This window comes from Carnobacterium sp. (assembly GCF_040274945.1).
GTDB lineage: Bacteria > Bacillota > Bacilli > Lactobacillales > Carnobacteriaceae > Carnobacterium_B.
Genome location: NZ_JBEMAR010000006.1, coordinates 1 through 57,671, shown reverse-complemented (window position 1 = coordinate 57,671; position 57,671 = coordinate 1). Strand labels below are relative to the sequence as shown.

The following is a 57,671-nucleotide window of genomic DNA, read 5'->3' as shown; positions in this document are numbered from 1 at the left end:
CATAAACGATACCTGTTAATGCCCCTTCACCTTTTTCACGTAATTGGAAACATGTAATTCCTGCTTCCAATGCTTCTTCAAGTGTTTTCAAAGGGTCTTTTGTACAGTTCATTGTTCCCATTATAAAATAGACGCTCAATATATTACAATCCACTTACTTCTACCTCACAGATTCCTTGTTGACGATTATAAGCAAAGTGATTTGTTGGTCCATGTCCATTTCCAATATGAAGAGGAGTAGAAATGGCTAAATGAATAAATTTTTTCGCTTCAATGATCGATTCCTTTATCGATAGTCCTTTTGCTATATTTGCTGTAAGTGCTGCTGAAAATGTACAACCTGTTCCATGTGTATCTTTTGTTTGGATACGAGGGGTAGTTATTGAAAAAGAGTCCAGACGAGAATACACTCTGTCTGTTGCATGTTCTCCATCTAAATGACCTCCTTTGATAACGACACATTCAACTCCCATTTGAAGAATTTCTTGTGCAGCTTTTTCAATATCTCTAACCTCTTTAATTCGTCTACCTGTTAGCAGTTCTGCCTCAGGAATATTAGGCGTACAAATTGTTGTATAAGGAAAAAGTTTTTTTATTAACGTTGTTACTGCTTCATCCTGTAAAAGACTTGCTCCGCCCTTAGCGATCATCACGGGATCAACGATCAATGGGATGTTTTGTTGTTGTATAATTTTAGCTACAACTTCAATAATTTCAGTTGAGAATAACATGCCTGTTTTAATAGCTTTTATAGGAAAATCATCCAACACAGTTTGTAATTGTTGCTGTACAAAACTTGGAGATACTTCAAAAATGCCGTGGACTCCTAGTGTATTTTGGTCAGTTAATGCTGTAATGGCTGTTGTTCCAAATACACCAAGTTCTTGAAATGTTTTTATGTCTGCTTGAATTCCAGCACCACCACCGGAATCTGATCCGGCAACTGTTAATGCAATCATTTCTCAACCTCCGCTAACTCTTGTAATGTGTTCATAAAGTGTAAGGCAAGCGTCCCTACCTCATTTGTACTATGCTCAGCAGCTTTTTTATAATCTTTTAGCGTTGTTGCTAAATCTTGCATTTGATTTGTACCTCCAGTAGCAAGAGATGCTGCACAAATAGCACTTAGTAAACAACCTGTACCTGTAATATGTGTTGTTAGCTCTTTTCCTCCTGAAATATACAGTTCTTCATATCCATTTGTTATAAAATCTGATTCACCAGTTACAATAACAAAGCACTTATACTGCAAAGACATCCGCTTTGCTACTAGAGCAATATCTATTTCACCTGTGCCACTGTCTACACCTTTTGATTGCCAAACCTCACCTGCAATGGCTGCTAATTCTCCTGCATTACACCGAATCAAATTAAACTGAACATTTTTTAAAAGTAGCTGAACCAATTGTTTCCGGTAACTTGTGGAACCAACGCCTACAGGATCCAACACAATAGGAATGGTTAATTCATTGGCTTTTTCCCCAGCCAGCATCATAGCTTCTGCTGTACGGTCGTTCACAGTACCAATATTAATAAGCAATGCTTGAGCAATCGACACTATTTCAGTTACCTCGTTCACTTCATCAGCCATAATAGGTGAAGCACCGACTGCAAGTAAACCATTCGCAGTAAAATTAGCGACCACATAGTTGGTCATGCAATGCACTAAAGGAGCTGTCTTTTTTATTTGGGATAACATTTTTCATTCCTCTTTCCCACAATTTTTTGTCTACCATCTTGAATAACTGCTTTCTTAACCTTATTAGTTCTATCGATCTATCTGTCATTTCTTTTCAAAAATTACGACGCTCACTCCTCCTTTATTTTGGACGTAAGCAAAAAGCCTCTACAAAAATCGTAGAGGCTAAAAAAGTGTATAAGAAAACCACTAATCGCTCCCTACGTCAGTATTAACTAACAGGTTCAAAGGGTCAGGTTTTAACCTTCTCAACACAAGTGTGTCCCCCCGCAATTAAAAGTTTTACAAAAGAAAAGAGCTCCCCATAAAAAAGGAGAGCTCAGTACGTATAATGTAAGACATATGTACATCGTGCTCCCTACGTTAGTGTTAACTAACAGGTTCAAAGGGTCAGGTTTTAACCTTCTCAACACACATGTGTCCCCCTGCAAAACATTTAATTACTTATAATCTTACTACAGACAAACTATTTAATCAATTCTCTTAAGTAAGCAGAAATTAAGAGTACAAAATGCTTAATTAATGAATAGACTGAAAAAATCTATTCATTAATTAGCAATATTTCGATCTTTTTCTGTTAGTTTATTTATGCTACTTTATTAACCCATACAGATATGGATCCACCTTCTACAAGAAAATGACCATTTCCTTCTTCATCAATAGTTACTGTCTCCTTGCAATGCCCTAAATAATCTTCATAAACGAATCCCTTTTTTTCTTTCCCTACAAACATATCTTTATATCCAGCTTCACTATTTGAAATGACTATAGCACATCCTGTGGGGTGCTCTTCATTTCCTGAACGTGTCCAGCCAATACAATTACCATGGTCAAAATAATCTGTTTGATCTCCATATGCATACTGTTTTTTTGCATAAAGTAATTTATCAATCATTTCACGATGTGGTTCAATAGGATTTTCTCCTTTTATACCATAATAATCACCATAAAAGAGCACAGGATATCCTTCTTTCCTTAGCAAGATGACTCCATACGCTATAGGCTTAAACCAAGGTTCAACAAATGATTCAAGTGATTGGTTTGGCTGTGAATCATGATTGTCTACAAATGTTACAGCTTGCATTGGATTGTTTTTAATTAATGTTTGATCAAATAAATGTGTTAAATCAAATTCTTGACCCATTTTAGAAGCTTTTTCTAATTGATGGTGTAATCCTACATCAAATAAATCCAACTTGTAATCTTGGCTATCTAAATAACTCTTCAGATTTGTATAGTTTTGGTCCCAGTACTCTCCTACAATAAAGAATTGTTTGCCAAATTTAGCTTCTATGCTTTCACGTAGCTCAGAAATAAAATTCTCATTTATGTGTTTAACAGCATCTAACCTAAATCCATCAACTCCAGTTTCTTCAATAAACCAGTTGGCCCATTTTTTAGTTTCTTCAATGACCTCAGGATGACTATAATCAATATCCGCAAACATCAAGTAATCGTAGTTGCCGTATTCATTATCTACCGTCTCATCGTCTGCCCAACCCTTATGTTGACCTTCAATACGATAAATGGCTTTTTTTTCAGTCTCTTGATTGTAGTCTGTTCCAGAAAAATGATACCAATGCCATTGAAAATCAGAATACTTTCCTTTTCTGCCTGGAAACGTAAATTCTGTCCATCCTTCAATTTCATAAACATCACTAATCTTTTGATTACGATCATCCGGATTCACTTCAACCGCTTTAAATCGTTCAGTTCCATCTGCACCTGCTTTATGGTTCAAAACGACATCTGCATAAACTTGTATCTCATATTTATGTAGCTCTTCAATAGCTGCAATTAGTTCTTCCTTAGTGCCATATTTAGTGCGTGTAGTACCTTTTTGATCAAATTCCCCTAAATCATATAAATCATAAATACCATATCCGTTATCATTCTTATCCATACCTTTAAAGCAAGGGGGAATCCATACACTTGTTACACCTATTTCATGTAAATGTTTTGCATCTTCTTTTAACCGTTCCCAATGCTTTCCATCATTTTCTACATACCATTCGAAATACTGCATCATCAGTCCATTTTTATGCATGATCTTCATCCTTTCGATAACTAATCCATTATTTAGCTCATTACCTAATCTCTTGCTTGCTCAAAAATTAAACTTTAGTGATTTCAGCAATTTTACCATTTTTCTATCAAAAAGAATAATAACAAGAATTTCTTTTACAAGTCACATTAATCGACAACCAATTCAAAACCAAGTATAGTTACTTTATCAAATAAAGGAGGTTATCTAGATGAAAGCATTGGATAGTATTGCATTAGCACTACTAATTGTTGGCGGTTTAAACTGGCTCTTGGTCGGACTATTTGAATTTGATCTCGTTGCTACAATTTTTGGCGGACAAACATCGTTGTTATCTAAAATCGTTTATATCATCGTTGGTTTATGTGCATTGTATTCCTTAAAATTCTTCCCTTTATTAAATTCAGATCGCAAAGATAGACACTAATAAATTTTGAAAAAGGGACTCAACAGTAAACTGTTGAGTCCCTTTTTTGCATATCCACTTGATTCTTCTACCCAAGAGCTACATCTAAAATCATCATGATTGTAAAACCAATCATCAACCACATAGATGCTAAATCTTTATTACCATTTTCTTGAGAACCAGGTATAACTTCCTCTGCAACAACAAAAATCATAGCTCCAGCAGCGAAACTTAAAGCATATGGAAGTAATGGCTCCATTACTGTAACGGCTAGTACCCCTACTATAGCGGCGATTGGTTCAACAGCACCCGAAAGTTGACCATAGTAAAAACTTTTTGCTCTAGACATGCCATCACGTCTTAGAGGCATGGACACAGCCGTTCCTTCTGGGAAATTTTGAATTCCCATACCGATTGCTAAAGCAACCGCTCCAGCGATAGAAGCTTCTGGATTACCTGTTGCAACTGATCCAAAGGCAACCCCTACTGCTAAACCCTCAGGTATATTATGCATCGTGATCGCTAAAACTAATAATGTACTACGTTTTCTCTTTTGAGGATTGACCCCTTCTGCTTCTGTTGGAGGCATATTAGGATTTAAATGAGGTAAAACATTATCTGCACTCCATAAAAAGATACCACCTAACATGAAACCAATAGCAGAAGGCATCCATGCTGGTAGCGGACCGCTTTCAGCCATTGAAAGAGCCGGTGCTAAAAGTGACCAAAAACTTGCCGCAATCATTACTCCTCCAGCAAAACCAAGCATACCATCCATTAATTTTTGGTTAACATTCTTAGTAGAGAATACTAAAGAAGCTCCTAAAGCTGTCATTCCCCATGTAAAGAGCGTAGCAATTATCGTTTGTACTAGTGGACTTAATGAACTCATAAATTCAATCAATTATTTCACTCCTTTTAATAATAGCCAACTATTTTATTCTTCCTATTCAGTATAATGCTCTTTTATTTTTTTCACAAACAGTTGAATGTAGAAGCAATGAACAAATAAAAAAGAGACGCAATAAACGTTTTCAAAATGCTTTCGCACCAACGTTTATTCGTCTCGTGGGTTTGGCACCCAATGGGCTGTGGGGGGTTCGAACCCTCGACCCGCTGATTAAGAGTCAGCTGCTCTACCAACTGAGCTAACAACCCATTTTTTTACCTTTTCACTTACAAAATATAGTTTAACACATTTTATTGCTTTTATGTAAAAAAAATAGCCAAAAAAGATCCTTTTTCTAACTTTTATCAACTAAAAAAAATTAACCAAACAAAAAAGCTTTTTGCTTGGTTAACCGTTAATTTATTAGACTTGTGCCCAAACACTTTCTAAGATGTTTGTTTGGTCGCGATCAGGTCCAACTGAGAACGTTGAAATACGAACACCCACTAATTCAGAAATGCGGTGTACATAATTTCTTGCGTTTTCAGGAAGCTCTGATAGAGTACGACATCCTGTAATATCTTCACTCCAACCTGGTAATTCTTCGTAGATTGGTGTACATTCAGCTAGCTCTTTTAAACTTGCTGGATAATGTAGAATTTCTTCTCCATTGCGTTCATAAGCTGTACAAATCTTAACCGTCTCTAAACCACTTAAAACATCAATTGAATTTAAAGAAAGATTAGTGATTCCAGATACTCGTTTTGAATGACGCATCACTACAGTATCAAACCAACCAATACGACGTGGGCGTCCAGTAGTTGTACCATATTCACGGCCAACATCACGGATGCGTTGTCCTACTTCGTCAAATAATTCAGTAGGGAACGGACCATCTCCCACACGTGAAGTATATGCTTTACATACGCCGACTACTTTATCGATTTTTGAAGGACCAACACCACTACCGATAGTTACTCCACCAGCTACTGGATTAGAAGAAGTAACGAAAGGATATGTACCTTGATCAATATCCAACATAACCCCTTGAGCTCCCTCAAATAAGACACGTTTACCATCATCTAAAGCATCATTTAATACTACTGATGTATCACAAACATACTGTTTAAGTTCTTGTCCATATTGATAGTACTCTTCGAAAACATCTTCAAAGTCAATTGCAGTAGAATCATACATTTTTACAAAACTACGATTTTTTTCTTCTAAATTAATGCGCAAGCGTTCTTCAAAAATTTCTTTATCTAGTAAATCAGCAATTCGGATACCGATACGAGCCGCTTTATCCATATATGCTGGTCCAATTCCTTTAATCGTTGTTCCAAGTTTTTGATCACCTTTAGAATCTTCTTGTAATTGATCTAATTGAATATGATAAGGCAGGATAACATGAGCACGATCAGAAATACGTAGGTTCTCTGTTGTTATTCCTTTGTCATGTAAATAAGCTAACTCTTTAATAAGTGCTTTGGGGTTTACAACAACACCATTTCCAATAACACTGATTTTATCTTTAGAGAAAATTCCTGATGGGATTAAATGCAATTTGTACGTTTCACCATCAAATTGAATAGTATGTCCGGCATTGTCGCCGCCTTGATAACGTGCAATGACTTCCGCATTTTCACTTAGAAAGTCTGTAATTTTACCTTTTCCTTCATCGCCCCATTGTGTACCAACGACTACTACTGAAGACATATGAACACCTCATTAAATTTTTTTTTACCCAAATACTTATTAATTTTAGCAGTAAATGATGATTGTTTCAATAAAAAAGCGAATATTTAATTTTATTTTAACTAAAATAACCGAAATAAACGAACATTATTTTTTAATTGCTAAAAAAAAAAGACAAAATGCGAACAATATTTCGCATGAGTCTTTTTTAACGTTGAGCCATATCATCAGGATAATAGCTTAATGAAGAAAATTTATTGTATTCTTTTATAAATAAAAGTTTAACTGTACCCCTTGCACCACTTCTATTTTTTTCAATAATAACTTCTATCACATTGTCTTCACCGGCAGATCCATGATCGTCATCATCATCTTCTCCCTCTTCACGATCATAATAATCGTCACGGTATAGGAAGGCTACAATATCAGCATCTTGTTCAATTGATCCAGATTCACGAATATCACTTAGTACTGGACGTTTGTCTTGCCGTTGTTCCACACCACGTGATAATTGGGACAATGCTATAACAGGAACTTTTAATTCTTTTGCTAATTTTTTTAACTGACGAGAAATTTCAGAGACTTCTTGTTGTCTGCTTTCACGTCCAGTACCTTCAATTAATTGCAGATAATCAATCAATACCAATCCAAGATTGCCTTTTTCTTGTTTTAATCGACGACATTTAGCACGAATTTCAGCTATTCTAATTCCTGGTGTATCATCGATGTAAATATTGGCTTTTGATAAACTACCCATAGCTACAATCAGGCTTTGCCATTCTTCTTCTGATAACGTTCCAGTTCTCAAATGGCCAGCATCTATACTTCCTTCTGCACAAAGCATCCGATTGACCAATGATTCTGCTCCCATTTCTAAACTAAAAATAGCAACTGTTTCATCCGTCTTTGTTCCAATATTTTGAGCAATATTTAAAGCAAATGCCGTTTTCCCTACAGCGGGACGCGCAGCTAAAATAATTAATTCTTCTTTTTGTAGTCCAGCTGTCATTTTATCTAAAGCTTGATAACCAGTTGGCAAACCTGTAATTTCTTCATTGTTTTGATAAAGTTGATCTATCTGAGCAATAGAACTATTCAACACGTCTGAGATGGCTAAAAAACCGCTCCTGTTACGTCTTTCAGATACTTCAAGAATACTGCGCTCTGCCTCGTCTAAAATGGAAGCTAGCTCGTCTCCTTCTTCATACCCTTTAGTCACAATATCTGTTGCTGTGTGGATCAAATTTCTTAAAATCGCTTTTTGTTCGACTATTTTTGCGTAATATTCCATATTAGCAGCTGTTGGGACAGACACCGCTAACTCGGCTAGATAAGCCATTCCGCCAACGTCTTCTAACTGATTTTTAGATTCTAGTGCATTGGTTACCGTAACGATATCAATAGCTTCATTATGATTATTTAATTCTAGCATTGCTTGAAAAATTAATTGATGTCCTCGGCGATAAAAGTCTTTGGACTCAATAAATTCTAAAGCACCGACAACCGTTTCAGGATCTAAAAATATTGAACCTAAAACTGCTTGTTCTGCTTCTATACTCTGTGGTGGTAAGCGATCTTGAAAAGCTTCTTGTGCCAATAAATTCTCTCCCTTTCACTATCAACAGTACGATTATTTTCCATAAATAGTTGTATTCAATTCTATTATTTTACCTTAAAAAGACTTGAAATACAATCTAGAAAACAGAACATTCGTTCCGTAATCGTTAGTTTTAAAAAAAAAAGTATTTGACTCTTATCATGCTACTGAGCCAAATACTTTTTTACTAATTTAATTTTCTGGTAAAACTCTTACTGTTATAGTTGCAACTACTTCTGGGTGAATTTTCACATCAATTTTCATTGACGTTAAACTTCTAATAGGGACAGGCAACTCAATTTTACGTTTATCAAGTTTTATGTTTAACTGTTTTTGAGCTGCAGCAGCGATTTGTTTTGTTGTAACAGAACCAAATAAACGACCATCTTCAGCAGCTTTTGTTTTGATCTCAATGGCATTTTCATCTTTTTCGAGAAATTCTTTTACCTGTTTAGCTTCTTGTAGAATCTCTTCTTCTTTTTTCTCGTCGGCTTTTATTTTACCGTTTAATTCACTAATACTAGCTGAAGTAGCTTCTTTCGCTAAGTTATTTTTCAATAAAAAGTTATGTGCGTACCCATCAGCAACGTTTTTTACCTCGCCTTTTTTTCCTTTACCTTTTACATCTGCTAAAAATATAACTTTCATACGTTTATTCCTCCTTAGTTTTGTTTAAAATAACCTCACGCAATTGTTCTTTTGCTTCTTTTATCGTAATGTTTTCTAATTGCGTAGCTGCATTAGATAAATGTCCGCCACCACCTAGCTGTTCCATAATAACTTGAACATTTATTTCACCTAAACTGCGGGCACTAATGCCAATTTTATTATCTGTACGCTTAGTAATGACAAAAGCTGCATCTACATTAGACATAGAAAGCATTGTATCAGCTGTTTGTGCTGCTACCACTGTATCATAAATAGTATTCTCTTCACCAACAGCAATGGCTATATTTTTAGTCACAAATTCGATGGTTTCAATTAAATGACTACGAAGCAAGTAAGTTTCTTTATCTTCTTTTAATAATCGTTGGATCATAACTGCATCTGCACCACAAGACCTTAAATAACTTGCAGCGTCAAAAGTACGAGATCCTGTTCTGAGAGAAAAACTATTGGTATCTACAATAATTCCACCTAATAACGCAGTAGCTTCGATCTTATTTATAGGGTCAGCTTCTTCTGATTGGTATTCGAACAGTTCTGTAATCAATTCAGCTGACGATGAAGCATAAGGTTCAATGTAAACTAAAGCTGGATTTTCTGGAAAAGCTTCTCCACGACGATGATGATCAATAACAACTACCTTATTTGTTCGAGAAATTAAATCTGGAGCTATACCCATAGATGGACGGTGGAAATCGACTAACACAACTAAACTATTATTTGTAATCATTTTCTCAGCAACAGCAGGTGATATAATATAACGACTAATTTCATTGTCCTTTTCTACTTCTTTCATTAACTTGGAGATATCCTTGCTAAATTCATCTGGATTTACAATAACCCAAGCTTCTTTGTTGTTCATTTCGGCAATTCTTCTAATGCCTAATGAAGCACCAATAGCATCTAAATCAGGATACTTATGTCCCATAATAAAAATTTGATCCGATTGTTTCATTAATTCTTGAAGTGCTTGACTAATCATCCGAGAACGAACACGTGTTCTCTTCTCCATAGGGTTTGTTTTCCCACCATAATAACGTGGTTCAGCATCATATCCTTTTACAACAACTTGGTCTCCACCCCTGCCTAGAGCTAAATCTAGATTACTTTGGGCTAATATAGATAATTCACTTAAATCTTCAGAACCATACGCAATACCTATACTCAACGTTAGAGGGAAATTTTGTTTTGATGTTCTCTCTCTAATTTGATCAACAATACTGAATTTTTCCTCTTCCATCTTAGCTAACGATTTTTTATGCATCATCACGATAAAGCGATCTTCTGTTATGCGTTTTAAGTACACATGATGTGATTTAGCCCAATTAGATAATTGAGTTGTTATAAAGTTATCTAAGTTAGATACATTTCTATCGGTCATTCCCTGGGTGATCTCATCATGATTATCAACAAATATATTTCCAATAACTATTTGTTCTTCCTCATACTTAGATTGAATGATAGCGTATTCTGTAATGTCCATTAGATAAACAACTCTAATATCTTTTTGAACAATGATTTGGAAAACTTTGTCGCCCCATTTCGCCTTTTTCAACCCAGAGTCTCGGCTTTCTTTGACAAGTAATGCTAATTCACTATCAACGTCTTCTAACTGTTTACCTAGCACTTCTTGGTAACCTAAATGCGATTGAAGGTAAGGGTTAATCCATTGCAATTGTAAATTCTCATTAAATAAAAGAATACCAATGGGCATCTTTATGAGAGCTTCTTGCTCTCCGCGCTTAATTCGAAAAGCTAAATCTGAAATATATTTTTTATTTTCAATGGATAATTTCTTTGCCAAATCATACAATAAAAATAATACTACTATAAAAATAACTAATAACGCTAAACCGATACCAACATTAGCGATAAATCCTAAAACAATTGTAACTAACTGAAACACCATTATAATGGCTATAATAGTTTGGATTTTTTTATCATTTAAGAATTCTGGAAGTTTTTCTTGAGATAGTTTCTTATTCATAACAGGCCCCTTTTTCCATCTCTCTCCTAATTAAAGTTCAACCTCTATTTTACCACTTGTTCTCTAAGTAGACAACTTGTTTCACGTGAAACATATTCTCCAATAAGTATTTTCAAACTCAAACCGATAGTTGAATTTAAAAAATAAAAAGAGTCGAGACATTTGCCTCAACTCTTCATCTTTTTATCTTTTTATTGTTCGTCAGTTACGAAAGGTAATAATCCCATAATACGAGCACGTTTGATTGCTTTAGTTAATTTACGTTGGTTTTTCGCGTATGTTCCAGTAACACGGCGCGGTAAAATTCTACCTCTTTCAGAGATAAAACGTTTCAATAGGTCAATATCTTTGTAGTCCACGTGTTCGATGTGGTTTGCTGCAAAGAAATCAACTTTACGGCGTTTCTTTCCGCCTCTACGTTGTTGAGCCATTTCATATTCCTCCTTTACGTCCCATTCTTTTTAGAATGGTAAATCGTCATCTGAAATATCAATCGGTTGTCCGCTCTTTTCAAAAGGATCAGAGTTGCCAAAGTTTTGATATTGTTGGTTACGGGGAGCTTCTTGTGAATTACTTTGTGTGTTATTGTTATAAGGTTTTTGTTGAGAACCATATGATCCCGATTGAGCTTGAGAATCATTTTGATCTTTACGCTGATCATTTTTAGATTTTGATTCTAATAATGAGAACGTTTCAACAACTACTTCTGTAACATATACACGTTGCCCTTGTTGATTATCGTAAGAACGTGTTTGGATACGGCCTTCTACACCTACTAATGCACCTTTTCTGGTGAAGTTTGCAAATGATTCAGCACTCTTTCTCCAAATCACACAGTTGATAAAATCTGCATCTCTTTCACCTTTTTGGTTTGTAAACTGTCTGTTTACAGCCAATGAAAAAGTTGCTACCGCTGTGCCATTTGAAGTGTATCTTAAATCAGCATCTTTTGTTAATCTTCCAACTAAAACAACATTGTTAATCACATTGTCCACTCCTTCCGATAAAAATGTTTCATGTGAAACATTTTTGCTTAGTCTTCTTCTCTAATTGTCATATGACGCAGAATATCAGAACTGATTTTAGACAAACGATCGAATTCGTTAATTGCAGCTGCATCATTAGCAGTAAGTTTTACGATATGGTAGATTCCTTCGTGGAAATCTTTGATTTCGTAAGCAAAACGACGTTTCGACCAGTCTTTAGATTCAGTGATTTCAGCACCATTATCTTTTAAAATAGTGTCAAAGCGTTCAACTAAAGCTGCTTTTTCAGCTTCTTCGATGTTTGGACGGATAATGTATAAAATTTCGTATTTTGCTGTTTTACTCATCTTGACTGTCACCTCCTTATGGACTTTGGCTCTTTTTACAGAGCAAGGAGAGTATTCTAATTAATGTTCCTTTAGATTACTCACGTCCGTTTAGTATAGCACATTTCATTCTAAACATCAATACTTGAATTGCACTTATATATAATCCTTTTCTAATGACTATGACTACATGCAAAACCATTTATTCTAATAGAAATTTTCTTTTAGCCACTAATATCATTTGTTAAATCATAAAAAAAATAGAGAGAATGATCTATTGATCTCATTCTCTCTACTCTTTTAGTCTTCAGTTAAATCATTGTTGCCTTCAGCATCATTATCAGAATTGTTTGAAGTATCATTTTCTTTAATCGATTCGTTTAGTTCACTGTCTTCTATAGACGGCGATTCTGAAAGGATTCCTGCTTCATCCATTTCTTCTTTGATAACTTCTGCATCTACTTTTGCCATAGTTGACACTTTGACATCTTCAGCTACTCGAATAACGCGTACGCCTAATGTTGCACGGCCCGTTTGAGATACTGCAGAAACATTAAAGCGAATAATAACACCTGTATTTGTTATCAACATGATATCTTCGTCGCCTTTGACAGTCGTTAATCCAGCTAGATTCCCATTTTTACTTGTGATATTAGCTGTTTTAATTCCTTTTCCGCCACGGCCTTTAATAGCATATTCACTCGCTTTGGTACGTTTTCCATACCCTTTTTCTGTAATAATTAAAACTTCCGAGTCCTCAGTTAATAGATCTACTCCAATGACGTAATCATTTTCTCTTAAGCGAATACCACGAACACCGCCAGCAGTTCTACCCATATTTCGAACATCATTTTCATGGAAACTCACAGCATAACCCATATGTGTTCCAATGATAATATTTTGATCTCCATTTGTTACAGAAACAGACATCAATTCATCATTTTCTTTTAGCACAATAGCTTTTAGACCATTGCTTCGGATATTAGAAAAAGCTTTTACATCCGTACGTTTAACTGTTCCAAGACGAGTCGTAAAGAACAAGTACAGTCCTTCTTCAGCTTCTCCTCTAACGTTTATAACCGCTTGAACCGTTTCACCAGAGTCGACTCCTAGTAAGTTAATAACCGGGATTCCTTTAGCTGTACGGCCATATTCTGGGATTTCGTATCCTTTCGAACGGTAAACTTTCCCATTATTCGTAAAGAATAATAAGGTATCGTGAGTAGAACAAGAAACTAAGGTTTCGATGAAATCATCATCATGCACGCCCATCCCTTGTACTCCGCGTCCACCACGTCTTTGTGATTTGAATTCAGAACTTGGAAGACGTTTGATATAACCTTTGCTAGTCAACGTAATCACAATATCTTCTTCTTCAATCAGATCTTCATCTTCCAGACTTAATACTTCTCCTACTAACAATTCAGTACGACGAGCATCTCCAAATCTTTCTTGAACTTCAAGAAGTTCCGTTTCAATAATCGTGTGTACACGTGCTGGATTAGCCAAAATATCAGCCATATCCGCGATCAAAGCCATCAATTCAGTATACTCTGCTTCGATTTTGTCTCTTTCCAAACCAGTTAATCGAACCATTCGCATATCTAAAATAGCTTGTGCTTGTTTCTCTGATAAACCGTACGTCTCAATTAAAGTCGTTTTAGCGATATCACCAGTTTTTGAACCACGTATAATTCGAATGATTTCATCAATATGGTCTAACGCTATTCTTAAACCTTCTAAGATGTGTGCTCGTGCCTCAGCTTTACGTTTATCGTAAGCTGTTCTTCTGCGAATCACTATTTCTTGGTGCTTCAAGTATTCTTCAAGAATTGATTTCAAACTCAATACTTTTGGAACACCGTTCACAATAGCTAACATATTAAAACCAAAAGACGTTTGTAAAGACGTTAATTTATATAGATTATTTAAGACTACACTCGCACTAACATCGCGTCTAACATCAATCACAACGCGCATACCATCACGGTCGGATTCATCTGCTAAATCAGTGATACCTTCGATTCGTTTGTCTCTAGCTAAATCAGCTATACGCTCTACTAACCGTGCTTTATTTACCATATATGGTAATTCATGGACAATAATGCGTTCTTTGCCATTTTTTAGTATTTCAATTTCAACTTTAGCTCGAACCATAATAGAACCTTTACCTGTTTCATAGGCTTTTCTGATTCCAGATTTACCCATTACTAATCCACCGGTTGGGAAATCAGGGCCTGGTATAGCTTCCATCAAATCAGCCGTGGTTGCATCGGGGTTATTCATCAAAATGTGTAATGCAGAAATAACCTCAGTTAAATTGTGCGGAGGAATATTAGTGGCCATACCAACAGCAATCCCAGTGACACCATTTACAAGTAGATTAGGAAAGCGAGCCGGTAATACATCTGGTTCACGTTCTGATCCATCATAGTTGTCATGGTAATCAATGGTATCTTTATTGATATCACGTAACATTTCTAACGCCATTTTTGTCATACGAGCCTCGGTATACCGCATTGCTGCAGCTCCATCACCATCCACTGATCCGAAGTTTCCATGACCATCCACTAACGGATAGCGGTAACTCCAGTCTTGTGCCATACGAACCATTGATTCATAAATCGCACTATCTCCATGAGGATGGTATTTACCCATAACATCCCCAACAATACGTGCTGACTTTTTATGCGCTTTATCCGGCGTCACGCCTAATTCACTCATCCCATATAAAATACGACGATGGACTGGTTTCAATCCATCTCGTACATCCGGCAATGCACGAGCTACAATAACACTCATTGCATAATCAAGGAAAGATGTGCGCATTTCATGGCTTAGTTCAATACTTTTTATATTCTCTTTAAATTCTTCAGCCATTCTTTATTGTCCTCCTATTTGGATTAAATATCTAAATTTTGTACGTAACGTGCATTTTCTTCAATGAATAGACGTCTTGGTTCAACACGATCACCCATTAACATATCACAACTTTTATCTGCTTCAATAGCATCATCAACTGTGACTTGTAACATCCGTCTGTTTTCTGGATTCATGGTTGTTTCCCATAATTGTTCAGCATCCATTTCTCCCAGACCTTTGTATCGTTGAATGACTGGTTTTGGTGAAAGAGGTATTTCTTTCAAATAATTATCCAGTTCTTCTTCTGAATCCAAGTAGACCATTTTTTTACCTTGGCGTACTTGGTATAAAGGCGGCTGAGCGATGTAAACATACCCCGCTTCAACTACTGGACGCATGTAACGATAGAATAATGTCAATAATAACGTACGAATATGTGCTCCATCGACATCGGCATCGGTCATGATAACTAATTTATGGTAACGCGCTTTAGAAACATCAAAATCATTTCCAAATCCGGTACCCATAGCGGTAAACAATGAGCGAATTTCTTCATTCGCTAAAATTTTATCCAATGTTGCTTTTTCAACATTTAAAATTTTCCCACGAATCGGCAAGATTGCTTGAAAGAGTCTTGAACGTCCTTGTTTAGCAGAACCACCGGCGGAATCTCCCTCAACAATAAATATTTCGCTAATAGTCGGGTCTTTACTCGAACAATCTGCTAGTTTACCAGGAAGATTACTGATTTCTAATCCACTCTTTTTACGCGTTACTTCACGAGCTCTTTTGGCAGCTAAACGAGCTCTAGCTGCTAATAAACCTTTTTCAACGATTTGACGAGCTACTTGTGGGTTTTCCATCAAGAATTTATCAAAATGCGCAGAAAATAAACGGTCTGTAATGGTACGTGCTTCAGAGTTTCCTAATTTGGTTTTCGTTTGTCCTTCAAACTGAGGATCAGGGTGTTTAATGGATAAGACGATCGTTAGTCCTTCACGTACATCTTCACCTGTTAGATTCTCTTCATTTTCTTTAATTATTTTGTTCTTTTTTGCGTAATCATTTATCACACGTGTTAAGGCTGTCTTGAACCCAAATTCATGCGTCCCACCTTCATAAGTGTGAATGTTGTTAGCAAAACTTAATAAGTTATTGTGATATCCGTCTGTATGTTGCAGAGCTACTTCAAGAGTGATGCCTTGTTGTTCACCTTCTAGAAAAATAGGCTCATCGTATAAAACAGCCTTATTTTCATTCAAGAACTCTACATAGCTCTTAATACCGCCTTCGTAGTGGTATTCTAGAAATTTTTCTTTGCCTTCACGTTTGTCTTCAACCGTAATTTTTAATCCTTTGTTTAAGAACGCTAATTCCCGGACACGTGTAGCTAATTTATCAAAATGAAATTCTACCGTTTCTTTAAAGATTTCAGGATCTGGAACGAATTTAACAGTTGTTCCATGTTTATCTGTTTCACCAATGACTTCTACATCATGAACAACTTTTCCTTGAGCATATTGTTGGTGATAGATTTTTCCGTCTTTGTGTACGTAAACATCTAAAGTTGTCGAAAGTGCATTAACTACTGAGGAACCAACTCCATGTAAACCACCTGAAACTTTATAACCTCCACCGCCGAATTTACCACCAGCATGAAGAATCGTAAACACGGTTTCTAATGCTGGACGACCTGTTTTTGCTTGAATATCAACAGGAATCCCACGACCATTATCAATAACGGTAATACTTTCATCTTTTTCAATGATTAAATTAATTTCATCAGCAAAACCTGCTAAAGCTTCATCAATTGAATTGTCGACAATTTCCCATACAAGGTGATGCAACCCTTCACTACTTGTAGAACCAATGTACATACCTGGACGTTTACGAACGGCTTCTAGACCTTCTAAAACTTGTATTTGACTCGCATCATATTCTTTTGCTCGATCTTGTTTGCTCTTTATTTCTTCAGACACACTCATTCACTCTCCGTTTCTACTTGTCCATTATCAATCAGAAAAATTTTGGGAGTTTCCAGCATATTTTCCTTTATTCCATCTAAACTAGTTGTCGTTAAGAACGTTTGAACTTTATTTTGAATTGCTTTCAATAAATGCGTTTGGCGCTCATCATCCAGCTCGGATAGGACATCATCTAGTAATAAGACAGGGTATTCACCAGTCATTTCTTTCATCAAATCGATTTCAGCTAACTTCACGCTTAAGGCTGTCGTTCGTTGTTGACCTTGAGAGCCATAGGTTTGAACATTTCTCCCATTCACACTAAACTTAAGATCATCTCTATGTGGACCGAAAACGGTTGTTCGCTGCTCTAATTCTCTTTGTCTACCTTGCGTATAAGCGTCCATTAAATCTGAATAAATCTGTTTTTTATCTGTTTCGTTTGTGATTTTCAAGCTACAAGAATACCCAATTTCAAGAATTTCTTTCTGCTTAGAAATTTCAGCATGAACAGGCTTGGCCCAATTCTCTAATTTTTTTATAAATGAAAAACGCTCTACTAAAATAGCCGCTCCAAACTCAGCTAATTGTTCCGTTAAAATATCCAAAAAAGTTAAATCTTTTACTTTTTTTAGACTTAATTGTTTTAGATAGCTGTTTCTTTGTTTTAAAAGATGCTGATACTGCACGAGATGATGTAAATAAATAGGGCTCATCTGCCCCATTTCCATATCTAAAAATTTTCTTCTGACAGAAGGCGAACCTTTTACCAAAGACAAATCCTCTGGAGCAAATAAGATAACATTTAGATTTCCAATGTATTCACTTAATTTTTTTTGCTCCAAATGATTAAACTTTGCCTTTTTTCCTTTTTTAGAAATAGAGATTTCAAGTGGAAAACTTGTGTTTTTCTTTTGAATTCTTCCACTCACTCGTGCAAATTCTTGTTCCCATCGAATGGTTTCTTTATCATTTGCAGTTCTATGGCTTCTTGCCATTGCTAATACGTAAATAGCTTCCATCAAACTTGTTTTTCCTTGGGCGTTTTCTCCTAAGAAAACATTGATTCCTTTAGAAAAGATAACTTCAGCATGTTCGTAATTTCGATAATTGGAAAGATGGATCTCTTTCAATAACATTATTTTTCTTCCTCATTTGTTTTAGCAGTTTCATTTTCTGACTGGATAAAGAATGTTCCTTCACCAGGTATTTCAACTACAGAACCAGGATAAAGTTTTTTACCTCTGCGATTTTCAACTTCGTTATCAAGAAGGACTGTATGTTCAGATAAATACCACTTTGCCATTCCACCACTGCTAATAATGTTTTCATGTTTTAAAAATTGTCCCAGTGTAATAAATTCACGATCGATTTTTATGGTTTTTTTCATTTTTTTTCACCTACTTTTCAATAAAATAAGCGTGGAGATAATCCACGCATTACGCTGCCGCTTATTAATACTATTATACTCTTTTTTTAGCAATAGTACAAATGAATCTAAAAATAACCCTACTATTATCGATTTTAAGCAAAAGATAAAAAAAGACCTTAAATCCTCCATAATTGCTTAAATCGAAAAAAACGTGGTTATTCGGCATATATTAAAAAAAAACTACTTTTTCAGTTGCCTGAAAAAGTAGTTTTTTCTGAATGTCCTTAAAAAGTTCGAACTGGAGTAATCAATTGAATAAAATCTTGATCGTTTTCACTAGGAACTAAAATAAATGGACGAACTGGTGAAGTGAACTTTATTTTAATGTCAGTTTGGCCAAAAGTTCTCAATGCATCCTTCATATAATCTGGGTTAAAGGAAAGTTCGATTGGTTCTCCTTCAACAGATTGATAATCTAATTCCTCATTAACATTTCCAACATCAGGTGAATTTCCAGAAATCTCGACCAAATTCGGATTGATCGTAATTTTTACAACATTATTTTTTCCTTCATGTGAAAGCAATGAAGCACGTTCGATTGAACCTAATAAAGAACTAGCATTAAAGCTGATTTCCGTTGAAGAATTATCAGGAATCAAACGTTTTGTATCAGGATAGTACCCTTCTAGTAAGCGAGAATAAAAATACATATTTTCTGATTTAAACAGTACTTGGTTTTCAGTGATCATCATTTCAATGGTATCAGAATTTTCATCTAGTGTACGAGACAACTCAATTAAACTCTTACCAGGAATAATAATATTGTATTTTTTTGAAGCTTGCTCATCATTCATTTCTAAAGGAATCACACGTTGGCTTAAGCGGTGGCTATCGGTAGCAACTGCTAAAAACTTACCATTTTCAATAACTATATTTACTCCTGTAAGTATTGGACGACTTTCATGAGTTGAAATAGCAATAACGGTTTGTCCGATTACTTGCTTAAATAAGTTTACAGGTAAAGTAAATGATTCTTTCGTATCAATAATCGGTAAGTGAGGGTAATTATTAGGATCTAGACCATTAATAGTAAATGAAGCTGTTGCAGAAGTAATCAATGCTTGGAAATGGTCAAGTATTTCAATAGTCATTGTTTCTTCAGGAAGTTTTTTTACGATTTCACTAAAAAAGCGTGCTTGTAAAACAATTCCTCCAGTTTTTTCAATAACTAATAAATTGTCTTCTTCAGATACAGGAATGAATGCTTCAATAGAAATATCTGAATCACTCCCTGTTAATGTCAATCCTTCATCATTAGCGATGATTTTCAAACCAGTCAATATTGGAATAGTTGTTCTCGAAGAAATTGCACGTTGTACATCGGATAAGCTTTTTAAAAAGGCACTTCTTTTAATTGTAAATTTCATTAAATTTACCTCCAAATATAGTTTAATTTATTTTAATAAGTTCTTTAGTAATAGTAGTAGGGCATGTTGATACTGTGGAAAACTAATGGAACCTTTTTCAGCACAAGGTTTTACACATGTGGATAACTTGTTGGTAAAAAAAGGATAACTCTATTAGTTATGCACATGTGTAAAAGAAAAAGATTACGTTAATTTTTTCTTTATATCGTTAATTTCTTGTTTTAATTGGTCATCGGTCGACAAAGCATGAACGATTTTTTCATAAGCATGAATAACAGTTGTGTGATCTTTACCACCAAATTCAGCTCCTATTTTAGGTAATGAATTTGATGTAAGTTCTCTAGATAAATACATAGCGATTTGTCTTGGTAAGACAATCGATTTAATGCGTTTCTTACCCTTAAGATCAGCAACAGATAACTGATAATATTTACTGACAGCATTTTGAATATCCAAGATGGTCAATGTGGTCGGTTTTGCTGAAGGTAGCATACTTTTTAAGGCATCAGCAGCGAGACTAGTTGTAATGTCACGACTTTCAATAGCTGCATAAGCTTGTACACGGACTAAAGCACCTTCTAATTCTCTAATATTTGAATCAATTTGACCAGCGATATAACTTAACGTGTCACCAGGAATTTCTAATCGTTCAGCATTGGCTTTCTTTCTTAGAATCGCAATACGTGTTTCCAAATCTGGTGGCGTAATGTCGACGGATAATCCCCATGCGAATCTTGATACCAATCGTTCTTGTAATTTAGGAATTTCATTAGGCAAACGATCACTAGTTAATACGATTTGTTTTCGATCATCATATAAAGCATTAAAGGTATGGAAAAACTCTTCTTGAGTTCCTTCTTTATCTGCAAAAAACTGAATATCATCTACTAGAAGCAAATCAACACTACGGTATTCATTTCTAAATTTTTCTTGTGTTTTGTTTTGAATGGAATTTATAAAATCATTTGCAAATGTTTCACTACTAACATATTTCACTCGTGCATCTGGGTTTAGCAGCAACATTTGGTGACCTATAGCATGCATCAAATGGGTTTTTCCAAGACCAACTCCACCATAGAAAAATAAAGGATTATAAATTGTTCCAGGTTCTTCTGCAACGACTAAAGCCGCAGCGTGAGCCATTTGATTTCCTTTACCTATAACAAACGTATCAAAAGTATATTTAGTATTTAATTGAATATCTTTTTTAAAGAGGGTTTTTTTAGGCACCTCATTACGCAAATTTTTATTTACTAGATTGCTGGCTTCTTGTTCATTTTTGATAATAAACAATGGAGAAATTTCACGACTGGAGTATTCATAAATATTTTCAACAATTCGAGTAGCTAAGTTATTTTCCCAATATTCTTTATGTAAAGAAGAAGGGACTTCGATAATAATGTTGTTATCAGTGATACGTATGGGACTTGCACTTTCAATCCATGTATCATAGCTAACTTTGGAGAGCGATTCTTTGAATTTTTCTTTTAGAAAAATCCAGAGTGTTTGTAAATCGTCCAAAATAGAACCTCCTTATAAAATGTGTCTAAGTCATTTTAGCACTTTTATAAATAGTTTTCCACAAGTAGTTTTTTTAGTAGAAAATTTGTCCACGGCCTGTAAATAAAGTTATCCACAAGAGATAATAGACAGTGTATAACTTTTTTTTACAACAGGATAATGGTTAGATTTGTGGATAACTATTACTATATAAAGATTGTTCTGCTAATGTTTATATAGGTTATCCACAAAAATATAATGGAGGTGGATAAGGTTTTTACACAGCGTGTTTGTATGTGGATAACCAGGTGATAACTAAGGGATAACAAAAATTAGAAAAAAGTCATACATAGCCTTGTGGATAACATTATGCACCTGTGGATATCTTTGTTTTGAATGAAAAAAGGGGATTAAATCTTATTAAGTCTTAATAAAGTAGAAGAAATTTTGGGTTTAGAAAAAGAATTTGCAAAAGATAGTTTCCTATTAAGTAAAAATATGCTATCATACTTGAGTGAATGAATAAAAATAGGGGAATTGTGCTTGACAAGACTATTTTTTCTTCGTTATAATAATCTAGACTGTCTTGGGATAATTTAAAATAGAATAATGAGAGATAGTTTTTACAGGAGGTGTATCACGTATGAAAAGAACTTACCAACCTAAAAAACGTAAACGTCAAAAAGTACATGGTTTCCGTAAACGCATGAGTACTAAAAATGGACGTAATGTATTACAAAGTAGACGCCGTAAAGGTAGAAAAGTATTGTCTGCATAGATCACTGAACGTTTCAGTGGTCTTTTTTTTTAGGATTTGAATAAAAAAGTACTCAGTGGTTGTTTAAATGTAAACAACTACGGAGTATTTTTGATACTTATTCCATTAAATGGGAACGGGTTTATATTAATTTATTATAGAGATGAGAGGTTATTTTAATGAGAAAAACCTATCGTGTCAAAAGAGAAGCTGAATTTCAAAAAGTTTTTCATCATGGCAAATCAACAGCAAATCGTCAATTTGTCATTTATATATTAGATAAGAAGGACCAACCACATTTTCGCGTTGGAATATCCGTTGGTAAAAAAATTGGAAATGCTGTTGTGCGGAACAAAGTTAAAAGAAGCATTCGACAAAGTTTAACAGAGTTGAAGCCGCAATTAAAAGCAGAAAAAGATTTTATCGTAATTGCTCGAAAACCAGCAGCAGAGATGACTGTGCAAGAAACAAAAAAAAGCTTGATGCATGTGTTAAAGCTTGCTAAATTATTAAGATAGATAGATTGATTGATTTATTAGAGTGGGGGACAAAACGTGAATAAACGTAAGCGATTACTTCTTTTGTTAGGAACAGTGCTGTTAGCTGTCGTTTTGGTAGGTTGTGGTACTTCACCTATTACAGAACAAAGCACAGGAATTTGGGATAAATATGTTATTTTTAATTTCTCTCGTGTTATTATTTGGTTATCTAATTTATTTGGTGGAAGTTATGGTGTAGGGATAATTGTTTTTACCTTAATTATTCGATTAATTCTTTTACCTGTTATGCATGGTCAAACCAAGAGCACTCGGAAAATGTCAGAGTTGCAACCACAATTAAAAGAATTGCAAACAAAATATGCTTCTAAAGATACAGATACTCAAAATAAGTTAAAAGAAGAAACTTCTAAATTGTATTCAGAAGCAGGCGTCAACCCTGTAGCCGGTTGTTTGCCACTACTCATTCAGATGCCAGTACTGATTGCCATGTATCAAGCAATAAGCCGTACAGAAGTTTTAAAAACAGGAAACTTTTTATGGATGAATCTAGGGGCACCAGATCCATTCTTCATCTTGCCTATACTAGCTGCAATATTAACATTTGCAACGACTAAGCTATCTACTATGAGTCAAGCAGAGGCTAACCCGACAACGACCACTATGCTTTACGTAATGCCCGCTTTAATCTTATTCATGGGTATCACGTTACCTAGTGCGTTATCATTATACTGGGTAGTTGGAAATGCGTTCTCTGTGGCACAAACATTATTATTAAATAATCCTTTTAAAATTAAAAAAGAGCGTGATGAAAAAATAAAAACTGAACGAGATCGTCAACGCGCTCTTGAAAAAGCACTAAAACCGAAGAAAAAGAAAAAAAGATAAAGCGTTAAAAATGGGGAGAATGGAGGCAGGCAGATGGATAAGTACACAGCTCAAGCTGAAACAATAGAGGAAGCTACTCAAAAAGCATTGAAGAAACTAGGGATTACTAAAAAAGAAGCTTCTATTGAAATAATAGATCCAGGCAGAAAAGGAATTTTTAAAATAGGTAAGAAAGATGCAGTTGTAACGGTCACTAAAATGGCAATAGATAACAACGCGAAAGAAATCTTTCAAGAAACTTCTATTAAAGAGGAAACTTTTAGTCCAGCATCTGATACAATCCAAGTTGAAACTGTACAAGAAAAAGCACCAATCTTGTCAGAAGCGAATCATTTAGAAACGGATCATCTTTCTACCGTAACTAACACGGAACGAAATGATGAGCAAGCGATCAAAATGGTAGCAGATTACCTTCAAGACATCACGCAAAAAATGGGTATTTCTAGTACAGTCACGGTAGAAGAAACAAAAGACCAAATCGTATTTCAATTTAAAACAGAAAAAGCGGGTTTGATTATTGGGAAACATGGTAAAGTATTAAATGCTTTACAATCGTTAGCTCAAGTGTTACTTCATCGTCATGCTAAAACAAAATTTGTTGCTATTGTGAATGTTGGAGATTACCGAGAACGCCGTGAAAATGCTTTGAGAGAGCTAGCTGAACGAACTGCTTTGAAAGTTCGACGTACAAAGCAACCTGTATTCCTAGAACCTATGCCTGCTTCTGAAAGAAAACAAATTCATTTTTATTTAAGTAAAGATGATTCTGTTATTACTCATTCTGAAGGCAATGAACCTCACCGTTATTTAGTCGTTGAATCAAAGTAACTAAATATTTTTATAGAGAAAATAGTAAAAGAAAGAATTCGGGCAGCACAATCAGCCGAATTCTTTCTTTTTTTGTAGTATAGTTGCTTTCTAATGCAAAAGTCTCATAGGATGATTGAAAAAAATCCTGTATAGTATGTAGTAAATAATTAAAGATAAGTAGGTGCGTAAAATGGTTAAAATTATGATTATTGAAGATGACTTAGTAATTGCTTCAAGTTTACAAGAAGAGTTAACGAAATGGCAATACGATGCGTTCCATGTGACAGACTTTAATGGGGTTATGGATACATTCACACATGAAGCACCTCAATTAGTCTTAATCGATATTAAACTGCCCTATTTTAATGGCTATTACTGGTGTACAGAAATTCGCAAAATTTCACAAGTACCGATTATTTTTATTTCTTCTCAAAATGAGCGAATGGATATTGTGATGGCTATTCAAATGGGAGCAGATGACTTTATTAGTAAACCATTTGATTTAACTGTTGCTCTAGCGAAGATACAAGCGCTATTGCGCAGAACGTATGATTTTACGGGAAATGATACTTATTTAAGTTATCAGCAAGTCTATCTAAAAACGAGTGAATTAAAGATTCACTATCAAGATCTAGAAGTTGAGCTGACAAAAAATGAAATGAAAATTTTAGAAGTCTTATTTTTACAAAAAGGGGCATTTGTATCCCGAGAAGCGATTATGATGAAATTATGGGAAAATGATTCATTTATTGATGACAATACATTAGCAGTTAACATCAATCGTCTACGAAAAAAACTGACAGAATTGGGTTTGACTTCATTTATTGTCACAAAAAAAGGCTATGGGTATGGCCTACAAAAGGATGATGACTCTATTGAAATCAACTAATAAAGTAATCGATATCTTCAAGGCGTTTCTAAAGGCTAACTACTCGTTCTTTTTAGCGTACGCACTTAACTTAGGTGTGTTTAGCTTTATTTATGTATTAGGACAATTGCCATTGTACTTTTTAGTATTTAGTATTGAACTTTCTCTATTTATAGGCGGGTGCTTCTTCTTATTTAAATTTTCAAGGTATTACAAAAAATTTCGATTGTTGGAACGATTAGATAAAGACCCGATCGATACATTGAAGCAACTGTCATCGAATCGTGATTTGAGTGAAGATTTTTTTCATCTTAAAATTGAAAACTTAATGGGAGAGATACAACAAATCAACCAAAAGAGTCTACAACGCAATGCGTCTCAAATGGACTATTTTACCTTGTGGCTGCATCAGATCAAAACACCCATTTCAGCTATCAGCTTATTGATGCAACGGGATACTAAATCACTATTTAGCCATCAAATGGAACAAGAGTTATTGCAGATTGAAAACTATACACATATGGCGTTGAATTATTTGAAAATTGAGCAAAGTGGTTCTGATTTGGACTTTGCACAAGTTTCGCTTGATCGAGTCATCAAAGAAACGGTTAAAAAGTCTTCAATTCTATTTATTTATAAACATATCCAATTAAATTACCAAGAAACCGATAAATCTGTTTTATCAGATGAGAAGTGGTTAAAGGTATTAGTAGAACAAATTCTTTCTAATAGCTTAAAATATACTCCAGAAGGCGGTAGAATAAAAATTTATATGAGCCCAACTAAAGAAGACCAACTTATTATTGAAGATACAGGTATTGGCATTCGCTCTGAAGATTTGCCGCGTATTTTTGAACGTGGCTATTCCGGTTTTAATGGAAGAATACATGAAAAATCAACAGGGCTTGGTTTATTTCTTAGTCAGGAAATTACAAAACGCCTTGGTCATGAGATGTCAATCGAGTCAACTGTAGGAAAAGGCACGAAAGTAATGATCGATTTAGCCCGAACTTCACTAATAAAAGATTATTAATACTGAATCTTACGAAAGTGTAAGGTTTAATCGCTATCTGTAAGAAGAGATAAAAGCAACCATTGTTCATTTTTATTAAACTAGTAATAGAAATAAAGAAATGAACAGGAGGAAACAATTATGACATTATTAAAAGTGAGTCATTTAAAAAAGACATATACAGGAAGGTTCTCAACACAGGAAGTGCAGGCTTTAAAAGACGTGAATTTTTCAGTAGAAAAAGGAGAATTTGTCTCCATTATGGGAGAATCAGGTTCTGGTAAGACCAGCTTATTAAATATTTTAGCAACACTGGATACTGGTACAGGTGGAGAGGTCTTGCTAGATGGAAATGATTTAACAGGAATTAAAGACAGTGATATTTCTAATTTCCGTAGAGACTATCTTGGGTTTGTGTTTCAAGACTTTAACTTACTAGACAACTTCTCAATTAAAGACAATATTTTATTGCCACTAGTACTTTCTAATACGCCAATAACTGAAATGGAACATCGTCTGATGCCAATTGTTAAAAAGATGAAAATTGATGGGTTGATCAATCATTATCCTTACGAAGTATCTGGAGGACAAAAACAACGTGCAGCTGTAGCTCGTGCTTTGATCACTAATCCTAAATTACTTCTTGCTGATGAACCAACTGGAGCATTAGATTCAAAATCCAGCCAAAGCCTATTAGAAACTTTTGAAACCATCAATAACGCTGGCCAAACCATTATCATGGTCACTCATAGTACAAGAGCTGCTGCTTACTCGAATCGGGTCTTGTTCATTCAAGATGGTGAAGTGTACCACGAAATTTACCGTGGAGAACAAACGCCAGATCAGTTCATGGACAAAATTTCTCAAGCGTTGGTCGTACTAGCTAATAGAGGTGAGCAGCATGAATAGAGGGTTTTTTTCAAAGTTAGCTCTACGTAACCTTAAATCCAATAAGCAAATTTATTTACCTTATATTTTTGCTTCTATTGCTACAGTAGCGATGTTTTATATGATGGTTGCCTTAATGGGAAACAAATTCGTTCAGACGAGAAATGCGTCTTTACCTATGTTTTTTACTGTTGGAGCAGTAGTGATTGGGGTATTTTCCTTTCTGTTTATTTTATATACCAACAGTTTCCTGATTAAACGACGGAAAAAAGAAATTGGATTGTACGCGATACTAGGAATGAAGAAGAAGCATGTTTCGAGAATCTTAACGATTGAATCATTAGTAACAAGCTCTTTTAGCATTATTGTAGGTTTGATTCTCGGACATCTACTGGGAGAACTTGCTTTTCTTGTTTTAAATTATGTTTTAAAATTTGGCGTAAAAATGTCTTTTCCTTTTACATTGAATGCTGTACTGATTACGATTGGATTATTTGTTCTCATCTTTTTGGTGACATTGATCTATAACATCACTCAAGTAACGTTTTCTAATCCTATTCAATTGATTAAAGGGAAACAAACAGGAGAACGGGAGCCAAAAAGTTCTATTTTCCTTTTTATTCTATCATTATTATTGATTGGATCAGGTTACTATCTGTCTGTAACGATTGATAACCCAATGGATGCAATTATTTACTTTTTACTTGCAGTACTTTTGGTTATTGTAGGTACGTATTTCTTATTCATTTCCGGATCAATATTTATCCTAAAAGCATTGAAGAAAAACAAGAAATTGTATTACCGTCCAAGCCCATTTATTTCAATTTCTGGTATGCTTTATCGAATGAAACAAAACGCCGCAGGATTAGCTAATATTACTATTTTAGCAACGATGGTCATCGTTGCAGTAGCGACTACGATAGCTGTTTTTATAGGTATACAAGGAACGTTAGATATCCGCTTTCCTTATGAAAATAAAATAACGTATTATACAGAGGCTAATCTAGAAGAAGAATTTAAAGAAATTCAAAAAGAAACGGAAGCAACAGGGTTAGAAGTAACAGGTACAGAAATCTATACCTACTATAACTTGAATCCAATAGTAGCAGATAATGAACTGATTCTTGGCGAAACGGATTATTCTGCAAATGAACTTTTTCAAGCTAAAATAATCGTACAAGAAGACTATGAAAAAATGACAAATCAAACAATTGATCTAGAATCTGATGAAATATTGGTTTATGACTTAAAAGATGACTATGACTTTTCAACATTGCTTATAGGGGATGCAACTTATCAAATCAAGTCAAAGATAGAAAATCCTATCAAAATGGACAAATTGCTAAGCCCTAATATGATTCTTGTAGTTGAATCAAAAGAAGTTCTTCAGTCTATTATAGACTATAATATTCAGGCATCAGAAATCGAGTATGATGTTCCTATGGAAGCGATGATTTCATGGAATACGACTGGAACACAAGAACAGAAAAAAAGCTATTCTGAGAAATTGGCAGATAAATTGAACAGTAGAGAAGGTTCATACTTTGATTCAAAAGAGCTCTTAAGTGTTGAATTGTATGATGTGAATGGCGGCTTCTTATTCTTAGGTATTTTCCTTGGATTACTGTTTACCTTTGGAGCAGCTTTAATCACATACTTTAAACAAGTTTCAGAAGGCTATGATGATCGAGAAAAATTCCAAATCATGCAAAAAGTAGGATTAGACAAACAAACGATTCGCAAAACGACTCGTTTACAAATTATTTGGATGTTCTTATTGCCTCTAGTCATTGCGGTGATCCATGTTGCATTTGCCTTTCCAATTATCCAAAAACTGCTATTACTTTTTAATGTAGTAGATACAACATTAATTTTTTGGTGTTTTGCAGGTGTAATTGTTGGCTATAGTGTAATCTATGGCATCATTTATCAAGTAACCTCAAAGGTTTATTACAGCATCGTTAAATAATTTGTTAACCGGAAAAAGAGTGATTTAAGACTAGTTCTTAAATCACTCTTTTTATTTATCAAAAAGCAAAGATAAAACGCTTGCATTTCTAAAAGAAAAAGGTTACATTGTACTTGTATATACAAGTTGCAATTATAACTTTTTCTGAGGAGGAAAAAAAATGGCAGATTACACGCAAGATGCAAAACAGCTTTTAGAAGACATCGGAGGTCCCGATAATATTTCTGCAGTCAGTCACTGTGCCACTCGCATGCGTTTCGTATTAAATGATCCAGCAAAAGCAGACAGCAAAAAAATCGAAGATATCCCCGCAGTCAAAGGTACATTTACTCAAGCCGGTCAGTATCAAGTTATTATTGGCAATGATGTTGCCACATTTTATAATGTCTTTTCAAAAATTTCCGGAAAAGAAGGCGTATCTAAGGACGAAGTGAAAGCAGCAAGTAAACAGAATCAAAATCCAGTACAACGTGCGATGTCTGTTTTAGCAGAAATCTTTACACCCATTATTCCAGCAATCGTAGTTGGGGGTCTTATTTTAGGGTTCCGTAACATCTTAGAAGCTGTTCCAATGGGATGGCTTGATGGTCAAACAATTGTTGAGGTTTCTCAATTCTGGAGTGGTGTGAACTCTTTCTTATGGTTGATTGGTGAGGCCATTTTCCACTTCTTACCAGTCGGTATCACATGGAGTGTTGCTAAGAAAATGGGAACGACTCAAATTTTAGGTATCGTATTAGGGATCACATTAGTGTCACCTCAATTACTGAATGCATATGCAGTTGCCGGAACAGCAGCAGCAGAAATACCAGTTTGGGACTTTGGTTATTTCACTATTGATATGATTGGGTACCAAGCACAAGTTATTCCTGCTATGTTGGCTGGATTTTTACTTGCCTATTTAGAATTAGGATTGCGTAAAGTTATCCCACAAGCCATTTCAATGATTTTCGTACCATTCTTTGCTTTAGTTCCAACGGTTTTGGTTGCTCATACGGTTTTAGGACCAATTGGTTGGGTTATAGGAAACTGGGTTTCAAGTGTCGTTTATGCAGGATTAGGAAGCTCATTTAACTGGTTATTTGGGGCCCTGTTCGGTTTCTTATATGCACCATTAGTTATTACCGGATTGCACCATATGACGAATGCAATCGATCTACAATTGATTGCTGACTTTGATGGAACGAATTTATGGCCAATGATCGCTTTATCAAATATTGCTCAAGGTTCAGCAGTGCTGGCTATTATCTTCTTACACCGTGGAAATGAAAAAGAAGAACAAGTGTCTATTCCAGCAATGATTTCTTGTTACCTAGGCGTAACTGAACCCGCTATGTTTGGGATCAATATCAAATACATTTACCCATTTGTGGCGGCTATGATCGGATCAGGTATTGCCGGATTAGTAGCAACTATCTTTAATGTAACAGCCAATTCAATTGGTGTTGGTGGACTTCCAGGGATTCTATCGATTCAAAATCAATATTGGGTTATCTTCGCTATTTGTATGGTAATCGCAATAGTAGTGCCGTTTGTTTTAACAGTCGTTTTCCGTAAATACAATATTTTAAATAAATCAGATCAAGTTGTTGTTACAGAACCAGAATTAGGAAAATAATTTTTAGAAAGTAGGAATAAAATGAGTACCTTTCATGAGAAAGTCGTGTATCAGATTTACCCAAAATCTTTTAAGGATTCAAATGGAGATGGAGTAGGAGATTTAAAAGGAATTATTGAGAAAATACCCTATTTAGCTGAGTTAGGCGTTGATGTATTATGGATCAATCCATTCTTCATTTCTCCACAAAAAGACAATGGCTATGATATCGCTAATTATGTAGAAATCGATCCTTTATTTGGAACAATGGAAGATTTTGAGGAACTCATTGCTGTAGCGAAGGACCATCAATTGGAAGTCATGTTAGATATGGTGTTAAATCATACCTCTATCGAACATGAATGGTTCCAAAAAGCTCTTAAAGGTGAAAAAAAATATCAAGATTATTACATCTTGCGTGAACCAAAAGCAGATGGAAGTCACCCAACGAACTGGGTCTCAAAATTTGGCGGCCCAGCTTGGGCTCCTTTTGCTGATACTGGAAAAGAGTATTTGCATTTGTATGATGTATCGCAAGCTGACTTAGATTGGCGTAATCCTGAAGTAAGAGAAGAAGTATTTAATGTAGTCAATTTTTGGTTGGAAAAAGGCGTAAAAGGATTCCGATTTGATGTGATTAATGTAATCGGCAAAGATGAAGAACTTTTAGATGCAGAAGATAATATAGGGAAATCACTGTATACAGATCGCCCAATCGCGCATGAATTTATCCATGAAATGAATCAAAAAACGTTTGGAAAATATTCGGATATCATCATGACAGTGGGAGAAATGTCTTCAACAACGATTGAAAATGGAATTGCTTATTCTAATCCTGCTAAACATGAACTATCAATGGTCTTTAGTTTCCATCATTTAAAAGTTGATTATTTAGATGGCGAAAAATGGAGCAAAACACCATTTGACTTTATAAAATTAAAAGAGTTACTCAACGATTGGCAGGAAGGCATGTCTCGTGGAAATGGATGGAATGCATTATTCTGGAACAACCATGACCAACCACGTGTGATAAGCCGGTTTGGAGATCCAGTGAATCATTTTGAAGCTTCTGCTAAACTCTTCGCTCAGTCAATTCATTTGCTGCGTGGGACTCCTTATATTTATCAAGGGGAAGAAATTGGGATGACAGATCCGGAATTTCAAGAAATTACAGATTATGTAGACATTGAAACGCATAATGCATATAAAGAATTAAAAACAAAAGATTTACCACATGAAGAAATTATGGAAATCATCAAAAGTAAATCTCGAGATAATAGCCGGACTCCGATGCAATGGACAAATGAGGAAAATGCAGGCTTCACTTCAGGAGAACCATGGATAAAATTAGCTGACAACTACCATCAAATTAATGTGGAAAAAGAACAAGCAGAAGGATCCATCTTTAATTTTTATAAAAAATTGATTCAATTAAGAAAAGAAATGCCAGTTATTTCTGAAGGAAGTTATCGTGGAATCATGATGGACCATCCGAGTGTTTATGGGTATGTTAGAGAATATGAAGGTGAACAGTTGCTTGTACTCAACCATTTTTATTCAGATGCAGTAACATTGGAAATTCCAGAAGAATTTTTAACGAAACCTAGTCGCTACCTTATTGGAAATGGAAAAGAAAGAGCAATTAGTACTAACCTAGAATTAGGTCCTTACGAAACCATTGCTTTTTATTTTGAAGCTGATTAAACAAAAAAGGAAACTGATAATTATCAGTTTCCTTTTTTGTGCTTATAAAGAATTTCGGCGTCTGGCAAAATCGACAAATCGAAAGCGATCCAAACGATGACGAGATTCGGTATGCTGAAATAGGGTTGTATCTTCTAAGTAGACATCGCTTCGCACGACCACAACGTGGGTATCTTCTTGTAGATCCATCAATCGTTTATCTTCTTCAGTAATAAGATCTACCGTTATTTCTTTTTGAGCATACCCAATAGATAAACCCAATGTTTGTTCAATATAGTGATACAACGAATCTTCAGCGGCTTCATCCGGGATACTTGGAACAATAGAAGTAATTAAATAATCCTTATCAATGATAACCACTTCTCCATGTACTTTTCTTAATCGTTCAAGATACAAAACAGGAGTACCTACAGAAAGATTTAAATGATTCGCTAACTCTTCTGAAACAGGCAGCAAGCTGTTGGATACCACCATTGTTTGACTATTCATATTTTGTGCGTCTTGGAGTTCTTTGTAACTGGTCAACCCAGATACAGGAAAATCAAAGCGCTTAATATCTAAAACAATAGAACCTTTGCCTTGTACTTTTTGTATATACCCTTTTTCTAAAAGTAAATTTAAAGCTTTTCGAATTGTTTCACGGGAAACATTGTAGGTTTTGACTAATTCATTTTCACTAGGTAAAAGATCGCCAGAAATAAATCGCTGATTTAAAATCGCTGCTTCAAGATCTAAAAAAATTTCATTAAACTTGCTCATATGGATTCCTCACATTTCCTATCCTTAGCTTACATTTTAGCATAATCCCTTAAGAAAAACTTGTAAATGCTAACACTTATTTAAGTAGAACAAGGAAAAAATAGTCAGGGAAATTAGGAAAAAAGTTGTGTTTAAACCTTGCTAGTGTATTATTGTAAGAATATAAAAGCGCAATAGTGTATACATTACGAGGGGGCAATTGATTTGAGAAATGTAGAAACTGGAACATTGGAAAAAAGAATCAAAGTAGCAGCAAAAAAAGTACCAGCTGATTTAGTTATCAAAAATGGAACAATCGTAAACGTATTTACGGGTGAATTCATGAGTGGAGATATTGCGATAACAGAAGGGATGATTGTTGGAATAGGCTCATATGACGGAGTTGAAACAATTGATGCTCAAAATAAAATTATTGTACCAGGGTTTATTGACGGACATGTCCATATTGAAAGTTCATTGTTAACACCAAAAGAATTCTCGAAAGTCGTACTGCAACATGGCGTAACCAGTGTTATTACGGATCCGCATGAAATTGCTAATGTAGCTGGAGTGGATGGCATTCAGTTTATGCTAGAAGAAGCAAAAAACTTGCCAATGGATATTTATGTTATGTTATCTTCTTGCGTCCCAGCAACAGCATTTGAAAATAACGGTGCACTATTGAACGCCGAACAACTTGAACCTTTCTTATCAGAGCCAGAAGTACTAGGATTAGCGGAAGTTATGGATTTTTTCTCTGTAAAAAATGGCGACAGCGTTATGATGGATAAAATTGCTATGGTGCAAGAAGCAGATGGTTTCATAGATGGGCATGCTGCCGGTTTGACTAGAGAAGAATTAAACATCTATTTAGCAGCTGGAATTCGGACAGATCATGAGAGTATTGATGCACAAGAAGCAAAAGACCGTTTAGACTTGGGTATGTACTTAATGATTCGAGAAGGAACAGTAGCTAAAGACTTAATGGCTTTATTACCTGCCGTAACAGCAAAAAATGCTAGAAGGTGCTTGTTTGTTACAGATGATAAATTGATTGATGATTTATTAGCAGAGGGGAGCATCGACCATATCGTACGTTTAGCTATTCAAAAAGGACTAGACCCTATAACGGCTATTCAAATGGGAACGCTAAATACAGCAGAATGTTTTAATTTGAAACATTTAGGAGCTATTGCTCCAGGTTACCAAGCTGATTTTTTGATTTTGGACGATTTAGAAACTGTTGCTATTAATCAAGTGTATAAAAAAGGGGTTATGATTTCAGATAGTGGGAATTTGACTAATAGTTTATTTGAGACTAATGTGGAAAAAAAGCTTATTGGCGCGGATTTAGCAAAAATAAACACCCAAGAATTAACAACAGCAGCATTGGCGATACCCTTAACTGATTCTTTGTGTAACGTGATCGGAATCATTCCCAATAGTCTAGTGACGAATCATTTAAAAGAAAATGTCACAGTTAAAAACGACTGTTTTATCCCTTCAACCCAGAATGATCAGTTGAAAATCGTTGTTATTGAACGACATAACGGAACCAATCATGTCGGGTTAGGTATTGTAAAAGGGTTCCGTTTAACTAAAGGAGCAATTGCTACAACTGTGGCACATGATTCACACAATATCGTAGCAGTGGGAACTTCCGATCAGGAAATACTAAAGGCGGTTGAACAAGTCATCAGAACCAATGGTGGTTTAGCTGTAGTAGCAGGAAAAGAAGTACTCGCTTCATTAGCGTTACCTGTAGCGGGATTAATGACGGAATCAGATTATTTAGTTGTTAACCAAAATTTAAAAGAACTGAATCAGGCAGTCGCCACTATTGGAGAAGAATTAAATTTTAATCCGTTTTTGACATTATCCTTTTTAACCCTTCCGGTTATTCCAAAATTAAAATTAACCGATTTAGGATTATTTGATTTTGAGCAGTCTGCTCACATAGCTATTCAAGCCATAAATAAGTAACAAAAAATCCACCTAAAAGATTAAACTCTTTTAGGTGGATCTTTTTAATTATTCAACATCTGGGGGATATGAATAAATTTAATTTAGAGGTATTAGTTTAAAATTTGAACTTCCATTGTTTGTCTACCAAAAGCTAATGCTTGGTTTAAATCAGTCATGTGAACATCAATACGGTTTCCTTTGATGGCACTACCAGTGTCACCAGCAATAAACGTACCTTGGCCTGGAATGTAGACAGTTGAACCTAATGGAATAACACTTGGGTCAACAGCGATCACTTTTGGATTTTCATTCAAGTTGATTCCAGTTGCAGTAGTATCACTCAATTCAGGTTGATTTGTTGAATAAGCTGTTGCTTCAACAGTAACTGTTTTACCAGATTGTGCAGTTTCAGCAGCAGGGGCTTGTTCTTCAACGACTGGTGCAGTTTCAGCAGCAGGAGCTTGTTGTTCTTCAACAACCGGTGCTTCTTCAGCAACGGGAGCTTGTTCTTCAACAACTGGTGCTTCTTCAGCAGCAGGAGCTTGTTCTTCGACAACTGGAGCTTCTTCAACAGGCTCTACTTCTACAACTTCTGGAGCACTAACATCATAGCTTTTAGTTTCTTCAGGTGTTTCAATAGTAACAGTTGATTGGTCAGCAGATAAAGAAATAGTGTTGCCACTATAAATAGTGTTTGCATTATTTATATCATTTACGTTTACTAAATCATTAATAGATAAATCAGTTGCCAAGGCTACAGACGATAATGTATCGCCCCATTGGATAGTGTATTCAGTGCTTCCGTCTTCAGTGCTTTTAAGATCTTGTTTGATCTCATCTACTGAACGAGCTTCCCAAGTGCTAGAAGTAAACTCAGCAGCAGAAGCTTCTGTTGGATTTGAAACGGCCATGACACCTGTTAAAGCTAAAGTTGCGCTTGCTACAAATAATTTCGATTTAAAATTTTTCATTTTTTGTTGATCTCCTTTATTGGTTAAATATAGTTTGTTTCCTACCTACTGTAAGAGAAGTTGACTGTGGATTCTGAGCGACAATGTTCCATACAATCTCTAAATGCTATTAAAAATGAAGGGTTGTTCCTTCAACAAATGCTATCCTACCACGGTAAAAAAAAATTAAAAGGCCTTTAGGGCATTCGTCATCGTTTCTTATTCATTCTGTATTATTTCAAGAGTTTCATTACCGGAACAATACAAAAGAAGTAAATTCATGTAAAATATGACTTAATCTGTAATTTTATTTTGTAAAATTTACATGAAAGAAGCCGTGTTAAGGTGTATGTTAATAGTAGTAAATACTTATAAATAAAGGACGAACTGCGATGGAGGGCTGAAATGACACATGTGGAAAGTTACAACAAGATCAATGCAATCAAATGGATTGGAATTATTACAATGACAATCGATCATATCGGTTATTACTTGTATCCTGAACTCATTTGGCTTCGTATCATAGGAAGAATAGCTTTTCCCTGTTTTCTATACACAACGATTCAAGGAACTAAAAATACCAGTAATTTCAAAAAGTACTTTTTGAAATTGATTGGCACAGGTATTTTAACGATTCCAATCAGTTTTTATTCTGGAACAGTGTTTAATATATTATTTACATTGGCTCTGGTAGCACTTTCGATTAAAGATAAGCGTTTTTTTGTTCTAGCATTAGCACTAAGTTATTTTTGTGAGTATGGAATATATGGTTTTTTATTAGGATGGGCGATTTATTGTATGGTATTCATTCATAAGCCACTTGGAGTAATACTCTTTCTGGTGTTGCACGTTTTTGTCTGGCCGTCTATCCAAATATTTGCCTGTTTAGCCATTTTTCTACTAATAATAGACACTTATATGGAGACTAAAAAAATGCCGAAAGTTTTTGGTTACCTCTACTACCCGTTGCATCAATTAATTTTATTGGCTATTAAATTTAGTTTATAAGAAAGGAGTACATATTATGAAAGCACAGCAAATGTGGCAGAAATTTATTTCAGTATGTCCAGAGTATCAAAATCAATCGTATCAAGCTTGGAGCTACGGCGTAGTACCAGATGAATTAGCACGTTTAACCATTGAACAGGTAAAAACAGCTACAGCTTCTGCCTATGAAGAATACGCGATCGAAAACGAAGCTTTACCCGAAGTAGGAGAGTTAAACATCATACTGGATGCTAATGAAGAGGCTGTCTGCATCACAAAGACGATAAAAGTGTCCGTGGTCCCGTTTTTAGAAGTACCCGAAGAACATGCATTTAAAGAAGGTGAAGGAGATCGCTCGCTGAGGTATTGGAGAGAAGTCCACGAAGACTTTTTTGCAAAATCTTATAAGCAAAGCGGATTAGTCTTTCATGACAATATTCTTGTCGTGTGTGAAGAATTTGAAGTGATATATAAATAAGTGGAAGTTAAAAATAATGGTATAATGAAAAGCGAAACAGTCGTCAGAAGGAATGAAGATTTTAGAGGACGGCTAATTGAAACAAGTAGAAAGGGTGCGTCATTATGATTATTAGAGAACGGGAAAATGATTTTGTTATGATTGAACAAAAGAACCATGCTCAATTCGCGGGAGATGTTATGGCTCAATGGAAAAAAACGTTGTTTCAAGGGGAAGAGCTAAGAAATTCAGTAGATTATGCTATTCGTATGCATGACTATGGATGGGAATTTCTTGATAAAAGTCCCTTTTGGAATGATAAAAAGCAAGCTCCTTATTCACTCTTTGATTTTCCAAAAGCACCAAAGATTATTTTTTATACTTACGGCATCGATGAAGTTGAAAAAGTTGATGCTTATGCAGCATTACTTTGCAGCAGACATTATACTCAATTCTTTCTAAAAGATTCATCCAAAGAATCACAGGCATTTCTTAAACAAGAAGAAGAACGGAAAAATCGAATCATTGCTGCGTTGGATCATTTTGATAAACGTATTTTTGATTTCCATTACGCTTTACTGGCATTAGGAGATACGCTATCTGTTTATGCATGTGTCAACGAACCTGGAGCCACTGAAGAATCGATTCATCCATTTTTTAAAAAAGGACTTTCGTTATCTGAAGAACTAGGGTTAAATGAAACGAATATGCAGCCGAGCTGGATCGATGAACAGACGATTGCATTAAAAGTTTTCCCTTTTGAAGGTTCTATTAATAGTAGATTGATTCAAAAAGTAGTTTCTAAAGCAGCGATTATGGAAAAGGGTCTATTAGATAGCTACAATGAAGCAGAGTACGAAGAAGTACAGATCAGTGTTAAATCAGCAAAGTAAATCATAAATAAAGTCAACTGAAGTTATTGACAAATAGTTAGAGAACTTGTATAGTCTTAACGGAGCAACAAATTAACACTAAATATACTGAAAATTAAATAACTTATCTGAATGATAAAAGTAGTCAAAGTGCTTTCCATTCCTTTTGTAAAAAACAAAAGGGTGGAGTGGGCACTTTTTTCGTGCAAAAAAATAGAAGGAGTGAGAGAGCGTGACATTAGAATTTGAAACAATTGCAGCTATTTCGACGCCTCCTGGCGAAGGGGCAATAGGGATAGTAAGGTTGAGTGGGGAACAAGCTATTGAAATTGCAGATCGCGTATATAAATCTGGTTCAAAAGCACTTGCTGAACAAAAGAGTCATACTATTCACTATGGTCACATTGAAAATCCAAAAACGAATGAAACGATCGATGAAGTAATGGTATCTGTTATGCGTGAACCCAGAACCTTTACTAGAGAAGATGTCGTTGAAATCAATTGCCATGGGGGGATTACTTCTGTCAATCAAGTTTTGCAATGTGTTTTACAAAATGGCGCTCGCTTAGCTGAACCTGGTGAATTTACAAAACGGGCTTTCTTGAATGGACGAATCGACTTGTCTCAAGCAGAAGCAGTAATGGATTTGATACGGGCTAAAACAGACAGAGCTATGCATGTTGCATTAAAACAATTAGATGGAAATTTATCTAATTTAATTCGCAATTTGCGTCTAGACATATTAGATACATTAGCTCAAGTAGAAGTGAATATCGATTATCCTGAGTACGATGATGTTGAAGAAATGACTTCAAAATTATTGATTGAAAAAGCTAAAATAGTTAAAGCTTCCATTCAACAGTTGCTAGAAACGGCTAGTCAAGGGAAAATTTTAAGAGAAGGTCTTGCAACAGCTATTATTGGACGACCAAATGTTGGGAAATCAAGCTTATTAAATTACCTATTGGATGAAGAGAAAGCCATTGTTACAGATATCGCTGGTACCACACGAGATGTCATTGAAGAATACATCAGTGTTAAAGGTGTTCCATTAAAATTGATTGACACAGCAGGTATCCGCGAAACAGAAGATATTATTGAACGCATTGGCGTAGAACGCAGCCGTCAAGCCCTAAGCGATGCAGATTTAGTATTGTTGGTCTTTAACCAAAGCGAATCCTTAACAATAGAAGATAAAGCATTAATTGAAGCAACAAGCCAACACCACCGTATTATTATTTTAAATAAAATGGATTTACCAAATAAATTGGATTTAACTGAACTAGAAACGCTAGTAGATCCAGAAAGTATTGTGAAGACTTCTATTTTATCTAAATCTGGTGTAGATGTTTTAGAAAAGAAAATAGCTGCTCTCTTTTTCACTGGACAAACTGGTGAACGTGATGCTACTTATGTATCTAATGTACGCCATATTGCGCTATTAAATGATGCAGAAGAGGCGTTAGATGAAGTCATTAATGGAGTAGAAGCTGGTATGCCAGTTGATCTTATCCAAATAGATATGACACGTTGTTGGGATCTGTTAGGCGAAATTACTGGAGACAGCGTTCAAGACGAACTGCTGACTCAATTATTCAGCCAATTCTGTCTAGGAAAATAAGGATGCGGAGTGTCTCGTTTATCCTCGACAAGAAAACTGGAAAAATTCGTAGGGGGTTTTTCCCCCGAAGAAGTTTTATCTTTTTCTCGAGAGGATGAGACACGCAGCTCAACTAAAAGGATGCTGAACTTCCCATTTAGACACACAGCAATTTTAAAGAATTGAAAGCAAGAGCATCCCGCGCATTGCGTCAAATCTTGAAAATAGCCCAGTGTCTGGGAAGTGAAGCTCAACTAAAAGTCACTCAACTCAATGAATAAAACAAAAAATAAATTCGACATAAATAAACAAAGAGAAAGATTGGAAAGAAGGGATTGTTTAAATGAATCATTATGAAGCTGGAAATTTTGATGTAATTGTTGTTGGTGCAGGTCATGCTGGATCAGAAGCTGCACTAGCTGCAGCAAGAATGGGAAGTCATACGCTTTTAATTACCATTAATCTAGATATGGTTGCTTTTATGCCTTGTAATCCGTCAATTGGAGGACCGGCTAAAGGTGTTGTCGTTCGAGAAATTGATGCTCTTGGTGGTGAAATGGGCCGCAATATTGATAAAACATATATTCAAATGAGAATGCTGAATACCGGTAAAGGACCTGCTGTTAGAGCTTTACGCGCCCAAGCAGATAAATTTATGTATGCAAATGAAATGAAAAAAACCATTGAAGAAACAGAAAATCTTGTTTTAAGACAAGGAATTGCTGATGAACTAATTATTGAAGACGGTATATGCAAAGGAATCATCACAAATACTGGTGCAATCTATCGATCTAAAGCAGTTATTTTAACAGCAGGTACGTCTTCTCGTGGTCAAATTATCATTGGCGAACTGAAATATTCTTCTGGTCCAAATAACTCGCAACCATCTGTTAAACTTTCTGAAAGTTTACTCGAAAATGGCTTTGAATTAAATCGTTTTAAAACCGGAACACCTCCTAGAGTCAAATCTTCAACAATTGATTACAGTGTGACGGAAGAACAACCAGGTGATAAAAAAGCGAATCACTTTAGTTATGAAACACCAAACAGTTCTTATTTAAAAGATCAATTATCATGTTGGTTAACATATACAAATGAATCAACTCATCAAAAAATTCAAGATAACCTTCACCGTGCACCAATGTTTACAGGAATTGTTGAAGGAGTAGGCGCTCGTTACTGCCCATCAATTGAAGATAAAGTTGTCCGTTTTAGTGACAAACCAAGACATCAATTGTTTTTAGAACCTGAAGGACGCGATACAGAAGAAGTTTATGTCCAAGGCTTATCAACTTCCCTTCCAGAAGATGTTCAACAAGATATTATACATTCAATCGAAGGGTTGGAAAACGCAGAAATGATGCGTACTGGCTATGCAATTGAATACGATGTGGTCACGCCTCATCAATTACGTCCTTCTTTAGAAACAAAAGTAGTTGAAAACTTGTTTACCGCTGGTCAAATGAACGGAACTTCCGGTTATGAAGAAGCAGCAGGCCAAGGAATTATGGCGGGTATCAATGCAGCACTTAAAGTGCAAGGGAAAGAACCTTTTGTAATGAAACGTAGTGAAGGATATATCGGAGTTATGATTGATGATTTAGTGACAAAGGGTACGAATGAACCTTATCGTTTATTGACATCTCGTGCAGAATACCGGTTATTGTTACGTCATGATAATGCAGATTTTAGATTAACTGAAATCGGTCATGAAGTAGGACTAGTAACAAAAGAACGTTACGATACTTTTGTAGCAAAAAAAGCTCAATTTGAAGAAGAAATAGAACGTCTAGGTTCTATTCGTTTGAAACCAACTGTTGAAATCCAATCGTATTTAACTGAAAACAACCAAGCACCATTAAAAGACGGTATTTTAGCTAAGGACTTCTTGCGTCGTCCAGAAGTTTCATATCAAGATCTTTTAGCATTTGTTCCTCGAGACTATGAACTTCCATTAGCCGTAGAAGAACAGGTAGAAATTCAAGTGAAATACGAAGGATATATCGCTAAAGCTTCTCAAAAAGTGGATAAGTTAAAACGTATGGAAAACAAACGTATACCGGAAAACATTGATTATGCTGCTATCAATGGTATCGCTACAGAGGCAAAGGAAAAGCTGATTAAAATTCAGCCTGAAACAATTGCCCAAGCCAGCCGTATTAGCGGTGTGAATCCAGCAGATATTTCGATTTTAATGGTTTATGTAGAACAAGGAAAAATTGCAAAAGTACAGGTATAGATGGTTACTACAAAGAGAGCCTTACAATTGAGCAGCTGCTTAATTGTAAGGCTCTTTTCGATTATAATAATTAGAGTGTTTTTTTGTTATTATTTCCTGGGAAATAATAATAATTGTTAAAAATAAGTAGAACTCTATATTTACGGAATCAACCGTTTAAGGTATACTTAATGATGTTGCAAACGTGAACAATAAAAGGTTCCTTAGCTCAGTTGGGAGAGCACTACCTCGACAAGGTAGGGGTCGCTGGTTCGAGCCCAGTAGGGACCATCAAAATAAGAGACATAAATCCGTAAAAGGATCTATGTCTCTTTTTCGTTTGCATAAGGATTCAAATCAATTGAAGGCTGTTAGTAACCATCAGTTTATTCTACTACTAAAGCCATATCTCCTTTACGCAACCAACTAGCTTTTTCTAATACTTTATTTACTACTACTGTAATAGCGATTGGAACCAAGCAAGCAGTCAGGATGTATACAGCAAATGAGCCACTTCCTTGAGAGACAAAAATATTTAGTGGAGCAATCAGTGAACAAAAACCTAATCCACCTAAAGCGCTAGGTGCGGTAAAACCAAGAGCAACAGTTGAAATGGGAGCGGCCACTGCTGCAGCCAAAGTTGGACCAATTAAAATCCGTGGGTTTTTAACGATATTCGGCAATTGTACTTTTGGTGTACAAACAAATTGTGCTAAGAATCCACCAAGATTATTTTGACGCATAGAGACAAAAGAAAAACCAATGTACATACTAGTTGTTCCAACCAACATAGCAGCACTTGAGACAGGATCAAGGTTTAGTGCAATTGCAATAGCGGCCGAAGAAGCAGGAGACATCAATACGAGCCCACCAACGACTGAAATCACAGCTGCGCCAATAACGGGTGAACCAGCAACGGAAGCAGAAATAAAAGCACTAACCATATTTAAGAATGGAGCAATAACAAGATTTAAGTAATAGCCAGCTACACCACCAGCTAAGACCGCTGTGATCGGTATAGCCATCATATCTAAAGGTGTTTTACCTGAAATGCGTTTACCAACAAATGTAGCGATGGTAGCTGCAATGAGACAACCAATTGGTTCACCTGTGGCAATAGTGATCATTCCATCTGCTGTCGTTTGAATAGCGCCGGCTCCAATTGCTCCAGCAGCCATAGCACTAAAAATCGTAAGAGTATTTCCACCTAACATAACGGCGATACCAGCACCAATAGCAGGAGCCATTAACATTTTAACAGCCGTTCCAATAATAACTAAAATCGTTAAGCCGGTCATATTTCCAATTGTTTCTAATAGTAAGCCAATCCCGATCGTTACAAAAATAGCATTCGCGATCCCTGATGATGCCTTATACATTCTTTCAGTTAGATAGTTCTTCATATTCAATCGCCTCCGTATTTTTTGTTTAACAGACATCCAACACTTACGAGCCTTCGAATTTTCCAAATAAAAAGAGGCAAGCCTTTGTATAAAGGCTTGCCTCATCTGTTCGATGATTGAGCCCTAGATACGCAAACTAGGACTCAACTAAATGAATAGTTCGAATCCTGGGCTAAATTAATAAGTTAATAATGACTAAAGATACGTTCAATTGAGAACGCGAGCTAACCGATTCGACTGTAGTTTTCATATTGAACATCTCCTTTTCATTAATTGTTTTCTGACTATTTCCAATATTCTAACAAGCTTACAAGACAATGTCAACAAATTCTATCATTTAATTTTAATTTATTTTATCTAATTCTCATTTAGTGCCAGATGTTATAAAATTTAATCCATTTATATAGCGGAAAAAATGCTTTAAAGCATTGCACTTCTAGTCAATTTGTTATACAGTTAAAACGATGGATTTGTGAAACAAATAGTGTTTCACGTTAGTAAAAAGGAGTTGAGTTAATGAATCCAGAAGAGTTTAAAAAAGCCCTTGAAGATAAGGGATTAGTGGTTACTGAGAAGCAAATGGAACAATTTGATCAATACCTTAAACTGTTGCAAGAATGGAACGAAAAAATTAATTTAACTGCAATTACCCAAAAAGAAGAAGTGTATTTAAAACATTTCTATGATTCGATTACAGCTGGACTATATGTGGATTTTACTAAAGGGGTCCAAAGCCTATGTGATGTAGGTGCAGGTGCCGGGTTTCCAAGCATCCCCCTAAAAATCATTTTCCCACAATTAGAAGTCACTATAGTTGATTCATTAAATAAAAGAATTCAATTTCTAACATTGTTAGCTCAAACGCTAGGATTAGATGGTGTTCATTTTTATCACGATCGTGCTGAAACGTTTGGCCAAAACAAACAATTTCGTGAATCATTTGATTTTGTAACTGCCAGAGCCGTTGCACGTATGAGTGTTTTATCTGAATTGTGTTTGCCGTTAGTTAAAAAAGATGGACTTTTTATTGCTCTAAAAGCAAGCAATACCCAAGAAGAAATGGCTGAAGGGCAAAAAGCGATTGCTACATTGGGCGGAAAGTTTCGCGAAGAGTTTGTTTTTGAACTGCCACGTGAAGCTGGGGAACGACACATCGTTTTAATCGATAAGAAAAAAGAATCACCAAAAAAATATCCAAGAAAACCGGGAACACCAAATAAGAATCCATTATAGTAGAAACCGCTACTTATCAGACAGTTTCTATTCGGATTCAACTACTCAATAAGAACGTTTTTTGATACAATAGAATCAAAGGACATATAGGACTGAGGGAGAGAAAAAGAATGGCGTTGTCTGATTTATTTGGTTCAGGAAAATCTAAAAAGAAAACTGAAAACGAAGAAGATGTTTTGTTAGAAGTATTAAAAAAACAAAAACATGTTCAAGAAATTGCGGTACAACAGATTGTTCCTAATCGTTTTCAGCCTAGAAAAGTTTTTAATGAAGAAAAGTTGGATGAATTAGCTCGTACAATTCATATTCATGGATTGATCCAACCCATTATTCTTAGAAAATATGAAGAAAACAAGTATGAAATTGTTGCAGGGGAACGCCGTTTTCGTGCGATGCAACTTTTGGAGTGGAAAGAAGTACCAGCCATTGTTCAAGAGATGTCAGATAACGAAACAGCTTCGGTTGCGTTGATTGAAAATCTACAAAGAGAAGAATTGACGGCTATTGAAGAAGCTGAAGCTTATCAAGGCTTGATGGCGTTAAATGAGTTGACGCAAGAAGCATTAGCGCAACGCATTGGGAAAAGCCAATCTTTCATAGCCAATAAACTGCGGCTGCTAAAGTTAGCAGAGCCTTTAAAAGAAGCTTTGCTTAACAGAACGATCACAGAACGACATGGTCGTAGTGTATTAGCCTTATCGCATGAGGAACAGAATGAATTATTAAGTGTCATTATTGAAAAAAAACTAACCGTTAAAGAAACAGAGCGTTTAGTAAAGCAAAAAGTAGCAGAAAAAAACAATACTCAAGAACAGCCGAAAAAAAGAGTTAGAAAAATCTCCAAGGATCTTCGATTAGCTTTAAATACGATCAATAAGTCAGTTGAACTGATAAAAGAAACCGGTATGCCTTTAGAAGCAATAGAAGAAGATCTGGAAGATGTTTACCGCATTACAATTGAAATAAAAAAAGATAAGTGAATAGAGAGCGATAAATGAAAAAAATTCATTTTGAACAAATGCGTAGGAGAAAAATACGCAGGATGTAATTTTTCTCCTATTTTTGTTTGTTGCACTTGAATCAGCGTTGATAAAGTTACTAGAGGATATTAAACACAGATGGAGGAAATAGGATGGCACGAATTATATCAGTCGCAAATCAAAAAGGCGGAGTTGGTAAGACAACGACGACAGTCAACTTAGGTGCTTGTTTAGCGTATTTTGGTAAAAAAATATTATTAGTTGATATTGATGCTCAAGGAAATGCAACAAGTGGTTTAGGCGTACGCAAGTCGGATGTTGAAAAAGATATTTATGATATTTTAGTAAACGAAACACTTGTTAAAGATGTCGTCCTGCCTTCTTCAAGAGAGAATTTATGGGTCGTACCGGCTACAATTCAATTAGCAGGTGCAGAAATTGAATTAACCTCACAAATGGCTAGAGAATCTAGGCTGAAGCAAGCATTAGAAAAGGTAAAAGACGATTACGATTATATTTTAATTGACTGCCCCCCATCACTGGGACATTTGACAATCAACGCCTTCACTGCAAGTGACTCTATTCTGATTCCTGTTCAATGTGAATATTATGCTTTAGAAGGATTAAGTCAGTTGTTAAACACCGTTCGCCTAGTTCAAAAACATTTTAATCCTGAATTGAAAATTGAGGGTGTCTTGTTGACTATGTTGGATGCACGTACGAATTTAGGATATGAAGTAGTCGATGAAGTGAAAAAATACTTCCGAGAAAGAGTTTATAAAACGATTATCCCACGCAATATTCGTTTATCTGAGGCTCCAAGTCACGGGTTGTCGATCATTGATTACGATGCGCGTTCTAGAGGAGCAGAAGTCTATCTTGAATTAGCAAAGGAAGTGCTAGCAAATGGCTAATAAGAATAGCAAAGGATTGGGAAGAGGAATCGACGCTCTTTTTGGAGACTATGCAGAGCTTTCAACTATCAATGCAGCTAATGAACAAGTTCAGAAAATACCCTTAACCGATATCAGACCAAATCCTTACCAACCTAGAAAAACATTTGATGAAACAGCTTTAAATGAATTGGCGGAATCCATTAAAGTATCGGGTGTCTTTCAACCGATTATTCTTCGCGAATCTAAAATCAAAGGCTATGAAATCATAGCTGGAGAACGCCGTTTTAGAGCTTCTAAACTAGCTGGAAAAGAAACGATACCAGCCATTATTCGTGAATTTGATGAAGAAAAGATGATGGAAGTCGCGGTTCTAGAAAATCTACAAAGGGAAGATCTAACCTCTTTAGAAGAAGCAGAAGCGTATGAAATGATGATGAAAAAATTAAAATTAACTCAAGAAGAAGTAGCAACACGGTTAGGTAAAAGCCGACCATATATCGCCAATTATTTGCGTTTATTAGGGCTGCCAGATGCTGTTAAAGAGATGCTTCAAAAAGAAGAAATCTCAATGGGTCAAGCAAGGACATTGTTAGGTTTAAAAGACAAAAAACAAATCTCGAAATTAGCTAAACGAGTGCTCAAAGAACATTTAACGGTTCGTCAATTAGAACAATTAGTGAACAAGATGAACCAGTCTAAAGAAGAAATAGAACAGCCAAAAAAAGAAACCAAAAAACCTTACTATATTCGTGAGAGTGAAGAACGGTTAATGGATAAATTTGGCACCAGTGTCTCTATAAATGAAAAAAATCAAAAAGGGAAAATTGAAATAGAGTACCTTTCTACTGATGATTTGACGCGTATTTTAGATATTCTAGAAATTCAATTTGATGATGAATAAACGCATAGGAGATTAACGATGGAAAAAAATTACGATTTGAATGATATTGTTGAAATGAAGAAACCTCATCCTTGCGGGGCAAACCGTTGGCAAATCATTAGAATGGGTATGGATATTCGCATTAAGTGCACACAATGCGGCCATATGGTCATGATGCCAAGAAGAGATTTTGAAAAGAAAATGAAAAAAGTTTTAGAAAAAGCAGAAGAAAACTAATAAAAAAACTATTAAAAAAGAAAGAGTGAATTTAAACATGCCATTAACAGCTGGAATCGTAGGTTTACCAAACGTAGGTAAATCAACCTTATTTAACGCCATTACAAAAGCAGGAGCAGAAGCTGCAAACTATCCATTTGCAACTATTGACCCGAACGTGGGAGTTGTAGAAGTTCCTGATTACCGTTTAACACGTTTGACAGAATTGGTTTCACCAAAGAAAACTGTTCCCACTACTTTTGAATTTACAGATATTGCTGGAATCGTAAAAGGAGCAAGCAAAGGGGAAGGACTAGGAAACAAATTCTTAGCTAACATTCGCCAAGTAGATGCTATTTGTCATGTTGTTCGTTGTTTTGAAGATGACAATATTATTCACGTTGAAGGAAAAGTTGATCCAATCTCAGATATTGAGACCATCAATTTAGAGTTGGTTCTAGCTGATTTAGAGTCAGTTGAAAAACGCTATACTCGTGTATCAAAAGTTGCGCGTACGAAGGATAAAGAAGCTGTAGCTGAGTTAGCTGTTTTGGATAAAATCAAACCTGTTTTAGAAGAAGGTAAGTCAGCTCGTTCAATCGAATTTAATGAAGATGAAGAAAAAATCGTTAAAAGTTTATTTTTATTAACAACAAAACCTGTATTGTACGTAGCAAATGTTTCTGAGGATCAAGTAGCGGACACTGAAAATGATGAACTTGTTAATCAAGTACGCAAATTTGCTGAAGAAGAAAACGCAGAAGTTATTGTAGTTTGTGCGAGAATTGAAGAAGAAATTGCAGAACTTGAAGACGAAGAAAAAGAATTATTCTTGGAAGAGTTAGGAATTGAAGAATCGGGACTAGATAAATTAATCCGTTCAACATATAACCTTTTAGGTTTGGGAACGTACTTTACAGCAGGTGTTCAAGAAGTTCGTGCATGGACCTTTAAAAAAGGAATGAAAGCTCCTCAAACGGCTGGAATTATTCATAGCGATTTTGAACGCGGATTTATTCGTGCAGAAACAATCTCTTATGAAGACTTCGATAAATACGAAAGTGAACAAGCAGCAAAAGAAGCGGGTCGTATGCGTTCTGAAGGAAAAGAGTATGTTGTTAAAGATGGAGATATCCTATTATTTAGGTTTAATGTATAAAAGTAACTATTAGCTTCAAAGAGCAAGGCCTAGAAAGGGGCAATTGATTCATGGAAGAAGTACAACCAAGTTCTACTCAGACAAAAAAAGAAGAAAACAGCGTATTAATTAAAAAATTAACCAAAAAGAATGAACAGTATATGATGAGTTTGAATAAAGCTCTAGTGGAAAGAAACGTTCCTGAAACTAAAAAAGAAGAACTAGTTAATGAGATGCTTCATAATTTAGTCGAACGCCAAAAATCAGGAGAAACAGCTCGCCAATTATATGGAACCGTGACGGAATGTGCAGACAAAATAGTTGCAAAACCGACTAAAGCTCAAGAAGGGCCTTCTGAAAATTGGAAGATTGCCTTAGATGGTGGATTAATGATTGGTGGATTATTTTCTCTTATCACAGGTCTTTCTGGCTTGTTTAATAATGTAGAAGGTTCATCATTGGGATTGATCACGACGTTACTGAACTTTATCGTCGGTGGATTAGTTATTCTTTGGATTTCAAAAAATATGCCGGATAGAAAAAACCCGAAAAAGGGTGGTATGTTCCGTTATATCCTAGTCTCAACTGTTGGAATGCTATCTCTAATGATCGTCATGACAGGATCAATGATGGTCGTTCCATCAGTTGTGAATATCCCATTAAATGCAATAAGTAACATTGTTATTGGTGCACTTGCTTTTGTGGCCAAATATTTTGCAAAACGCAAATTAAATATTCGCGGCGGATTATTTTAAAATTAACGTATAAATTGGAAAGAATCTAAAAGCTCAAATCGACTAAAGTAGTGTTAGGCGGTTTGAGCTTTTTCTCATGCTTTTTTCATCGAGAACACTTTATATGCTAATATGCTTGAAGGAAAAACTGAAGTAATGATCAATTTCCAATTCAGCCCTTGACTAAGCCCGCTATCTCTGTTATTTTTGTAGATAAAATTATCGAACAAATTAAGTGGAGAAAAAGGAGCGGATGGTTGTAATGTCTAATTGGGAAACAAAATTTGCAAAAAAAGGGTTCACTTTTGATGATGTATTGCTAGTACCTGCTGAAAGCCATGTTTTACCAAATGATGTAGATTTAAGTGTTCAACTAGCTAAAAATATTAAATTAAATGTGCCTATCATGAGTGCGAGTATGGATACTGTAACAGACTCAAGAATGGCGATTGCTATGGCTCGTCAAGGCGGCTTAGGTGTCATCCATAAAAATATGACTATCCAACAGCAAGCAGATGAAGTTAGAAAAGTAAAACGTTCTGAGAGTGGCGTTATCTTAGATCCTTTCTTTTTAACTCCCACCCATTCCGTTTCAGAAGCAGAACAATTAATGAGTCGCTACCGCATTAGTGGTGTGCCAATTGTAAATACTATGGATGAACGTATTCTAGTAGGGATTTTAACAAACCGTGACTTGCGTTTTGTAGCAGATTACTCTATTCAAATTGATGAAGTAATGACAAAAGAAAACTTAGTTACTGCACCAACAGGAACATCTTTGAAAGAAGCAGAGCAAATTTTGCAACAGCATAAAATTGAAAAATTACCAATTGTCGATCAAAATGGTCGTCTTAGTGGTTTGATAACCATTAAAGACATCGAAAAAATTCTTGAATTTCCAAATGCTGCAAAAGATTCTCATGGTCGTTTACTTGTTGCAGCAGCAGTTGGCGTAACAAGTGACACGTTTGAACGTGCACACGCGTTAATTGATTCTGGTGCTGATGCAATTGTTATTGATACGGCTCATGGTCATAGTGCAGGAGTTATTCGTAAAATTGAAGAAATTCGTGAAGAGTTCCCAGAAGCTACCTTAATCGCAGGGAATGTAGCAACAGGTGAAGCGACCCGTGCGCTATATGAAGCAGGTGTGGATGTCGTTAAAGTAGGAATTGGTCCTGGATCAATTTGTACAACACGTGTGGTTGCTGGAGTTGGTGTTCCGCAAATTACAGCTATCTATGATTCAGCAGCAGTGGCTCGTGAATATGGACGTGCGATTATTGCAGATGGCGGAATTAAATATTCTGGAGATATTGTAAAAGCATTAGCCGCTGGAGGACATGTTGTTATGCTAGGCAGTATGCTTGCTGGTACAGACGAATCTCCTGGTGAATTTGAAATTTTCCAAGGTCGTCGCTTCAAAACATATCGTGGTATGGGAAGTTTAGCTGCTATGGAAAAAGGTTCAAGCGATCGTTATTTCCAAGGTGGCGTAAATGAAGCAAACAAATTAGTTCCAGAAGGTATTGAGGGACGTGTTGCTTATAAAGGAGCTGTTTCTGATATTGTTTTCCAAATGCTTGGTGGATTACGTTCAGGTATGGGATATGTTGGAGCAGGAAACTTAGAGCAATTACGCGAAGAAACACAATTTATTCAAATGAGTGGAGCCGGTTTACGCGAATCTCACCCTCATGATGTACAAATTACAAACGAAGCTCCAAATTACTCTGTTCAATAAATAGACTGTTAACTAAAGAAGATCAATAAAGTTCGATTCAGAACTTTATTGATCTTCTTTTAATAAATTCTTTAGTATTTTCTGATATGATAGGTAAAATCGGAAAAATATGTCTAAATGAGGGATATTATATGAAAATTTTAGTAGTCGATGACGATAAAGAAATTGTAGAACTGTTAAGTATTTATATCCAAAATGAAGGATACGAAGTAGAAAAAGCTTATAACGGAAAAGAAGCCTTAACAAAAATCAAAACAATTAAAAATATAGATTTAATGGTACTAGATGTAATGATGCCTAATATGGATGGAAATCAAGTCGTAAAAGAAGTCCGAAAAGAGATGCAATTGCCAATTCTTATGCTTAGTGCTAAAACAACTGATATTGATAAGATCAAAGGCTTAGTAACTGGAGCGGATGATTATGTAGCTAAACCTTTTAATCCTTTAGAAGTGATGGCTAGAATCAAATCTTTATTGCGTAGAAGTCATTATATGACTAACTCACAAGAGCAAAATAAACTTGAGGTTGGTCCATTGTTAATTGAAAAAGAATCACATGAAGTTCGAACAATTAATGGAGAGTTCATTCAGTTAACAGCTTTAGAATTTGGGATTTTATACTTATTAGCCAGCCATCCAAATCGCGTCTTTAGTGCAGATGAAATATTTGAACGTGTATGGCAGCAAGAAAGTCTCGTTTCAGCTAAAACGGTCATGGTTCATGTCAGTCATTTAAGAGATAAGATCGAAGAAGCTACTGGCGGAGAAAAAGTGATTCAAACAGTCTGGGGAGTAGGGTATAAAATTGGTTAGCAATAATACCTTTTGAGAAGATTGAAACACGGGAGTTGACTAGTTACTTGAAACTAACAAGGAAAGAAAAAAGTAAGTTGATTGTTGAAGGGTTTATTACTATTGGATTGATCTTGATTTTGTATTATGCTGCTTTTCTTATTTTTAATCGCATGCTTGTGGATTCTCCTGAAATTATTAGAGGGTTTTGGTTCTTTGGTGATGCGATTATTAGCGTTCGCGGAAATCAAATTATTTCTCTCACGCCTTTTTTTATCATTTTTTTAACAACGATAGCAATAGGAACGATTTATTGGCGTTTAAAAAGGCGCTATAAACAAATGCAGTTGAACCATATTATTAGTGAGCTGCATTATATTGCAGAAGGCCATTACGAGCACCGCATCACAACAGATTTTGGTGGAGATATGGAAAAAGTAGTAGACAGCATACATGTTTTGGTAGACAGCACAGTACAAGCAATGGAAGATGAACGCCAGATAGAACAGTCTAAAGATGAACTGATCACAAATGTCAGTCACGACATTCGGACACCCTTAACTTCTATTATAGGCTATTTAGGTTTGATTGAAGAAAGACGTTATCAAAATGAAGAAGAATTATTGAAATATACTCATACTGCCTACACGAAAGCAAAACAAATGAAAGTTCTTGTAGAAGACTTATTTGAATATACAAAAGTGCGTCAAACCACTACGCCTTTAAATCTATCTGAATTTGATATGGTTCAACTATTAGAGCAGTTGGTAGCAGATTTTGAATTGGAAGCAGAAAAAAAGAATATGGTAATCGAAGTGGTTACTTCATATGAGAGTGTTCAAATGGAAGCTGATACTGAAAAGTTAGTTCGTGTGTTCAATAATTTAATTTCAAATGCGTTGAAGTACGGAAAAGGTGGTAAAAAAGTATTTATAGAAGTCCAAAAAACTGGAAAAGAAGCGATCATTTCAGTAAATAATGATGGACAGCCTATTCCGCAAAAATCATTGGATCAATTATTTGATCGTTTTTACCGTGTGGAAGAGTCTCGGTCACAAGAAACAGGAGGCACCGGTTTAGGGTTGGCAATTGCACAAAGTATTGTAGCCCTTCATGGAGGATATATTTATGCCTCTTCTGATAGAACATTAACCCGCTTTGTTATGCACTTGCCACTAAAACAATTAGCTGAAAAAAATAACGACTAAATTTAAAGGGATTTTAGCTAAAACCTTTTAAAAACAACCGTCTTATATTAGTTTTAGACAAAAGAGGGTTGTTTTTTTTTGTTTATTTCGCTAACATAGAAAACGCATGTAGTCATTTAAGACAGAATATCATTTAACACATACTTAAATAGAAAATCAAACGGACTGAGGAGACAATAAAAATCATGAAGAAATTAACTAAAATTAGTACCTTATTTGTCACAATGCTATTGTTGGGAACTTTTTCTCCATTAATTGCTAGCACAACTGTATCGGCAGCAACAATAGAACAACCTGCTATAGAGGCAGCAGCAGCGTTTGCTATTGAACCAACAACTGGAAAAGTGTTGTTAAATCAAAACGGCGATGAAAAACTAGGCATTGCTTCAATGACTAAGATGATTACAGAATATATTTTGTTGGAGACCATTAAAAATGGCGACTTGGCATGGGATGATCAAGTTAACATTAGTGAGTACGCTCATAACATTAGCCAAAATTATGAATTATCAAATGTTCCTTTACGAATAGACGATACATACTCAGTAGAAGAACTTTACCAAGCAATGGCAATTTATTCAGCAAATGGAGCAACGATTGCATTGGCTGAACATATTGCTGGAGATGAAAAGTCATTTGTTGATATGATGCATGAAAAAGTTGAATCATGGGGTATTACGAATTATGAATTGTACAATACAACTGGTTTATCTAACTCTGATTTGAAGGGTAACATTTATCCAGGTAGCACTGACGACAGTGAAAATTCAATGACTGCAAGAGAAATGTCGATTGTAGCTCAACGTCTACTGTTAGATTTTCCAGAAGTATTGAAAACTTCTAGTATTAGTGAAAAGAAATTCAGAGAAGGTACATCAGATGAAATTTCAATGCAAAACTTTAACTGGATGTTGCCAGGATTAATTTATGAGCGTGAAAATGTTGATGGATTAAAAACGGGGACAACTGACTTCGCTGGAGCTTCAATGACAGGTACAGCTGAAGAAGAAGGTATGCGTGTTGTTACAATCGTAATGAACGCAACGAATGGACAAGAAGATTTGAGCAAACGATTTGCTGAAACAGACAAAATAATGGATTGGGCATTTGAAAATTGGGATATGGTTCCTGTCTTTAAAGAAGGCCAAACATTAGAAGATGTAGAGCCTTTAGCCGTTGATAAAGGTAAAAAGGATACTTTGAATGTAGCCGTTCAATCGGATGTGTCTTTATTGATTCCAACAAGTGCGGATAGCGAAAAGACAAACGCAACTGTCCAAGTCAAAAAAGATTTATTAAATGAAGCGGGTAACTTAACTGCACCAATCAAAAAGGGAACAGAAGTAGGAACTGCGCAAGTCATCAGTGAAGGCGATGAGTTAGGATACGTTAATGGAGATAAAGGAGAAGAAGTTACCGTTGTAGCTGCTTCAACTGTTGAAAAATCTAATGTATTTGTTTTAACGGGTCGCTGGGTGAAAGCTTTTATTAGTGACTTATTCTAAAGTACGTTAATTAAAAATTTAATTACTTTTATAGCAAAAGGCTGGGGGAATTTTCCAGTCTTTTTTTTATTGACTTAAGTAAAGGGATTGGGTAGAATGTAAGCAACTGAATGAACACGAACGTTAGTAATGCGAATTAGTAAAATAGATTGAATACACAAAGAGAGTCAGTGGTTGGTGAAAACTGATGGTTTAATCTTTTGAATCCATCGCATGAAGTAAACAATGAACTCAGCTTTTTTTGATAAAATTGTTTCGGATCCAGACCGTTATCTGATTGAAAAGAGTAGAGGATTCATAGGCAATCTTCTAAATTTGGGTGGTACCGCGAACGTTGAGGCCATTTCGTCCCATGAATAATGGATCGGAATGGCTTTTTTTGTACAATCGATTAGGAATTACAAGAAGAAAGGAAGATTAAGATGTTAGATATTAAACAATTAAGATTAGATTTTGATGCAACGGCTAAAAAGTTAGAAGAACGTGGGGTTAAACACGAGCTATTAGAAGAATTCATTACTTTAGATAGTGAAAGACGTTCTTTGATTGTGACAACAGAAGAATTAAAAAGTTACCGTAATGAAGTATCTGGTGCAATTGCAACACTAAAACGCAACAAAGAGAATGCAGATGAAAAAATAAAAGAAATGCGTGAAGTTGGAGAAAAAATAAAAGATCTAGATGAACAATTAGCAGCAATTGATGAAAAAATAGAAACAATTGCTACTGGATTGCCAAATTTACCGCATGATTCTGTGCCAGTAGGGGCAGATGAAGCAGACAACGTTGAAGTCCGCAAATGGGGGACGCCTGTAGAAGTAACATTTGAAGCAAAAGCACATTGGGAAGTTGCTGAAGAGTTAAATATTTTGGACTTTGAACGAGGAGCAAAAGTTTCTGGAAGTCGTTTTGTCTACTATAAAGGATTAGGTGCCAGATTAGAACGAGCAGTATACAATTTTATGTTAGACTTGCATACCGGTGAACATGGTTATACAGAAATGATGACACCTTATTTAGTGAATAGCGATTCAATGTTTGGTACAGGCCAGTTTCCAAAATTTAAAGAAGACGTATTCCAAATTGAAGGAACAGATCTAACACTGATACCAACAGCAGAAGTTCCATTGACGAACTACTACCGTAATGAGATTTTAAAAGAAGAGCAACTCCCAGTATACTTTACTGCATTAAGTCCCTCATTTAGGTCAGAAGCAGGTAGTGCAGGAAGAGATACTCGGGGATTGATACGTCTACACCAATTTAATAAAGTTGAAATGGTGAAATTTAGCAAACCGGAAACTTCTTATGATGAATTAGAAAAGATGACAAATAATGCTGAAGCGGTATTGCAAAAATTAAATCTTCCTTATCGTGTATTAGCTTTATGTACTGGAGACATGGGATTCTCTGCTGCAAAAACCTACGACCTAGAAGTATGGATTCCTGCACAAGAAACGTACCGTGAGATCAGCTCTTGCTCAAATACAGAAGCGTTTCAAGCTAGACGAGCAAAAATACGTTACCGTAATGAAGAAACAGGTAAATTAGAATACGTCCACACATTAAATGGTTCAGGATTAGCAGTTGGCCGAACAATAGCGGCTATTTTAGAAAACTACCAACAAGCAGACGGATCAGTTAAGATTCCTGATGTATTGGTTCCGTATATGGGTGGCGTAACTGAGATTCGTAAAGCAGATTAAAAAGAGAGCAATTCAAAATAATGTAAACCAATAAGGTTGAGTGCTATACTCTAATCATTAAGAACAAAAGGGGGAATCGATAGTGAGTGAACAAAAATTTGAAAAAGCAACATTTGCAGGCGGATGTTTTTGGTGCATGGTAAAACCGTTTGAAACCCAACCAGGTATCGAATCAGTTGTTTCAGGTTATACAGGTGGTCACACGGTTAACCCAACTTATGAAGAAGTATGTAGTGAAACTACTGGTCATACAGAAGCGGTTCAGATCACATTTGATCCTGAAAAATTTAGCTACCAAGATCTAGTAGAAATCTATTGGCAGCAAACAGATCCAACTGATGCAGGTGGACAATTTGCCGATAGAGGATCATCTTATCGTCCTGTTATTTTCTATCATAATGAAGAGCAAAGACAATTAGCAGAAGCTTCTAAAGAAGCGTTGCAAAATAGCGGTCGCTTTAAGCAGCCCATTGTAACCGAAATTCAACCTGCTGAACCCTTTTATCCAGCAGAAGAATACCATCAAGGGTTCTATAAAAAGAATGCAGCTCATTATTCAAGGTATAGACAAGGGTCAGGAAGAGCAGGCTTCATAGAATCAAATTGGATTAACAGTTAAACACAAAATATTTAAAGGGTCGTTTTTCATTGAATTCAATGGAAAACGACCCTTTTTTGATCAATGAATAAAAACTGCCGAAACTTTTATTTATAAAAAAACAATATACTGTATAAAAAGGTCTAACTAAATGTAGGAAAAAGAGGAGATGGTTCGTGTTTTTGCAACCAAAACGGGTTTTTGAATAAGTTTTCAAAACAATGTTCAGTTATGGAAATTTATTTATTTTATTTCCCAAAAAAGATTGACGAAACGCTAAAAACTTGTTATATTTATATACGTCGCTGAGGCAGGTTGAAACAAACCGCTAAGGTGAAGAAATATAAATTAAAAAAAGTTGTTGACAGACGGCGCTGTACATGGTATTATGTATAAGTTGTCACGAACAAAACAACACACTTTAGACCTTTGAAAACTA

The 57,671-nt window shown here is 35.5% G+C and carries 51 protein-coding genes, 2 tRNA genes, 2 riboswitches and 1 other annotated feature (1 of these 56 running past the window's edge); of the genes, 31 read left to right on the top strand and 22 right to left on the bottom strand.

What is annotated here, in order from left to right; all coding sequences use genetic code 11:
* From thiE to ABS916_RS07555, 4 genes are all read right to left on the bottom strand, one after another.
* Positions 1-154, bottom strand: the 5' end (the start) of a protein-coding gene (gene thiE, locus ABS916_RS07570) for a thiamine phosphate synthase (RefSeq protein ID WP_350451305.1). Its footprint begins 476 nt before the window's first position; 154 of the gene's 630 nt are visible here — the first part of the coding sequence; the start codon lies at positions 152-154; its stop codon lies beyond the left edge, outside the window.
* Positions 144-959: a bifunctional hydroxymethylpyrimidine kinase/phosphomethylpyrimidine kinase gene (gene thiD, locus ABS916_RS07565; protein WP_350451304.1), complete on the bottom strand. Its 816-nt coding sequence runs from the start codon at positions 957-959 to the stop codon at positions 144-146. Before thiD ends, thiE begins: the two co-directional genes overlap by 11 nt.
* Positions 956-1,699, bottom strand: coding sequence for a hydroxyethylthiazole kinase (thiM, locus tag ABS916_RS07560; RefSeq protein WP_350451303.1), 744 nt, complete (start codon positions 1,697-1,699; stop codon positions 956-958). The genes thiD and thiM overlap by 4 nt, the downstream gene beginning before the upstream one ends.
* 180 nt (positions 1,700-1,879) lie before the next feature.
* Positions 1,880-1,978: riboswitch (TPP riboswitch) on the bottom strand.
* 59 nt (positions 1,979-2,037) lie between these two features.
* Positions 2,038-2,136: riboswitch (TPP riboswitch) on the bottom strand.
* 149 nt (positions 2,137-2,285) lie between these two features.
* Complete coding sequence (locus ABS916_RS07555) at positions 2,286-3,746, bottom strand: alpha-amylase (protein ID WP_350451302.1); 1,461 nt, start codon at positions 3,744-3,746, stop codon at positions 2,286-2,288.
* Positions 3,747-3,954: 208 nt separating this feature from the next.
* Here ABS916_RS07555 and ABS916_RS07550 point away from each other — a divergent pair, with 208 nt between their 5' ends.
* Positions 3,955-4,170: a DUF378 domain-containing protein gene (locus ABS916_RS07550; protein ID WP_350451301.1), complete on the top strand. Its 216-nt coding sequence runs from the start codon at positions 3,955-3,957 to the stop codon at positions 4,168-4,170.
* A 67-nt stretch (positions 4,171-4,237) separates the two neighbouring features.
* On the opposite strand, the gene ABS916_RS07545 is transcribed toward ABS916_RS07550, so the two are convergent.
* The 15 genes from ABS916_RS07545 to dnaA all read right to left on the bottom strand — a co-directional run bounded on the left by ABS916_RS07545 (position 4,238) and on the right by dnaA (position 21,441).
* A complete protein-coding gene (locus ABS916_RS07545) occupies positions 4,238-5,050 on the bottom strand; it encodes a ZIP family metal transporter (RefSeq protein ID WP_350451438.1) in 813 nt (270 codons plus the stop codon).
* Between the two features lie 184 nt (positions 5,051-5,234).
* Positions 5,235-5,307: transfer RNA gene (locus tag ABS916_RS07540), tRNA-Lys, on the bottom strand.
* A 154-nt stretch (positions 5,308-5,461) separates the two neighbouring features.
* On the bottom strand, positions 5,462-6,754 hold the full coding sequence (locus ABS916_RS07535) for an adenylosuccinate synthase (protein ID WP_350451300.1): 1,293 nt from the start codon (positions 6,752-6,754) through the stop codon (positions 5,462-5,464).
* Between the two features lie 187 nt (positions 6,755-6,941).
* The gene (gene dnaB / locus ABS916_RS07530) at positions 6,942-8,330 is read right to left on the bottom strand and encodes a replicative DNA helicase (protein WP_350451299.1); all 1,389 of its coding nucleotides are present in this window, start codon (positions 8,328-8,330) and stop codon (positions 6,942-6,944) included.
* Positions 8,331-8,522: 192 nt separating this feature from the next.
* A complete protein-coding gene (rplI, locus tag ABS916_RS07525; protein ID WP_350451298.1) occupies positions 8,523-8,978 on the bottom strand; it encodes a 50S ribosomal protein L9 in 456 nt (151 codons plus the stop codon).
* Positions 8,979-8,982: 4 nt separating this feature from the next.
* Positions 8,983-10,983: a DHH family phosphoesterase gene (locus tag ABS916_RS07520; protein ID WP_350451297.1), complete on the bottom strand. Its 2,001-nt coding sequence runs from the start codon at positions 10,981-10,983 to the stop codon at positions 8,983-8,985.
* Between the two features lie 191 nt (positions 10,984-11,174).
* The gene (gene rpsR / locus ABS916_RS07515) at positions 11,175-11,414 is read right to left on the bottom strand and encodes a 30S ribosomal protein S18 (protein ID WP_013709704.1); all 240 of its coding nucleotides are present in this window, start codon (positions 11,412-11,414) and stop codon (positions 11,175-11,177) included.
* A 30-nt stretch (positions 11,415-11,444) separates the two neighbouring features.
* Positions 11,445-11,969, bottom strand: coding sequence for a single-stranded DNA-binding protein (gene ssb / locus ABS916_RS07510; protein ID WP_041556011.1), 525 nt, complete (start codon positions 11,967-11,969; stop codon positions 11,445-11,447).
* Positions 11,970-12,016: 47 nt separating this feature from the next.
* Positions 12,017-12,316, bottom strand: a complete 300-nt coding sequence (gene rpsF, locus ABS916_RS07505) for a 30S ribosomal protein S6 (protein ID WP_013709702.1) — start codon at positions 12,314-12,316, stop codon at positions 12,017-12,019.
* A 279-nt stretch (positions 12,317-12,595) separates the two neighbouring features.
* Positions 12,596-15,175: a DNA gyrase subunit A gene (gyrA, locus tag ABS916_RS07500; RefSeq protein ID WP_350451296.1), complete on the bottom strand. Its 2,580-nt coding sequence runs from the start codon at positions 15,173-15,175 to the stop codon at positions 12,596-12,598.
* A 23-nt stretch (positions 15,176-15,198) separates the two neighbouring features.
* Positions 15,199-17,136, bottom strand: coding sequence for a DNA topoisomerase (ATP-hydrolyzing) subunit B (gene gyrB, locus ABS916_RS07495; protein WP_350451295.1), 1,938 nt, complete (start codon positions 17,134-17,136; stop codon positions 15,199-15,201).
* Positions 17,137-17,138: 2 nt separating this feature from the next.
* Positions 17,139-18,260: a DNA replication/repair protein RecF gene (gene recF, locus ABS916_RS07490; RefSeq protein ID WP_350451294.1), complete on the bottom strand. Its 1,122-nt coding sequence runs from the start codon at positions 18,258-18,260 to the stop codon at positions 17,139-17,141.
* Positions 18,260-18,511: a S4 domain-containing protein YaaA gene (gene yaaA, locus ABS916_RS07485; RefSeq protein WP_350451293.1), complete on the bottom strand. Its 252-nt coding sequence runs from the start codon at positions 18,509-18,511 to the stop codon at positions 18,260-18,262. The genes recF and yaaA overlap by 1 nt, the downstream gene beginning before the upstream one ends.
* 266 nt (positions 18,512-18,777) lie before the next feature.
* On the bottom strand, positions 18,778-19,920 hold the full coding sequence (gene dnaN / locus ABS916_RS07480; protein WP_350451292.1) for a DNA polymerase III subunit beta: 1,143 nt from the start codon (positions 19,918-19,920) through the stop codon (positions 18,778-18,780).
* A gap of 183 nt (positions 19,921-20,103) precedes the next feature.
* Positions 20,104-21,441: a chromosomal replication initiator protein DnaA gene (gene dnaA / locus ABS916_RS07475; RefSeq protein ID WP_350451291.1), complete on the bottom strand. Its 1,338-nt coding sequence runs from the start codon at positions 21,439-21,441 to the stop codon at positions 20,104-20,106.
* 622 nt (positions 21,442-22,063) lie between these two features.
* On the opposite strand from dnaA, the gene rpmH reads away from it, so the two are divergent.
* The 10 genes from rpmH to treC all read left to right on the top strand — a co-directional run bounded on the left by rpmH (position 22,064) and on the right by treC (position 32,410).
* Positions 22,064-22,198, top strand: a complete 135-nt coding sequence (gene rpmH, locus ABS916_RS07470; RefSeq protein WP_007725519.1) for a 50S ribosomal protein L34 — start codon at positions 22,064-22,066, stop codon at positions 22,196-22,198.
* A 158-nt stretch (positions 22,199-22,356) separates the two neighbouring features.
* On the top strand, positions 22,357-22,695 hold the full coding sequence (gene rnpA, locus ABS916_RS07465; RefSeq protein ID WP_350451290.1) for a ribonuclease P protein component: 339 nt from the start codon (positions 22,357-22,359) through the stop codon (positions 22,693-22,695).
* 36 nt (positions 22,696-22,731) lie between these two features.
* A complete protein-coding gene (yidC, locus tag ABS916_RS07460; protein ID WP_350451289.1) occupies positions 22,732-23,562 on the top strand; it encodes a membrane protein insertase YidC in 831 nt (276 codons plus the stop codon).
* A 33-nt stretch (positions 23,563-23,595) separates the two neighbouring features.
* Positions 23,596-24,390, top strand: coding sequence for an RNA-binding cell elongation regulator Jag/EloR (gene jag, locus ABS916_RS07455; protein WP_350451288.1), 795 nt, complete (start codon positions 23,596-23,598; stop codon positions 24,388-24,390).
* A gap of 172 nt (positions 24,391-24,562) precedes the next feature.
* Positions 24,563-25,261, top strand: coding sequence for a response regulator transcription factor (locus ABS916_RS07450; RefSeq protein ID WP_350451287.1), 699 nt, complete (start codon positions 24,563-24,565; stop codon positions 25,259-25,261).
* A complete protein-coding gene (locus ABS916_RS07445) occupies positions 25,248-26,273 on the top strand; it encodes a sensor histidine kinase (protein WP_350451286.1) in 1,026 nt (341 codons plus the stop codon). The genes ABS916_RS07450 and ABS916_RS07445 overlap by 14 nt, the downstream gene beginning before the upstream one ends.
* 120 nt (positions 26,274-26,393) lie before the next feature.
* Positions 26,394-27,161, top strand: a complete 768-nt coding sequence (locus tag ABS916_RS07440; RefSeq protein ID WP_350451285.1) for an ABC transporter ATP-binding protein — start codon at positions 26,394-26,396, stop codon at positions 27,159-27,161.
* A complete protein-coding gene (locus tag ABS916_RS07435; RefSeq protein WP_350451284.1) occupies positions 27,154-29,109 on the top strand; it encodes an ABC transporter permease in 1,956 nt (651 codons plus the stop codon). Before ABS916_RS07440 ends, ABS916_RS07435 begins: the two co-directional genes overlap by 8 nt.
* A gap of 160 nt (positions 29,110-29,269) precedes the next feature.
* Positions 29,270-30,727: a PTS system trehalose-specific EIIBC component gene (gene treP / locus ABS916_RS07430; protein WP_350451283.1), complete on the top strand. Its 1,458-nt coding sequence runs from the start codon at positions 29,270-29,272 to the stop codon at positions 30,725-30,727.
* Positions 30,728-30,748: 21 nt separating this feature from the next.
* Complete coding sequence (treC, locus tag ABS916_RS07425) at positions 30,749-32,410, top strand: alpha,alpha-phosphotrehalase (protein ID WP_350451282.1); 1,662 nt, start codon at positions 30,749-30,751, stop codon at positions 32,408-32,410.
* Positions 32,411-32,452: 42 nt separating this feature from the next.
* Here treC and treR read toward each other — a convergent pair whose 3' ends face one another.
* A complete protein-coding gene (treR, locus tag ABS916_RS07420; RefSeq protein ID WP_350451281.1) occupies positions 32,453-33,169 on the bottom strand; it encodes a trehalose operon repressor in 717 nt (238 codons plus the stop codon).
* 204 nt (positions 33,170-33,373) lie between these two features.
* Here treR and ade point away from each other — a divergent pair, with 204 nt between their 5' ends.
* Positions 33,374-35,131, top strand: coding sequence for an adenine deaminase (ade, locus tag ABS916_RS07415; RefSeq protein WP_350451280.1), 1,758 nt, complete (start codon positions 33,374-33,376; stop codon positions 35,129-35,131).
* A gap of 92 nt (positions 35,132-35,223) precedes the next feature.
* Here the strand turns inward: ade and ABS916_RS07410 are convergent, their stop codons facing one another.
* On the bottom strand, positions 35,224-36,084 hold the full coding sequence (locus ABS916_RS07410) for a 3D domain-containing protein (RefSeq protein WP_350451279.1): 861 nt from the start codon (positions 36,082-36,084) through the stop codon (positions 35,224-35,226).
* 384 nt (positions 36,085-36,468) lie between these two features.
* Between ABS916_RS07410 and ABS916_RS07405 the strand changes: the two genes are divergently transcribed.
* From ABS916_RS07405 to ABS916_RS07380, 6 genes are all read left to right on the top strand, one after another.
* A complete protein-coding gene (locus ABS916_RS07405; protein ID WP_350451278.1) occupies positions 36,469-37,071 on the top strand; it encodes a TraX family protein in 603 nt (200 codons plus the stop codon).
* Between the two features lie 16 nt (positions 37,072-37,087).
* Positions 37,088-37,528, top strand: a complete 441-nt coding sequence (locus tag ABS916_RS07400; RefSeq protein WP_350451277.1) for an ASCH domain-containing protein — start codon at positions 37,088-37,090, stop codon at positions 37,526-37,528.
* 104 nt (positions 37,529-37,632) lie between these two features.
* Positions 37,633-38,400 carry a DUF3891 family protein gene (locus ABS916_RS07395; RefSeq protein ID WP_350451276.1) on the top strand — a complete coding sequence of 256 codons (768 nt, stop codon included), beginning with the start codon at positions 37,633-37,635 and terminating at the stop codon, positions 38,398-38,400.
* A 211-nt stretch (positions 38,401-38,611) separates the two neighbouring features.
* Positions 38,612-40,000 carry a tRNA uridine-5-carboxymethylaminomethyl(34) synthesis GTPase MnmE gene (gene mnmE, locus ABS916_RS07390; RefSeq protein ID WP_350451275.1) on the top strand — a complete coding sequence of 463 codons (1,389 nt, stop codon included), beginning with the start codon at positions 38,612-38,614 and terminating at the stop codon, positions 39,998-40,000.
* Between the two features lie 322 nt (positions 40,001-40,322).
* Complete coding sequence (gene mnmG / locus ABS916_RS07385) at positions 40,323-42,218, top strand: tRNA uridine-5-carboxymethylaminomethyl(34) synthesis enzyme MnmG (RefSeq protein WP_350451274.1); 1,896 nt, start codon at positions 40,323-40,325, stop codon at positions 42,216-42,218.
* 197 nt (positions 42,219-42,415) lie between these two features.
* Positions 42,416-42,488, top strand: a tRNA-Val gene (locus ABS916_RS07380).
* A 95-nt stretch (positions 42,489-42,583) separates the two neighbouring features.
* On the opposite strand, the gene ABS916_RS07375 is transcribed toward ABS916_RS07380, so the two are convergent.
* Complete coding sequence (locus ABS916_RS07375) at positions 42,584-43,600, bottom strand: PTS sugar transporter subunit IIC (RefSeq protein ID WP_350451273.1); 1,017 nt, start codon at positions 43,598-43,600, stop codon at positions 42,584-42,586.
* 516 nt (positions 43,601-44,116) lie between these two features.
* Between ABS916_RS07375 and rsmG the strand changes: the two genes are divergently transcribed.
* The 13 genes from rsmG to msrA all read left to right on the top strand — a co-directional run bounded on the left by rsmG (position 44,117) and on the right by msrA (position 57,253).
* The gene (rsmG, locus tag ABS916_RS07370) at positions 44,117-44,833 is read left to right on the top strand and encodes a 16S rRNA (guanine(527)-N(7))-methyltransferase RsmG (protein WP_350451272.1); all 717 of its coding nucleotides are present in this window, start codon (positions 44,117-44,119) and stop codon (positions 44,831-44,833) included.
* 110 nt (positions 44,834-44,943) lie between these two features.
* Complete coding sequence (gene noc / locus ABS916_RS07365; protein ID WP_350451271.1) at positions 44,944-45,813, top strand: nucleoid occlusion protein; 870 nt, start codon at positions 44,944-44,946, stop codon at positions 45,811-45,813.
* Between the two features lie 152 nt (positions 45,814-45,965).
* Positions 45,966-46,727: a ParA family protein gene (locus ABS916_RS07360; RefSeq protein WP_013712085.1), complete on the top strand. Its 762-nt coding sequence runs from the start codon at positions 45,966-45,968 to the stop codon at positions 46,725-46,727.
* Positions 46,720-47,610 (top strand): ParB/RepB/Spo0J family partition protein, encoded by an 891-nt coding sequence (locus ABS916_RS07355; RefSeq protein ID WP_350451270.1) that lies wholly within the window; start codon positions 46,720-46,722, stop codon positions 47,608-47,610. Before ABS916_RS07360 ends, ABS916_RS07355 begins: the two co-directional genes overlap by 8 nt.
* Positions 47,611-47,628: 18 nt before the next feature.
* Entirely contained in the window at positions 47,629-47,826 is a 198-nt protein-coding gene (locus ABS916_RS07350) for a DUF951 domain-containing protein (protein ID WP_013712083.1), read from the top strand.
* A 37-nt stretch (positions 47,827-47,863) separates the two neighbouring features.
* Entirely contained in the window at positions 47,864-48,964 is a 1,101-nt protein-coding gene (ychF, locus tag ABS916_RS07345; RefSeq protein WP_350451269.1) for a redox-regulated ATPase YchF, read from the top strand.
* A 50-nt stretch (positions 48,965-49,014) separates the two neighbouring features.
* Positions 49,015-49,698, top strand: a complete 684-nt coding sequence (locus ABS916_RS07340) for a DUF1129 domain-containing protein (protein WP_350451268.1) — start codon at positions 49,015-49,017, stop codon at positions 49,696-49,698.
* 241 nt (positions 49,699-49,939) lie between these two features.
* Positions 49,940-51,421 (top strand): IMP dehydrogenase, encoded by a 1,482-nt coding sequence (gene guaB / locus ABS916_RS07335; protein WP_350451267.1) that lies wholly within the window; start codon positions 49,940-49,942, stop codon positions 51,419-51,421.
* Between the two features lie 131 nt (positions 51,422-51,552).
* Positions 51,553-52,236 carry a response regulator transcription factor CroR gene (gene croR, locus ABS916_RS07330; RefSeq protein ID WP_350451266.1) on the top strand — a complete coding sequence of 228 codons (684 nt, stop codon included), beginning with the start codon at positions 51,553-51,555 and terminating at the stop codon, positions 52,234-52,236.
* A gap of 47 nt (positions 52,237-52,283) precedes the next feature.
* A complete protein-coding gene (locus ABS916_RS07325) occupies positions 52,284-53,423 on the top strand; it encodes a sensor histidine kinase (RefSeq protein ID WP_350451265.1) in 1,140 nt (379 codons plus the stop codon).
* A gap of 185 nt (positions 53,424-53,608) precedes the next feature.
* On the top strand, positions 53,609-54,928 hold the full coding sequence (locus ABS916_RS07320; RefSeq protein ID WP_350451264.1) for a serine hydrolase: 1,320 nt from the start codon (positions 53,609-53,611) through the stop codon (positions 54,926-54,928).
* A 117-nt stretch (positions 54,929-55,045) separates the two neighbouring features.
* Positions 55,046-55,284 (top strand) — a binding site (T-box leader).
* A 66-nt stretch (positions 55,285-55,350) separates the two neighbouring features.
* Complete coding sequence (serS, locus tag ABS916_RS07315; protein ID WP_350451263.1) at positions 55,351-56,634, top strand: serine--tRNA ligase; 1,284 nt, start codon at positions 55,351-55,353, stop codon at positions 56,632-56,634.
* Positions 56,635-56,716: 82 nt separating this feature from the next.
* Positions 56,717-57,253: a peptide-methionine (S)-S-oxide reductase MsrA gene (gene msrA / locus ABS916_RS07310; RefSeq protein WP_350451262.1), complete on the top strand. Its 537-nt coding sequence runs from the start codon at positions 56,717-56,719 to the stop codon at positions 57,251-57,253.
* Positions 57,254-57,671 lie beyond the last annotated feature (418 nt).

What these genes read in the sequence shown, in the direction of transcription:
- ychF (WP_350451269.1), top strand. Translation starts at nt 47,864, where the DNA reads ATGCCATTAACAGCTGGAATCGTAGGTTTACCAAACGTAGGTAAATCA.
- ABS916_RS07375 (WP_350451273.1), bottom strand. Translation starts at nt 43,600, where the DNA reads ATGAAGAACTATCTAACTGAAAGAATGTATAAGGCATCATCAGGGATC.
- thiD (WP_350451304.1), bottom strand. Translation starts at nt 959, where the DNA reads ATGATTGCATTAACAGTTGCCGGATCAGATTCCGGTGGTGGTGCTGGA.
- rplI (WP_350451298.1), bottom strand. Translation starts at nt 8,978, where the DNA reads ATGAAAGTTATATTTTTAGCAGATGTAAAAGGTAAAGGAAAAAAAGGC.
- ABS916_RS07340 (WP_350451268.1), top strand. Translation starts at nt 49,015, where the DNA reads ATGGAAGAAGTACAACCAAGTTCTACTCAGACAAAAAAAGAAGAAAAC.
- treP (WP_350451283.1), top strand. Translation starts at nt 29,270, where the DNA reads ATGGCAGATTACACGCAAGATGCAAAACAGCTTTTAGAAGACATCGGA.
- gyrA (WP_350451296.1), bottom strand. Translation starts at nt 15,175, where the DNA reads ATGGCTGAAGAATTTAAAGAGAATATAAAAAGTATTGAACTAAGCCAT.
- ABS916_RS07355 (WP_350451270.1), top strand. Translation starts at nt 46,720, where the DNA reads ATGGCTAATAAGAATAGCAAAGGATTGGGAAGAGGAATCGACGCTCTT.
- rpsF (WP_013709702.1), bottom strand. Translation starts at nt 12,316, where the DNA reads ATGAGTAAAACAGCAAAATACGAAATTTTATACATTATCCGTCCAAAC.
- serS (WP_350451263.1), top strand. Translation starts at nt 55,351, where the DNA reads ATGTTAGATATTAAACAATTAAGATTAGATTTTGATGCAACGGCTAAA.
- yaaA (WP_350451293.1), bottom strand. Translation starts at nt 18,511, where the DNA reads ATGAAAAAAACCATAAAAATCGATCGTGAATTTATTACACTGGGACAA.
- ABS916_RS07400 (WP_350451277.1), top strand. Translation starts at nt 37,088, where the DNA reads ATGAAAGCACAGCAAATGTGGCAGAAATTTATTTCAGTATGTCCAGAG.
- ABS916_RS07555 (WP_350451302.1), bottom strand. Translation starts at nt 3,746, where the DNA reads ATGCATAAAAATGGACTGATGATGCAGTATTTCGAATGGTATGTAGAA.
- guaB (WP_350451267.1), top strand. Translation starts at nt 49,940, where the DNA reads ATGTCTAATTGGGAAACAAAATTTGCAAAAAAAGGGTTCACTTTTGAT.
- jag (WP_350451288.1), top strand. Translation starts at nt 23,596, where the DNA reads ATGGATAAGTACACAGCTCAAGCTGAAACAATAGAGGAAGCTACTCAA.
- noc (WP_350451271.1), top strand. Translation starts at nt 44,944, where the DNA reads ATGGCGTTGTCTGATTTATTTGGTTCAGGAAAATCTAAAAAGAAAACT.
- mnmG (WP_350451274.1), top strand. Translation starts at nt 40,323, where the DNA reads ATGAATCATTATGAAGCTGGAAATTTTGATGTAATTGTTGTTGGTGCA.
- ABS916_RS07405 (WP_350451278.1), top strand. Translation starts at nt 36,469, where the DNA reads ATGACACATGTGGAAAGTTACAACAAGATCAATGCAATCAAATGGATT.
- rpmH (WP_007725519.1), top strand. Translation starts at nt 22,064, where the DNA reads ATGAAAAGAACTTACCAACCTAAAAAACGTAAACGTCAAAAAGTACAT.
- recF (WP_350451294.1), bottom strand. Translation starts at nt 18,260, where the DNA reads ATGTTATTGAAAGAGATCCATCTTTCCAATTATCGAAATTACGAACAT.
- ABS916_RS07410 (WP_350451279.1), bottom strand. Translation starts at nt 36,084, where the DNA reads ATGAAAAATTTTAAATCGAAATTATTTGTAGCAAGCGCAACTTTAGCT.
- rpsR (WP_013709704.1), bottom strand. Translation starts at nt 11,414, where the DNA reads ATGGCTCAACAACGTAGAGGCGGAAAGAAACGCCGTAAAGTTGATTTC.
- ABS916_RS07520 (WP_350451297.1), bottom strand. Translation starts at nt 10,983, where the DNA reads ATGAATAAGAAACTATCTCAAGAAAAACTTCCAGAATTCTTAAATGAT.
- treR (WP_350451281.1), bottom strand. Translation starts at nt 33,169, where the DNA reads ATGAGCAAGTTTAATGAAATTTTTTTAGATCTTGAAGCAGCGATTTTA.
- rsmG (WP_350451272.1), top strand. Translation starts at nt 44,117, where the DNA reads ATGAATCCAGAAGAGTTTAAAAAAGCCCTTGAAGATAAGGGATTAGTG.
- ABS916_RS07550 (WP_350451301.1), top strand. Translation starts at nt 3,955, where the DNA reads ATGAAAGCATTGGATAGTATTGCATTAGCACTACTAATTGTTGGCGGT.
- ABS916_RS07535 (WP_350451300.1), bottom strand. Translation starts at nt 6,754, where the DNA reads ATGTCTTCAGTAGTAGTCGTTGGTACACAATGGGGCGATGAAGGAAAA.
- rnpA (WP_350451290.1), top strand. Translation starts at nt 22,357, where the DNA reads ATGAGAAAAACCTATCGTGTCAAAAGAGAAGCTGAATTTCAAAAAGTT.
- dnaN (WP_350451292.1), bottom strand. Translation starts at nt 19,920, where the DNA reads ATGAAATTTACAATTAAAAGAAGTGCCTTTTTAAAAAGCTTATCCGAT.
- ABS916_RS07435 (WP_350451284.1), top strand. Translation starts at nt 27,154, where the DNA reads ATGAATAGAGGGTTTTTTTCAAAGTTAGCTCTACGTAACCTTAAATCC.
- ABS916_RS07450 (WP_350451287.1), top strand. Translation starts at nt 24,563, where the DNA reads ATGGTTAAAATTATGATTATTGAAGATGACTTAGTAATTGCTTCAAGT.
- ABS916_RS07360 (WP_013712085.1), top strand. Translation starts at nt 45,966, where the DNA reads ATGGCACGAATTATATCAGTCGCAAATCAAAAAGGCGGAGTTGGTAAG.
- treC (WP_350451282.1), top strand. Translation starts at nt 30,749, where the DNA reads ATGAGTACCTTTCATGAGAAAGTCGTGTATCAGATTTACCCAAAATCT.
- ABS916_RS07440 (WP_350451285.1), top strand. Translation starts at nt 26,394, where the DNA reads ATGACATTATTAAAAGTGAGTCATTTAAAAAAGACATATACAGGAAGG.
- croR (WP_350451266.1), top strand. Translation starts at nt 51,553, where the DNA reads ATGAAAATTTTAGTAGTCGATGACGATAAAGAAATTGTAGAACTGTTA.
- ABS916_RS07395 (WP_350451276.1), top strand. Translation starts at nt 37,633, where the DNA reads ATGATTATTAGAGAACGGGAAAATGATTTTGTTATGATTGAACAAAAG.
- thiM (WP_350451303.1), bottom strand. Translation starts at nt 1,699, where the DNA reads ATGTTATCCCAAATAAAAAAGACAGCTCCTTTAGTGCATTGCATGACC.
- ABS916_RS07320 (WP_350451264.1), top strand. Translation starts at nt 53,609, where the DNA reads ATGAAGAAATTAACTAAAATTAGTACCTTATTTGTCACAATGCTATTG.
- ABS916_RS07350 (WP_013712083.1), top strand. Translation starts at nt 47,629, where the DNA reads ATGGAAAAAAATTACGATTTGAATGATATTGTTGAAATGAAGAAACCT.